The sequence below is a fragment of the Photobacterium atrarenae genome (assembly GCF_024380015.1).
Taxonomy (GTDB): Bacteria; Pseudomonadota; Gammaproteobacteria; order Enterobacterales; family Vibrionaceae; genus Photobacterium; species Photobacterium atrarenae.
In genome coordinates, this window is record NZ_CP101508.1 from 2609358 (window position 1) to 2667028 (window position 57671).

At 55.7% G+C, this 57671-nt stretch carries 50 protein-coding genes (1 of these 50 only partly in view); 17 read left to right on the forward strand and 33 right to left on the reverse strand.

Annotation, left to right across the window (positions count from 1 at the left end):
• Positions 1-132: 132 nt before the first annotated feature.
• The 9 genes from NNL38_RS12275 to yajL all read left to right on the forward strand — a co-directional run bounded on the left by NNL38_RS12275 (position 133) and on the right by yajL (position 8308).
• Positions 133-1257, forward strand: a complete 1125-nt coding sequence (locus tag NNL38_RS12275; RefSeq protein WP_255388321.1) for a methyltransferase — start codon at positions 133-135, stop codon at positions 1255-1257.
• A 68-nt stretch (positions 1258-1325) separates the two neighbouring features.
• The gene (locus tag NNL38_RS12280; protein WP_255388322.1) at positions 1326-1895 is read left to right on the forward strand and encodes a YajG family lipoprotein; all 570 of its coding nucleotides are present in this window, start codon (positions 1326-1328) and stop codon (positions 1893-1895) included.
• Positions 1895-2449: a peptidylprolyl isomerase gene (locus NNL38_RS12285; protein ID WP_255388323.1), complete on the forward strand. Its 555-nt coding sequence runs from the start codon at positions 1895-1897 to the stop codon at positions 2447-2449. The genes NNL38_RS12280 and NNL38_RS12285 overlap by 1 nt, the downstream gene beginning before the upstream one ends.
• 48 nt (positions 2450-2497) lie before the next feature.
• Entirely contained in the window at positions 2498-2860 is a 363-nt protein-coding gene (locus NNL38_RS12290) for a hypothetical protein (protein ID WP_255388324.1), read from the forward strand.
• 129 nt (positions 2861-2989) lie between these two features.
• Positions 2990-4372 (forward strand): AmpG family muropeptide MFS transporter, encoded by a 1383-nt coding sequence (locus NNL38_RS12295; protein WP_255388325.1) that lies wholly within the window; start codon positions 2990-2992, stop codon positions 4370-4372.
• Positions 4373-4720: 348 nt separating this feature from the next.
• Positions 4721-5512, forward strand: coding sequence for a nucleoside-specific channel-forming Tsx family protein (locus tag NNL38_RS12300; protein WP_255388326.1), 792 nt, complete (start codon positions 4721-4723; stop codon positions 5510-5512).
• 329 nt (positions 5513-5841) lie between these two features.
• On the forward strand, positions 5842-6681 hold the full coding sequence (locus NNL38_RS12305) for a nucleoside-specific channel-forming Tsx family protein (protein WP_255388327.1): 840 nt from the start codon (positions 5842-5844) through the stop codon (positions 6679-6681).
• 111 nt (positions 6682-6792) lie between these two features.
• Positions 6793-7698, forward strand: a complete 906-nt coding sequence (panE, locus tag NNL38_RS12310; RefSeq protein ID WP_255388328.1) for a 2-dehydropantoate 2-reductase — start codon at positions 6793-6795, stop codon at positions 7696-7698.
• Positions 7688-8308, forward strand: a complete 621-nt coding sequence (yajL, locus tag NNL38_RS12315; protein WP_255388329.1) for a protein deglycase YajL — start codon at positions 7688-7690, stop codon at positions 8306-8308. Before panE ends, yajL begins: the two co-directional genes overlap by 11 nt.
• Positions 8309-8388: 80 nt before the next feature.
• Here the strand turns inward: yajL and thiI are convergent, their stop codons facing one another.
• The 3 genes from thiI to pomA all read right to left on the reverse strand — a co-directional run bounded on the left by thiI (position 8389) and on the right by pomA (position 11703).
• The gene (thiI, locus tag NNL38_RS12320) at positions 8389-9837 is read right to left on the reverse strand and encodes a tRNA uracil 4-sulfurtransferase ThiI (RefSeq protein ID WP_255388330.1); all 1449 of its coding nucleotides are present in this window, start codon (positions 9835-9837) and stop codon (positions 8389-8391) included.
• Positions 9838-10014: 177 nt separating this feature from the next.
• Positions 10015-10932 (reverse strand): flagellar motor protein MotB, encoded by a 918-nt coding sequence (locus NNL38_RS12325; RefSeq protein ID WP_255390636.1) that lies wholly within the window; start codon positions 10930-10932, stop codon positions 10015-10017.
• 9 nt (positions 10933-10941) lie between these two features.
• Positions 10942-11703 carry a flagellar motor protein PomA gene (gene pomA, locus NNL38_RS12330; RefSeq protein ID WP_255388331.1) on the reverse strand — a complete coding sequence of 254 codons (762 nt, stop codon included), beginning with the start codon at positions 11701-11703 and terminating at the stop codon, positions 10942-10944.
• A gap of 203 nt (positions 11704-11906) precedes the next feature.
• Here pomA and xseB point away from each other — a divergent pair, with 203 nt between their 5' ends.
• Genes xseB through dxs form a run of 3 tightly spaced genes read left to right on the forward strand, consistent with a single transcriptional unit; the run spans position 11907 to position 14925 of the window.
• Positions 11907-12149: an exodeoxyribonuclease VII small subunit gene (gene xseB, locus NNL38_RS12335; RefSeq protein ID WP_255388332.1), complete on the forward strand. Its 243-nt coding sequence runs from the start codon at positions 11907-11909 to the stop codon at positions 12147-12149.
• The gene (gene ispA / locus NNL38_RS12340; protein ID WP_439651355.1) at positions 12142-13044 is read left to right on the forward strand and encodes a (2E,6E)-farnesyl diphosphate synthase; all 903 of its coding nucleotides are present in this window, start codon (positions 12142-12144) and stop codon (positions 13042-13044) included. The genes xseB and ispA overlap by 8 nt, the downstream gene beginning before the upstream one ends.
• Before the next feature lie 21 nt (positions 13045-13065).
• A complete protein-coding gene (gene dxs / locus NNL38_RS12345; protein ID WP_255388333.1) occupies positions 13066-14925 on the forward strand; it encodes a 1-deoxy-D-xylulose-5-phosphate synthase in 1860 nt (619 codons plus the stop codon).
• Between the two features lie 53 nt (positions 14926-14978).
• On the opposite strand, the gene NNL38_RS12350 is transcribed toward dxs, so the two are convergent.
• The 10 genes from NNL38_RS12350 to glyA all read right to left on the reverse strand — a co-directional run bounded on the left by NNL38_RS12350 (position 14979) and on the right by glyA (position 24726).
• Positions 14979-17060, reverse strand: a complete 2082-nt coding sequence (locus NNL38_RS12350; RefSeq protein ID WP_255390638.1) for a hypothetical protein — start codon at positions 17058-17060, stop codon at positions 14979-14981.
• Positions 17061-17195: 135 nt separating this feature from the next.
• Positions 17196-17681 carry a phosphatidylglycerophosphatase A gene (gene pgpA, locus NNL38_RS12355; RefSeq protein ID WP_255388334.1) on the reverse strand — a complete coding sequence of 162 codons (486 nt, stop codon included), beginning with the start codon at positions 17679-17681 and terminating at the stop codon, positions 17196-17198.
• 3 nt (positions 17682-17684) lie between these two features.
• Positions 17685-18659 (reverse strand): thiamine-phosphate kinase, encoded by a 975-nt coding sequence (thiL, locus tag NNL38_RS12360; protein ID WP_255388335.1) that lies wholly within the window; start codon positions 18657-18659, stop codon positions 17685-17687.
• 64 nt (positions 18660-18723) lie between these two features.
• Complete coding sequence (gene nusB, locus NNL38_RS12365) at positions 18724-19194, reverse strand: transcription antitermination factor NusB (RefSeq protein ID WP_255388336.1); 471 nt, start codon at positions 19192-19194, stop codon at positions 18724-18726.
• Entirely contained in the window at positions 19194-19664 is a 471-nt protein-coding gene (ribH, locus tag NNL38_RS12370) for a 6,7-dimethyl-8-ribityllumazine synthase (RefSeq protein ID WP_039460564.1), read from the reverse strand. The genes nusB and ribH overlap by 1 nt, the downstream gene beginning before the upstream one ends.
• A 207-nt stretch (positions 19665-19871) precedes the next feature.
• Positions 19872-20975, reverse strand: a complete 1104-nt coding sequence (gene ribBA, locus NNL38_RS12375) for a bifunctional 3,4-dihydroxy-2-butanone-4-phosphate synthase/GTP cyclohydrolase II (RefSeq protein WP_255388337.1) — start codon at positions 20973-20975, stop codon at positions 19872-19874.
• A 26-nt stretch (positions 20976-21001) separates the two neighbouring features.
• Positions 21002-21661, reverse strand: a complete 660-nt coding sequence (locus NNL38_RS12380; protein WP_255388338.1) for a riboflavin synthase — start codon at positions 21659-21661, stop codon at positions 21002-21004.
• A 12-nt stretch (positions 21662-21673) separates the two neighbouring features.
• Positions 21674-22798, reverse strand: coding sequence for a bifunctional diaminohydroxyphosphoribosylaminopyrimidine deaminase/5-amino-6-(5-phosphoribosylamino)uracil reductase RibD (gene ribD, locus NNL38_RS12385; RefSeq protein WP_255388339.1), 1125 nt, complete (start codon positions 22796-22798; stop codon positions 21674-21676).
• A gap of 48 nt (positions 22799-22846) precedes the next feature.
• Positions 22847-23296, reverse strand: coding sequence for a transcriptional regulator NrdR (gene nrdR / locus NNL38_RS12390; protein ID WP_255388340.1), 450 nt, complete (start codon positions 23294-23296; stop codon positions 22847-22849).
• Positions 23297-23475: 179 nt separating this feature from the next.
• A complete protein-coding gene (glyA, locus tag NNL38_RS12395; RefSeq protein ID WP_255388341.1) occupies positions 23476-24726 on the reverse strand; it encodes a serine hydroxymethyltransferase in 1251 nt (416 codons plus the stop codon).
• 506 nt (positions 24727-25232) lie between these two features.
• Between glyA and NNL38_RS12400 the strand changes: the two genes are divergently transcribed.
• A complete protein-coding gene (locus tag NNL38_RS12400; RefSeq protein ID WP_255388342.1) occupies positions 25233-25844 on the forward strand; it encodes a YitT family protein in 612 nt (203 codons plus the stop codon).
• A gap of 74 nt (positions 25845-25918) precedes the next feature.
• On the opposite strand, the gene glnB is transcribed toward NNL38_RS12400, so the two are convergent.
• From glnB to purL, 3 genes are all read right to left on the reverse strand, one after another.
• A complete protein-coding gene (glnB, locus tag NNL38_RS12405; protein WP_255388343.1) occupies positions 25919-26257 on the reverse strand; it encodes a nitrogen regulatory protein P-II in 339 nt (112 codons plus the stop codon).
• A gap of 124 nt (positions 26258-26381) precedes the next feature.
• A complete protein-coding gene (locus tag NNL38_RS12410; RefSeq protein WP_255388344.1) occupies positions 26382-26777 on the reverse strand; it encodes a hypothetical protein in 396 nt (131 codons plus the stop codon).
• 259 nt (positions 26778-27036) lie between these two features.
• Positions 27037-30942 (reverse strand): phosphoribosylformylglycinamidine synthase, encoded by a 3906-nt coding sequence (gene purL / locus NNL38_RS12415; RefSeq protein WP_255388345.1) that lies wholly within the window; start codon positions 30940-30942, stop codon positions 27037-27039.
• A gap of 423 nt (positions 30943-31365) precedes the next feature.
• On the opposite strand from purL, the gene mltF reads away from it, so the two are divergent.
• Positions 31366-32883, forward strand: a complete 1518-nt coding sequence (mltF, locus tag NNL38_RS12420; RefSeq protein ID WP_255388346.1) for a membrane-bound lytic murein transglycosylase MltF — start codon at positions 31366-31368, stop codon at positions 32881-32883.
• Between the two features lie 139 nt (positions 32884-33022).
• Here mltF and tadA read toward each other — a convergent pair whose 3' ends face one another.
• On the reverse strand, positions 33023-33538 hold the full coding sequence (tadA, locus tag NNL38_RS12425) for a tRNA adenosine(34) deaminase TadA (protein WP_255388347.1): 516 nt from the start codon (positions 33536-33538) through the stop codon (positions 33023-33025).
• Between the two features lie 277 nt (positions 33539-33815).
• Here tadA and NNL38_RS12430 point away from each other — a divergent pair, with 277 nt between their 5' ends.
• Entirely contained in the window at positions 33816-34946 is a 1131-nt protein-coding gene (locus tag NNL38_RS12430) for an S-(hydroxymethyl)glutathione dehydrogenase/class III alcohol dehydrogenase (protein ID WP_255388348.1), read from the forward strand.
• A gap of 61 nt (positions 34947-35007) precedes the next feature.
• Positions 35008-35856, forward strand: coding sequence for an S-formylglutathione hydrolase (gene fghA / locus NNL38_RS12435; protein ID WP_304414183.1), 849 nt, complete (start codon positions 35008-35010; stop codon positions 35854-35856).
• Between the two features lie 85 nt (positions 35857-35941).
• Here the strand turns inward: fghA and NNL38_RS12440 are convergent, their stop codons facing one another.
• The 4 genes from NNL38_RS12440 to guaB form a co-directional block, all read right to left on the reverse strand.
• Positions 35942-37498, reverse strand: a complete 1557-nt coding sequence (locus NNL38_RS12440; protein ID WP_255388349.1) for an AbgT family transporter — start codon at positions 37496-37498, stop codon at positions 35942-35944.
• 328 nt (positions 37499-37826) lie between these two features.
• The gene (locus NNL38_RS12445; RefSeq protein ID WP_255388350.1) at positions 37827-39386 is read right to left on the reverse strand and encodes an AbgT family transporter; all 1560 of its coding nucleotides are present in this window, start codon (positions 39384-39386) and stop codon (positions 37827-37829) included.
• 596 nt (positions 39387-39982) lie between these two features.
• Positions 39983-41566, reverse strand: coding sequence for a glutamine-hydrolyzing GMP synthase (gene guaA / locus NNL38_RS12450; protein ID WP_255388351.1), 1584 nt, complete (start codon positions 41564-41566; stop codon positions 39983-39985).
• Between the two features lie 151 nt (positions 41567-41717).
• On the reverse strand, positions 41718-43181 hold the full coding sequence (guaB, locus tag NNL38_RS12455) for an IMP dehydrogenase (protein ID WP_255388352.1): 1464 nt from the start codon (positions 43179-43181) through the stop codon (positions 41718-41720).
• Positions 43182-43443: 262 nt separating this feature from the next.
• Here guaB and xseA point away from each other — a divergent pair, with 262 nt between their 5' ends.
• The gene (gene xseA / locus NNL38_RS12460; RefSeq protein WP_255390640.1) at positions 43444-44790 is read left to right on the forward strand and encodes an exodeoxyribonuclease VII large subunit; all 1347 of its coding nucleotides are present in this window, start codon (positions 43444-43446) and stop codon (positions 44788-44790) included.
• An 81-nt stretch (positions 44791-44871) separates the two neighbouring features.
• Here the strand turns inward: xseA and NNL38_RS12465 are convergent, their stop codons facing one another.
• The 12 genes from NNL38_RS12465 to ndk all read right to left on the reverse strand — a co-directional run.
• The gene (locus tag NNL38_RS12465; protein ID WP_255388353.1) at positions 44872-46485 is read right to left on the reverse strand and encodes an ABC transporter ATP-binding protein; all 1614 of its coding nucleotides are present in this window, start codon (positions 46483-46485) and stop codon (positions 44872-44874) included.
• Positions 46486-46584: 99 nt separating this feature from the next.
• Positions 46585-46809 carry a zinc ribbon domain-containing protein gene (locus tag NNL38_RS12470; RefSeq protein WP_255388354.1) on the reverse strand — a complete coding sequence of 75 codons (225 nt, stop codon included), beginning with the start codon at positions 46807-46809 and terminating at the stop codon, positions 46585-46587.
• A gap of 508 nt (positions 46810-47317) precedes the next feature.
• Positions 47318-48220, reverse strand: coding sequence for an alanyl-tRNA editing protein (locus NNL38_RS12475; protein WP_255388355.1), 903 nt, complete (start codon positions 48218-48220; stop codon positions 47318-47320).
• Between the two features lie 74 nt (positions 48221-48294).
• On the reverse strand, positions 48295-49788 hold the full coding sequence (gene der, locus NNL38_RS12480) for a ribosome biogenesis GTPase Der (RefSeq protein ID WP_255388356.1): 1494 nt from the start codon (positions 49786-49788) through the stop codon (positions 48295-48297).
• Between the two features lie 180 nt (positions 49789-49968).
• Positions 49969-51126: an outer membrane protein assembly factor BamB gene (gene bamB / locus NNL38_RS12485; protein WP_255388357.1), complete on the reverse strand. Its 1158-nt coding sequence runs from the start codon at positions 51124-51126 to the stop codon at positions 49969-49971.
• 12 nt (positions 51127-51138) lie between these two features.
• On the reverse strand, positions 51139-51750 hold the full coding sequence (locus tag NNL38_RS12490) for a YfgM family protein (RefSeq protein WP_255388358.1): 612 nt from the start codon (positions 51748-51750) through the stop codon (positions 51139-51141).
• A 13-nt stretch (positions 51751-51763) separates the two neighbouring features.
• Entirely contained in the window at positions 51764-53032 is a 1269-nt protein-coding gene (gene hisS, locus NNL38_RS12495) for a histidine--tRNA ligase (protein WP_255388359.1), read from the reverse strand.
• A 102-nt stretch (positions 53033-53134) separates the two neighbouring features.
• Positions 53135-54250 (reverse strand): flavodoxin-dependent (E)-4-hydroxy-3-methylbut-2-enyl-diphosphate synthase, encoded by a 1116-nt coding sequence (gene ispG, locus NNL38_RS12500; RefSeq protein WP_255388360.1) that lies wholly within the window; start codon positions 54248-54250, stop codon positions 53135-53137.
• 14 nt (positions 54251-54264) lie between these two features.
• A complete protein-coding gene (gene rodZ / locus NNL38_RS12505; protein WP_255388361.1) occupies positions 54265-55236 on the reverse strand; it encodes a cytoskeleton protein RodZ in 972 nt (323 codons plus the stop codon).
• Positions 55226-55981, reverse strand: coding sequence for a type IV pilus biogenesis/stability protein PilW (gene pilW, locus NNL38_RS12510; RefSeq protein ID WP_255388362.1), 756 nt, complete (start codon positions 55979-55981; stop codon positions 55226-55228). Before pilW ends, rodZ begins: the two co-directional genes overlap by 11 nt.
• A gap of 77 nt (positions 55982-56058) precedes the next feature.
• Positions 56059-57180 carry a dual-specificity RNA methyltransferase RlmN gene (gene rlmN, locus NNL38_RS12515; RefSeq protein ID WP_255388363.1) on the reverse strand — a complete coding sequence of 374 codons (1122 nt, stop codon included), beginning with the start codon at positions 57178-57180 and terminating at the stop codon, positions 56059-56061.
• A gap of 232 nt (positions 57181-57412) precedes the next feature.
• Positions 57413-57671, reverse strand: the 3' portion of a protein-coding gene (gene ndk / locus NNL38_RS12520) for a nucleoside-diphosphate kinase (RefSeq protein WP_255388364.1). 170 nt of this gene lie beyond the right edge of the window; the window shows 259 of its 429 coding nt (coding positions 171-429); its start codon lies beyond the right edge, outside the window; it ends in the stop codon at positions 57413-57415.

Genomic DNA, 57671 nt, shown 5'->3' on the forward strand with positions numbered 1-57671 from the left:
AACCATATCACTGCACGACAGCAGTAAACGTTGGCTAAATTGAACCGCTCGACAAGGGTTTTAGTTTGCAGCGCAGGTATGTTCTGCGAAAATAGGTAACCAAACTGCAAACATACCTGAAAGTAACCGGTAATGAAACCAGAGCTCAACCTGCACGGGCGAACGCTGACCCTCCAGCGCTACCCGGCCAGAACAAAAGAAACGCTCCAGGCATGGGACGCCGCTGACGAGTACCTCATCAACCACGTCCAGGACATGACCCTGGATCCAGGCCGCCCGATCCTAATCATGAACGATAGCTTCGGCGCGCTCAGCTGCTGGTTTGCCAACCAGGGCAAAGTCACCTGTGTCACGGACTCCTTTATTGCCCGCCAGGGATGCATCGCCAACCTCAAAGCCAACCAACTGCCGGATGTTCAAATCATCGACTGCCAGGCCGAGCTGCCGGACAACCCGCAGCTGGTCTTGCTCAAGCTGCCGAAGATAACGCGCCTGCTGACCTGGCAATTGCAGCAGTTGTGTCAGAAGCTGCCGGCGGGGTGTACGGTCATTGCCGCGGCCAAAGCCAAGGATATCCACACCTCAACCCTGAAACTGTTCGAGAAAAACCTGGGCAGCACCAAAACCTCACTGGCGGTGAAAAAAGCCCGGCTCATTTTCTGCGAGGTGAATCCGGCGTTGGCCCAGCCATTACCCGCCCCCCTGAGCTGGGAAGTCCCGGAGCACGGCCTGACCCTGACCAACCATGCCAATGTTTTCTCCGGCGACAGTCTGGATATCGGTGCCCGGCTGTTGCTCGAGCACATTCCCCAGCACCGCAAATACCAGCACATTATTGATCTGGGCTGTGGCAACGGGGTGATCGGCATCAAAGCAGCGCAGCAGAACCCGCAAGCCCGGGTCATCTGTGTCGATGAAAGCTACATGGCGGTCGCATCCTGCCTGGCCAATGCGGCGCTGAACCTGCCCGAGCCGGCACAACTTGAAGCGATCGTGAACAACTGCCTGACCGGTTTCAAACCCGGCAGCGCGGATTTGGTCCTGTGTAACCCGCCTTTCCACCAGCAAAACGCGATCACCGATCATATTGCCTGGCAAATGTTTTGTGATGCAAAGCAAGTTCTGACATCCCATGGCGAGCTGATCGTGATTGGCAACCGTCACCTGGGCTACGATGGAAAACTAAAGCGTTTATTTGGTAACGTATCGGTCATGGCCCAGAACAACAAATTCGTGATTTACCAAGCCAGAAAGTAAATTCGCCATTGATACATGTATTGTTGCGGCTGAACCTTCCTGCCGCAGTTAGTAAGGATAGAAAATCGATGAAAAAGCTTCTTATTGCCGCCACGGTCATGGCACTGACCGCCTGCTCTGCACCGTCGGAGCCACAACTAACCCTGAATCCGACCCCGGTGATTGCCCAACAGCCGGCAGCCTCAGGAAAAACACTAAACCTGGAAAGTCGCGATCTGCGCACCGCCCAATTCGTTGCCGTGGTCGACAGTGGCCGTCAAAATGTGCAGCCGCTGCACGCGACGCAGAACCTGCGGATCACCCTGGAGGATGCCCTGTCCCGTCAGCTGAGTTCACAAGGCTACAGCATAAGCCAAGACGGCAAAGGCACCATGCGGCTGGATATTCTGGAAGCCATGGTCAATGTCAAGCACAGCGTAATGAGCCACGAGCTGAGCAGCAAGCTGCAGCTACAATTGGTGGTCGAAACCCCGACCGGCAAGTTCGTCAAGCGTTATGCCGGTAAATCGGAACGCAACGGGGCCATGAGCGCATCGGTTGAAGATATGGAACTGGCCCTGAATAACCTGATGACTGCCGTTCTGAAGGATATCTACGCCGATCCTGAGCTCAACAGCTACCTGCAGGAGAAACTATAATGCGCCAAGCCTTGCTGGCTCTGCTTCTGAGCCTTGCGCTGCCGGTCAGTGCCGCCACACAAGTCCTGGTCTCCACCAGCTTGGGGGAGTTTACCGTCCAGCTGGACGAGAAGAACGCGCCTATCTCAAGCGAGAACTTTCTGCGTTATGTGGAAGACGGCAGCTACGTCGGCACCATTTTTCACCGCGTGATCCCGGGTTTTATGGCCCAGGGGGGCGGCTTTGACCAGGATTTCAATCGCCGGGATACCTATTCGCCGATTAAAAACGAATCCGCCAACGGCCTGAAGAATGAACGCGCCAGCATTGCCATGGCCCGCACCAATGCGCCGGACTCTGCCACGCGTCAGTTCTACATCAATTACAACAATAACGCCTTCCTGGATGCCCGCGGCAACCAACCGGGTTATGCCGTGTTCGGAAAAGTTGTGAAGGGGTTCTCAGTTATTGAAAAAATGGCTGAAATTCCTACCACAACCGTTCGTTCGATGGGTATGAAAGATGTCCCGCTGCAACCTATAGTTATTAAAGCAATAACGATTATCAAAAAGTAAGCGGACGTCACCTGGTCGTTCGCCTACCGCAACGACCAGGTGGCCCTTATGCTCAAACTGATTTCCTCCCAACCAGAACCTTCTTCGCAACAGGTCGATCAGCACATTGCAGATTACGCGCCGGCCCTGGCTCTTTGCGCACTCGGTGTCCTCTGTGGCGAAGCAGATTACGATACCCTGAAAAAAACCTGCACCGAGCACCTCCATGACTGGTGGAAAATGTCGGTTCCTGCCGGTACCCCGGCCAACCGCTATGAATCAGCTTACTGGTATTTGCTGCATTTACTCGAATCCCTGGAAGAGCACCAGCTGCTCGGTAACCATTTCATTCAGTTCAAAGTCACCACCACGGCGCAGTTTTTGCTGGGCGTGGGTGAGCATCAGAAAAAAATGCAGGGGATCCGCCCTTAGCGAGCACCTGTCTCCCGGTCCCCGGATCTAACCCGGCCTTCTTTTTTACCCGCATTTTACTGAAGTGCGATGCAACTTCATCTTATAATCGGCACACGCAAACACAACCATATCAATACTGAGGGAACCATGTCGCAATCACTTGAGGATAAGCGCCTGGGCTGGCGGGTCTATCTGGAGAAAAAAGTCCTGATCATGCTGGCGCTGGGCTTCTCATCAGGCCTGCCGATCCTACTGGTCTTCGGCACCCTGTCTTTCTGGCTCCGGGAAGCCGAAGTCAGCCGAACCGACATCGGCTTTTTCAGTTGGGTCGCACTGGCCTATGGATTCAAATGGATCTGGTCCCCGCTGATCGACCGCTTTCCAGTGCCGCTCCTGTCGCGGTTGCTCGGCCGGCGCCGCGGCTGGATGGTCTTCTCCCAGCTACTGATCATCGCCTCTCTGTATGGCATGGCGATCAGCAACCCGCAGGTTGATCTGATTCAGTTAGCGATTTTTGCCGTGATTGTCGCCTTCTCGTCCGCCTCACAGGATATCGTGATCGACGCCTACCGGATTGAAATGGCTTCAGAGCGCCTGCAGGCTGCACTGGCCGCAGCTTACATGACCGGCTACCGGCTGGCGATGATTATGGCCGGCGCCGGGGCCATGGCCCTGGCCGCCTGGTTCGGCTCCGACACCGAATACAATGCCCATGGCTGGCAAGTTGCTTACTTCAGCATGGCCGGGCTGATGCTCGTGGGTCTGATCACCGCTTTATGTATTCACGAGCCAAGCATCGACAGCTCGGCCGTCGACAACATCGAGCGCCAGATGCGCCAGCAATTGCTCGACAAAGGAATACCCGCTCTCCCGGCCCGCCTGACGGCCTGGTTTTATACCGCTGCTGTGCTGCCGTTTCAGGATTTCTTTACCCGCTACGGCCGCGAAGCATTGCTGATCCTGGTGCTCATCGGAACCTACCGGATTTCAGATGTGGTGATGGGCGTGATGGCCAACGCCTTTTACGTCGATATGGGCTTTAGCAAGACCGAAGTGGCCTCCGTTTCAAAAGTATACGGGGTGATCATGACCTTGCTGGGGGCCGGACTGGGCGGGATTCTCGTCAGTAAGTTCAAGACTTTGCGGATCCTGGCGCTGGGCGCAATTCTGGCAGCATCGACCAATATCCTGTTTATGATTTTCACCTATATGGGCAACAGCCTGACCATGCTGACCCTGGTGATCTCGGTGGATAACCTCAGTGCCGGCATCGCCACCGCAGCCTTCATTACTTACATGTCAAGCCTGACCAACGTCGCTTTTTCTGCCACGCAATATGCCCTGTTCAGTTCCATTATGCTGCTATTTCCGAAATTTATTGCCGGATTTTCGGGCGTCTTTGTCGACAACTTTGGCTACAACGTGTTTTTCTTCTCCACCGCACTCATCGGCCTGCCGGTTCTGATGCTGATTTATGCGGTCAGCAGGCACCAGAAAGTCAGTGTGCAAACACGCTCTGAAGTGACCTAATCGCAGCCCACCTGCATATGCCTGAACATTGGGAGGTGTTTTGTTGAAGACAAGCCCCTCCCATTTCTGTTTTTGGATACCAGTGATGTAAAACTGGGCTCCAAATCGGCCATTAGATGACGTATTTATCACTTAGTTCAGAAAATTCTCATTGAAAACCGTAAAAATAACGATCTTGATCACCAAACACCGAAAATGTAATCGATATCAAAAGATCATGATCACATTTGGCAAATGATTGCGCAATCGTTACATTCACAACAGTGACATAAAACCATAGAATCTCTCCACAACGAAACGGGCCGCAAAAGAGCCTGATACCAATACACAATGAGCGAGAGTTTACCCATGCGCAAATCCCTAGTAGCACTGAGCGTGCTGGCAGCAACTGCCCTGCCGGCCACCGTTAACGCCGCCGATTATTCTGACGACATTCACAAAAACGACTATAGCTGGTCACAATTCAACCTGATGTACGCTATCAACGAGCTGCCAGGCGAATCAGATCACGATTACATGGAAATGGAATTCGGTGGTCGCTCGGGAATCTTTGACCTGTACGGTTACGTTGATGTGTTCAACCTGAGCAGCGACAAAGACAGCGACAAAGCTGATGCTGAAAAAATGTTCATGAAGTTTGCACCACGCATGTCTCTGGACGCAGTGACCGGCAAAGACCTGTCTTTCGGTCCGGTTCAGGAGCTATACATTGCCACGCTGATGGAATGGGGTGGTAACTCTGGTGTGAACAACCAGAAAATTGGCCTGGGTTCAGACGTAAACGTGCCATGGTTAGGTAAAATTGGCCTGAACCTGTACGCCTCATATCGTGGCAACGACCACGAGTGGAACGGCTACCACCTTGCGACAAACTGGTTCAAGCCATTCCACTTCTTTGACAACGGCAGCTTCCTGTCTTACCAGGGTTACATCGATTACGAATTTGGCCTGGACGATGGCCCGAACACTGGCGGCGCAAGCAGCGGTGGTGCCATGTTCAACGGCCTGTACTGGCACTCAGATCGCTACGCTGTCGGTTACGGCTTGAAAGCCTATAAAGATATCTATGGTATCAAAGACTCTGATGGCTTCAAGTCTACAGGTGTTGGCCACTATGTCTCTGTCACTTACAAGTTCTAAATGACAAGCTCCTGTATCTTCAAAAGCACCCGCAAGGGTGCTTTTTTGATCCGGCTCTCAATGTTAAGAGCATAATTATTTTCAAGACAACCCCGCTTTCTCCTTCATTTCCCAGAATTTTTTAATCCAAGACCCTGACTGGTTTTTAAGAATCACGCCTTGCCCCTAAGACAGCCCGCCTGTCTGAGCCCGATGCACTAGCCTTTGCAGTAGGCGCGTATCACTCCATTTTTATAACAACGCGCTTCGCAGGGGGACAGCCGTGCACCCGACCCAGGTGCTTTGGCAGAGCCCCCGAAGCAATGGCACTTGGCTAGCGAGATCTCATCATGAACAGAACTTTGGCAGCTTTCAGTATCAGCGCCGCTCTTACCCTGCCGGGCACCAGCGTCGCGGTCGATTACTCCGATGACATCCACAAGAATGATTACAAATGGTTCACACTCAATTTGATGCAAAGCATCAACAACCGGATTCCCTTCGGCTTCCAGGATGATACTTACTTTGAAATGGAATTCGGCGGCCGTTCCGGTTGGCTGGATCTTTACGGCTATCTGGATGTCTTCGATATCCTCAACTCCAGTCAGTCTGATCGAAACAAACCGGAAGGCACCGATGACTTTGCCGACAACTTTTTCCTGAAGTTTGCCCCCCGCTTCTCTCTGGACGGCATCAGCGGCAAAGATCTCTCCTTCGGCCCGGTGATGGAGCTATATATATCAACGCTCACCAATGTTGGTGATAACGCGCTCTTTGAGCACTATATTGGCCTCGGCTCTGATGTGCAGGTGCCCTGGTTCGGAAAAATGGGCCTCAATACTTACGCCCGTTATGTGCGGGAGAACTTTGGCGCCGACAATGAAGGCGAGTGGGACGGCTACATGATCTCCACCAACTGGTTCAAGCCCTGGCTCACCCTCAGCAGCGGTGATTTTGTGACTTATCAGGGTTATCTGGACTACAAGTTCGGTGCCTCGAAAATTTCCGATGATATCAACCGGACCACCACTGCCGTAGAGTGGTTCAACGGCATCTATTACCACACCCCGCAATGGGCCTTCGGCTATGGCCTGAAGTACTACCACAATATGGCCCTGTTTAAAGATGGCGGTTTTGCTGGCGACACCACCGGCTTTGGCCACTACCTCTCAGCCAACTACAAATTCTGATCCGGTTTGCAGCGTAAACGGCACAACGTGGATGTGCCCCTTTCCCCATTCAGTCGCTGTCAGAGAACGTGATATGCTGAGCGCAGAACTGATCAAGTAAGGATACCCGAGTTGAACCTGACCATTGTCGGCGCCGGCGCCATTGGCCGCTTATGGGGATGTCACCTGAGCCTGCACCACTCAGTCCATTTCTGGACCCGGGATAATGCCCGCACACTTTCCCTGACCTTTAATCCGCTGGAGAACGCCTCCCGGCCGCAACCTTATCACTTTGCAGCCAACCAGCCCGAGCAATTACAGCAAGCCGACTGTGTGTTGCTGACCGTCAAAGCGTTTCAGGTGGAGCAAGCGCTCACATCGATTTTGCCGTATCTGCCCCCTACAACCCCGGTGGTAGTCATGCACAACGGGATGGGAACCCATCGGATGGCTTCAGCGCTGCTCCCAGACAACCCGCTGCTGTATGCCACAACCGCCCAGGCAGCCTATCGCCCAAGTTCGGCGCAGCTCAATCACACCGGGCTCGGGCCCACCTGGCTCGGCGCCATGAATCCGGCAGGTCATCAACAAAAGCACCTGGCCGAAGCGCTGCAACAGGCGCTGCCACCCTGCCAATGGCATGCGCAGATCCTTACCCCGCTGTGGCAAAAGCTGGCGATCAATTGTGCGATCAATCCGCTCACCGCCATCGCGCAATGCCGCAACGGGGATCTCGCCCAGGCGAAATATCACTCACGGCTGGATGCTATCTGCAACGAAGTTGCTGCTGTGATGCGCGCTGAAGGGATTGCAGCCGACAGCACAGCCCTGCGCCGCCAGGTCGATCAGGTGATAAAAAATACAGCCGCAAACTATTCGTCGATGAATCAGGATATTTCCCAGCACCGGACAACGGAAATCGACTATATTACGGGATATCTGATTGACCGGGCACAGGAACACGGCATCGCGGTTCCGGAAAATACCCGGCTGTGGCAGCAAATCAAACAACTGGAGCAACAAGATCATGACGCATGAAGCTCAACAGCGCCCAATCAAAGTCGCCGTTTGTATCGCCCCCGGCAGCGAGGAAATGGAAGCGGTGACGACCATCGACATTCTGATCCGGGCCGGGTTTCAGGTCACCATCGCCAGCGTCGCCTCGGACGGCGCGCTGATCATGCCGGGCTCTCGCGGGATCAAGCTGGTCGCCGATGTGGCACTCGTGGCGATTGCTGACGAGCCGTTTGACTGCGTTGTGCTGCCGGGCGGTGCCGCTGGCGCCGAGTGCTTTCGCGACAGCCCGTTGCTGATCGAATTTGTCGATCAGCACAAACATGACGGCAAGTTGATTGCTGCCATCTGCGCAGCACCGGCCGTGGTGCTGGAACACCACCAACTGTTCCCGAAAGCCCTGATGACCGCCCATCCGGCCTTTATTGAACAAATCCCGCAAGATCGCCGCCGGAGCAAACGGGTGGTCTATGATATCAACCATCGCCTGCTGACCAGCCAGGGGCCGGGGACGGCACAAGAGTTTGCCTTTGAGATCATCAACCACCTGGCCGGAAAAGAGCGGGCTGCCGAAGTGGCCGAACCAATGGTGGTCTGGCCGAACATGCACTACACCGTGCTGCCGCGGAAATAGCGACAGCAAGGAGAATATTCCGAAGCCTGAAAACAAAAACGAGAGCCGAAGCTCTCGTTTTTTCATCGCTGTGAACCTGATTAAGGGCGGTACACCTTCACGTTCTCAAAGCCGTTTTCTTTCAGGTACAGGGCCTGCAAACGGCTCATGACGCCGCGGTCACAATACAGCAGGTAAGTTTTCTCCTGCGGCAGATCGCCAAACTGGGTCGCCAGCTTGTAGAACGGCAGGTGCTTGACCTCCACGTTCTCCAGCTCCAGCGGATTTTCATCTTCTTCATCCGGGCTGCGGATATCCAGTACAATCGCATCGGATTCAATCTGATCCACCAGTTCGATCTCCGGTGCCTGCTCCTGGCTCTCTTTTTCGATATCACGAATATCGAGTACCCGGGCTTCCGCGACGACGCGATCCAACACCGCAAAGTCAAACTTGGCTTCTTCGGTTTCAAGTTTCTCTTTCACCGCCTTCACGGTCGGGCTTTTCGAGATCACACCACAGAATTCCGGCATGGTCTTGGCAAAATCTTCGGTGCCGATCTCACGGGCGACCTTGATGATGTCTTCTTTATCCCAGTTGATCAGCGGGCGCAGGATCAAAGAGTCAGTCACATTATCAATATGACGCAGGTTGGTCAGGGTCTGGCTAGACACCTGGCCCAGTGCCTCACCGGTCACCAGCGCCTGGATCCCGAACCGCTCAGCTACCTGGCCGGCCGCGCGCATGAACATTCGCTTCAGCACCACACCCATCTGGCCGTCGTCGATATTTTCCAGGATTTCAGCAACCACAGGTTCAAAATCAATCGCAATGAACTTCACTTTGGCCGAAGACCCGTATTTCTTCCACAGAAAGTGAGAAACCTGCTTCACCCCGATCTCGTGCGCCGGGCCACCCAGGTTGAAGAAACAGTAGTGGACCTTGCTGCCACGCTTAATATGCAGATAGCTCGATACCCCGGAGTCAAAGCCACCGGAGATCAGGCTCAGGACATCCTCCTGAGTGCCCAGCGGAAAGCCGCCCAGCCCCTGATGACGCGCCAGGATCTGGTTCAGCTTGTCGTGCTCGACTTCGATCTTCACCGTCACGTCCGGATTTTTCAGTTTCACCGACGCCGATGCCACAGCCTGGTTCAGACCACCACCGACGTAGCGCTCCAGCTCAATTGACGTAAAGTCGTGCTTACCGCTCCGCTTAACCCGGACACAGAAAGTTTTGCCGACAATCTGCTCACCCACATGCGCCAACGTCTGCTCATAGATGTCATGCATGTCTTTAAATTCGGTCTGTTTGACTTCCAGCGTATGGTGGATCCCCGGCGTCTGGGTCAGAACTGCCAGCACCTGCTCGCGAATACTGTCATCCTTCGACGTTACTTCGATATAGCTACGTCGGTTATACACCGCCACGGAGTCGGACAGACGTTGAAGAATAATGCGGATGTTACACTCCAGGATTCGGGTAAAGCGCTTACGGACCGATTCGCTCTTCACAAAAATCTCTGGATGGGGTTTAACAATAAATTTCATAACACGCTTCGCTACACTGGGCCAAACATAACCAAAAGGATCAAAGGCGCGGATTATACAGCAAGCCGGCTGTTGCTGAAACAAGGATATATTCCCAAACAGGACGCGTTGCTTACCAAGATTGTCCGGGGAGGTAGAGAGCACTCCCCACGGCCCTGTTATCCTCTTAGTGTAGGCTTAATTCCCGCCGCTGCTCAGTTCCTCGGAGTAATGCGGTTCACCCTGCATGATGGAGATCTCAACCCGGCGGTTGGCCCGACGCTTCGCTTCGGTCTTGTTGTCATTGAGCGGCGCGGTATCCGCCAGACCGACCACCCGCAGGCGTTTGTGATCAAAACCGTCAACTTTTTCCATCTCCTGGGCGACCGACACCGCCCGCTGGGCGGAAAGATCCCAGTTTGAACGATACAGCTCAGAGTCCAGTTTCCGATTATCGGTATGGCCGGAAACACGGATCACCCCGGGCACATCTTTCACCAAATCGGCGATCTGACGCACCAGCGGGCGAAACTTCGGCTGCAGGAAAGCCGAACCGGCCGGAAACGAGCCTTTCTCCTTGATCCGGATCACGACCTGCTGACCGAAGTTTTCCACTTCGATCGCACCATCATCAATTTCACGATTCAGCGCCTGCTGCAGGACTTCGACCAGCTGTTGCTGCGCTTCCATCATCTCGGATTGATCATTCTGATTGAGCTCAGTGGACATCTGGGCACTCTGGCCACCGGTCAGCTTGCCGGCATCCCGTTGGGTTCCCCCGGCCCGATCCGACTCTCCTTCATGAAAATCGAGCGAGCGCTGGGTCATATCAATCGTCTGCTGCATGATCACTTCAATCGGCGTCGGCTCCGGTCGACCCGGACGAAACTCCTGGGCGATCACACTGGTCCCCTTGGGAATATCCTTGACTTCCAGCATGTTTTGCACCCCGAAAGCAAACTTCATCGAACCGGCGATCTGTTTGAACTTCAGCACGTCCATCTCAGAGAACGACAGCAGCAGTACGAAGAAACACATCAGCAGTGACATCAGGTCGGCAAAGGTCCCCATCCACTGCGGCAGCCCCGGTGGGGGACATTTGCATTCTTCTTCCATCATTTTCCCTTACTGATCGCCGTCGATGGCACGTTTCTTTTCGTTGAGATAATTCTTCAGGTAGCCGTCGATCACCCGCGGGTTCTGACCATCCTGAATCGCCAGAACCCCATCCAGGATCAGGCGGCGATTGAGCTTCTCTTCGTCTTTGCGCAGCTCCAGCTTGGCCGCAATCGGCAACATCACCATGTTGGCCATCATCGCCCCGTATAGAGTCGTCAGCAGGGCGACCGCCATCGCCGGGCCAATGGACTTAGGGTCATCCATATTCGACAACATGGCCACCAGGCCGATCAGGGTCCCGATCATGCCCATAGCTGGGGCAACATCTCCCAGCGCTTTGAAAATCCCAGCCCCCTGCTCGTGGCGTTCATTGGTCAGGGCGATATCTTTTTGCAACGTCGCCCGCACCACATCCGCATCATGGCCATCCACCAGCAGATCGATCCCCTTTCGCAAAAAGGAGTTTTCCACTTCCATCTCTTCCAGCGCCAGGAAACCGCCTTTGCGCGCGGCATCAGCCATTTCCACAACCTTGGCAATCAGATCTTCCGGGTTATCGGTCTTGAACATAAATGCCTTGACCGCAATTTTGGCTGCACCGAAAAACTGCCCGACGCTGTACTGCATCAGCGCTACAAACGTCGAACCACATAACACAATCAGGATCGACTGCGTATCAATGAACATATTGATACTGCCGCCCAACACCATTGCCATGATGACAAAGGCAAAAGAGCCGATTAAGCCGATAAGGGTAGCCAAATCCACCGATAGTTCTCCAACTTAGCCAAGTACTTTGCTTGGGGTATTCTAACCAACTCAAACTGTATCGGCACCCTTGAATTAAGATTTAGCCCGGTTGTCGGCAAAATGCGAAAATAACTGTTGGCCCCACAGAATCCTGTGAGATAATTTGACCCTAATACGTCTCTACGTTATTTTTCCTGCACTTAAATCACAGTGAACCGCGTATGGCAGCTAAAAAACCTGAAAATATGGCGTTTGAAGCCGCACTGGACGAACTCGATAGCATTGTTAACGAACTGGAATCCGGCGACATTGCCCTTGAGGACGCATTAAAAAAATTTGAGCGTGGTATCGCGCTTGCACGCAGCAGCCAGCAAAAGCTGACCCAGGCTGAGCAGCGTGTCGAAATTCTGCTCCAGGCAGACGACCAAGCCCCCCTGACTGAATTTGATGCAAACAATGAATAACACTTCATCCCTGTCATCCTCCCTGCAGTACTACCTCCAGCGGAATAACCAACAGCTGGCCCAGTGGCTGGCAACGCAGCCGTATGCCGACCATGCCCTGCTCCAGGCCATGAAACATGGGACGCTGCTGGGCGGCAAACGTGCCCGCCCTTACCTGACTTATGTCACCGGCCAGATGCTGGGAGCTGACTGTGATGATTTGGACACCCCGGCCGCTGCGGTCGAGTGTATCCACGCCTATTCATTGATCCATGACGATCTGCCGGCGATGGATGATGATGAGCTGCGCCGCGGCCAGCCGACCTGCCATATTGCCTTTGACGAAGCCAGCGCTATTCTGGCCGGGGATGCCCTGCAGACCCTGGCGTTTGAAATCCTGGCAACCGGGCAGCTGAGCGAACAGGGCGACGCGTACCGGATCCGGATGGTCCGGGAGCTGGCCCAAGCATCCGGGGCTGCCGGCATGTGTCTCGGCCAGGCACTGGATCTGGCCGCCGAAGGCGGGCAAATCTCCCTGGCGCAGCTGGAAACGATCCACAAACATAAAACCGGCGCCCTGATCCGCTGTGCCATTCGCCTCGGCGCCCTGGCTGCCGGTGACAAAGGCGTCGCCGTCCTGCCGCAACTGGACCGCTACGCAGAAGCCGTGGGCCTGGCGTTCCAGGTTCAGGACGATATCCTTGATATCACCAGTGATACCGATACCCTGGGCAAACCCCAGGGATCGGACGTCGCGCTGAATAAAAGTACCTATCCGGCTCTGCTCGGTCTGGAAGGTGCGCAGCAAAAAGCACAGCAACTTTACCAAGAAGCGCTACAAGCCTTGGCTGCAATACCCTACAATACAGACCAACTCGAAGTTTTCGCCCGATACGTCATCGAGCGCAATAACTAAAATCAGTAAAAGCGCCAAATTATGACACTGGATATTTCAAAATACCCGCATCTGGCTCTGGCCAACACTCCAGATGAACTCCGTCTGCTACCGGCCGACAGCCTGCCCGCTGTCTGTGACGAGCTGCGGACCTACTTACTGAACACCGTCAGTCGTAGTAGTGGTCACTTTGCTTCCGGCCTCGGCGCCGTTGAGCTGACCGTGGCCCTGCACTATGTCTACAATACCCCGTTCGATCACCTGATCTGGGATGTCGGCCATCAGGCCTACCCGCATAAAATCCTGACCGGACGCCGTGAAGCCATGCCGACCATTCGCCAGAAAGACGGCATTCACCCGTTCCCGTGGCGGGAAGAAAGTGAATACGACGTCCTGTCCGTCGGCCACTCGTCGACCTCGATCAGTGCCGGCCTCGGGATGGCGATTGCCGCCGAAAAAGAAGGCCTGGGGCGCAAAGTGGTCAGCGTGATCGGTGACGGTGCCATCACTGCCGGGATGGCGTTTGAAGCCATGAACCATGCCGGGGATGTCCACTCCGACATGCTGGTGATCCTCAACGATAACGAAATGTCGATTTCGGAAAACGTCGGCGCGCTGAACAATCAGCTGGCGCGGGTGTTGTCCGGCAACCTCTATACCACCTTCCGCGAAGGCGGCAAGAAAGTCCTCTCCGGCGCGCCGCCGATCAAAGAGCTGGTCAAACGCGCGGAAGAGCACCTCAAAGGCATGGTCGTTCCCGGCACCATGTTCGAAGAGCTGGGCTTTAACTATATTGGCCCGATCGACGGCCATGATGTGGAGGAGCTGGTCAAAACGCTGAAGAACATGCGTAACCTCAAAGGGCCGCAGTTCCTGCATATCATGACCAAAAAAGGTAAAGGCTATGCCCCGGCAGAAGCCGATCCGATCAACTACCATGCCGTGCCGAAGTTCGATCTGACCCAGAACCCGATCCCGAAAGCCAAAAGCCAGCCGACCTTCTCCAATATCTTCGGCGACTGGCTGTGTGATATGGCGGCTGAAGACAGCAAGCTGATGGCGATCACCCCAGCGATGCGGGAAGGCTCCGGCATGGTGCGCTTCTCAAAAGCGTATCCGGAGCAATATTTTGATGTCGCGATTGCTGAGCAGCATGCCGTGACGCTGGCAACGGGCATGGCCATCGGCGGCTACCACCCGGTTGTGGCAATTTACTCGACCTTCCTGCAGCGCGGTTATGATCAGCTGATCCACGATGTCGCCATCATGGATCTGCCGGTAATGTTTGCCATTGACCGCGGCGGCCTGGTTGGTGCCGACGGACAAACCCACCAGGGCGCGTTTGATCTCAGCTATATGCGTTGTATCCCGAACCTGGTGATCATGGCGCCGAGCGATGAGAACGAGTGCCGCCAGATGCTCTACACCGGCCACATCCACCAGGGCCCGAGCGCCGTGCGCTACCCGCGCGGCAGCGGCACCGGGATCACCCCGACCCGCGAGATGACCGCGCTGGAAATCGGTAAAGGTGTCGTGCGCCGCGAGGGAGAAAAGATCGCGATCCTCAGCTTCGGTACCATGCTGAGCTATGCGCTGGAAGCGGCAGAAAACCTCAATGCAACCGTAGCGGACATGCGTTTTGTCAAACCGCTGGATGAAGCCTTAGTCCGGGAGCTGGCTGCCAGCCATGATGTGCTGGTCACGGTCGAAGAGAATGCCATCGCCGGTGGCGCCGGCAGCGGCATCAACGAGTTCCTGATGAAGCAGAAAATCCTCAAGCCGGTGCTCAACCTAGGCCTGCCGGATCGCTTCATAGAGCAAGGCACCCAGGCCGAACTCCATGCCCTGCTGGACATTGACGGCCCGGGCATCGAGAAACAAATCCGCGCTTATCTGGACTAAATCGGCCTCATGGTCTTCAAACGGCTCCCCTGCGGAGCCGTTTTCATTTCAGCTCACGGAGACGACACGCGTTTAAGCACCGCCCCTTCATATCCCCCCAGTTCGAGATAGCGGATCGGCTCACTCAAACTACCATCATAGAACACCCGCTGGTATTCTCCCGGCAGCGATACCCGCAGCGGCTCGGCCAGCAAAAAACGCTGCTCATCATGCGCTTTCACCGCCCGGTACACCACCAGCCCGTCACTGTAACGGCGCGCCATCACCCCTTCATCCGGTACCGCGCCAAGCCACCCCTTACGATAGAGCCAGAACCAGTTGGCCGGCATCAGCGACACTTCACCAAACTGTGTCGCCGTGGATTTCACTTGCTTATCGCCATTGACCCATTGCACCAGTTTGTAGCCACCGGGCGGAGAGATCGGCCGGCCGATATCAACCTTAAGCATCCCAGTCGGCTGATAAGCCCAGTTCTTCGGCACTCCCTCACGATGCCAGTTGCGCAGCGTGGTATTGCCGCTGCCATACAAGTAGGTCTGGTTCCAGCTGTGGTAGTAAGTCAGCCCCGGCAGATTAAAGAAGTAATACTGGGCCAGGCCGGTTTCAATATCCTGCTGCCACGCCCGGACCGAAGCCGGGGCCAAATGGCTTCTCCCCCCCTTGACCGAGGCCATGATCAGGCTTTTATCCCCGGCTTTGCCCAGGGCGAATATATCCCACCCCTGCTGCATCCGGGCCAGCCCCATCGCCGGGTGGAGATAGTGTTCGCGCAGCCAGAGATCAACCACAGCCCGCAGCTTGGCCGGCCAGACGGAATCATGCCACAGGTTCAAGCGAGAGATATTCGCTGCCAGCCAGCCGGTACCGGTACGCTGTTTCACCAGTTGCAGGAAATCAGCCTGCTGCGCAGCATAGGTTGCAGCGGCTTCTGCGGTCCCTGCCCGCTGCGCAAGCTCAGCAATCAGGCCACCCTCGGTAACCTGAAACTGATTCTTACCCAGCAGTTTAGCCATATCGTCATTATAGCCGCCACTCAACCCCTGGCGCTTCCAGTCAGCCTGATACCAGCCGGCTCTAAGCCGGTTCCAAACCGGGTCGGCAAAGTTGGTCCGGTACCAGCAGGCCCCTGGCCATAGATGCCCGGCCGGGATCAGGCGCGCCTGATGGCGAAACCGGGCGCTGGCATTCGGATTTACCCGGGCGGCGAACTCATCATCATCAATGTAGCCATCCCGGTTGCGATCGTTTTGCCCGTCCCAACCCGGGATCATCAGGGATTGTTGTGCCCCTTGCGGTGTTCGCTGCAACCAAGGCTGAAAACGGACGCTGTGGACCCGGGTTGCCGTCGGCCACTGCAGCCGGATCATCCAGGTTCGCAACCCCAGCTCCAGCCCGCGCTTACCACTGTTGAGTGCCCGGCCCTGCTCAACAGCCTGCACACTGCGCCAGTGCCCCGGCTGGTGCAGCCGCCCGCTCTGGATCAGCTGCTTTTGCGCCCCAATGTCGCTCTGCCAGGTGATTTCAACCGGTGCCCAGTCACCGACATGCCCGGCATCGTCCGTCACCGCCCGGGCAACCTCCGGCGGCGAAAGCGCGGTAACTTGTACCCGGTCAAACGGATAAGAAGCCATGGCGATCAGGGCATCACCGGGCTGAAGCGTCAGGGGCAGGCGGGCGGTTGAGAATTGCTGATCGCGAACCCGTAGTAGATGATAGGGCTGCCCTTCGAGCAGATAGTCCAGGCCACGGCTGAACTGCTTGACCGCCAGTACGGTATCTTCGGCAAAATGAAGGTAACCGTCTTCAATATCCAGATCCTGCCGGGCTGCTTCGGCGCTCAGCCAGGCCGACTGGTTACCGGGGCGGCAATTGAGCTTCTGGCTGTAGATGTACCCCATGGTGATGAGTTTCTGATTCATCTCAGGGTCGTGCAGGCTGCCAAGCACCAAATCGGCATGGCGCCCTTCCCACTGCTTCACGGCATCAGCGGTATCAAAATAAGACGTCGCCTGGGGCTCATCCCACCCGCCGGGCAATACCCAGGCGGTCCCCGTGGAAGGATAAACCTGTGCATAGACCTGACATGCAAACCAGGCCAACATACTCAGGGCACACCGCCACCACAGATTCTGCATCACTCACCACTGTCTTCATCGGAAAACATACTTACAGCCTAGTCGATATGCAGCTAGTGAACTGATTTTTATTATTTTTCTTAAAAATAAAACACCGCGCAACAGCGCGGTGTTTTAAGCATGACAATCCGGTAACTACCAGCCCAGCCAGTAGCCAAGCCCCCACAGGCTGATCATCGCCATGACGCCAGCCAGAATGTCATCGGCCATGATCCCGAACCCGCCGTGGACATGTTTATCCAGCCAGCTGATCGGCCAGGGCTTGACCATGTCAAAAAAGCGGAACAGGACAAAGCCGGCCAACAGCCACTGCCAACTCACCACGGGTGCCACGGCCATAGTGATCCAAAAACCGACAAATTCATCCCACACGATGCTGCCGTGATCGTGCACGCCCATATCATCGGACGTTTTCTGGCAAATGGTGATCCCCAGTAAAGCAGCACTCAGCACCAGCACTAAATAAACGGAAAACGGCAACTCGGCCAGCAGCAGGTAAAACGGCACCGCTGCCAGGGTGCCCATGGTACCGGGAATCACCGGGGACAGGCCACTGCCAAAGCCGGTAGCCAGCAAGTGCCAGGGGTTTTTCAGGTTTATTTTTTCTTTTGGGTTTGCCACGTGTTACTCCGAAAAATGGTCATAGCCATGAAGCCGCCAGTCCAGCGCCGTGTCGCCACGCATCAGGGTGATCCCCTGACCGGCTCTCAACTGACCAATGCAGGTTGCCTTGACCCCGCTATAAGCCAGGGCCGTGTCGATCGCCCCGCGGTTTTGCTCCGGCACGGTAAAGCACAGTTCGTACTCTTCCCCGCTGCTCAACGCCAGCTGCAACGCGCGATCCGTGTCCGGCTCAAACTGCTGTAATTCAGCTGACAGCGGCAGCGTGTCAACATCAATCACCGCCGCCAGAGCGGAGCGCTCCAGAATGTGGCCGAGATCAGCCACCAGGCCGTCGGAGATATCCAGTGCGGCCGTCGCTATCCCGCGCAGCGCCTGTCCGGCCAGGATCCGCGGTTGCGGCAGGTAGTGGCGCTCCAGCAGACACTCGCGAAGTTCGGGATCGTCAACCTGCTTGTCGCCCAGTACCAACGCCAGACCGGCGGCACTATCGCCCAGGTTCCCGGTGACATAGACCCAGTCGCCCGAGTTGGCACCGCTGCGGGTCAGCGCTTCGCCCTGCGGCACAAAGCCGTGGACCGTCATGGTGATACTGAGCGGGCCTTTGGTGGTGTCTCCCCCCACCAACTGAACATTGTAATATTCCGCCAGGGCAAAAAAACCCTGGCAGAAGCCTGACAGCCAGGCTTCATCCGGCTTGGGCATCGTCAGTGCCAGCGACACCCAAGCCGGGGTCGCCCCCATCGCCGCCAGATCGCTCAGATTAGAGGCCAGGGCCTTATGGGCTACCTTGACCGGATCGGCCTCGGCCAGAAAATGAGTCCCCGCCACCAGGGTATCAGTACTCACGGCCAGTTGACTGCCTTCCGGCATTGCCAGCAGGGCGCAATCATCGCCAATCGGCAACACCACGTCGCGACGGCTGACCGCCTGATGCTCGAAATAGCGAGCAATGAGGTCAAATTCGTTTTTAGCCATACTCTCTTCAGATCGAGGACAGAAAAAAGGCCAGCTTAGCTGGCCCTCTGTCGTTGTGATTCGCTTACTTTTTATTGCGAAGTGTCGGTGCTGCTTTATCCAGCACGCCGTTCACAAACTTGTGGCTGTCTTCCGCGCCGAAGGCTTTTGCCAACTCGATCGCTTCGTTAATCACCACTTTATAAGGAACGTCGTCACGCTTAACCATTTCGTACATCGCCAGGCGAAGCAGTGCCAGTTCCATCTGATCCAGGTCTTGCAGCGGGCGCGACAGGTACGGGCGCATTTTGCTGTCCAGCTCCTGATGATTCAGGACAACGCCGGTGAACAGATCACGGAAGTAGGCAACGTCTGTATGCGGAGCCGCCAACACCGGAGCATCGGCCTGGAACTCTTCTTCTTCAAACTTATCCCCGGACAGGAAATGTTGCTCGATATCGGCAACATTGCCTTTGGTAATTTGCCAAGAATAAATGGCTTGAACAGCAAACTGACGTGCGTTTCGACGTGCGGCTGGTTTCACAGTAACCCCCATTAGGATTCGATTTGGGACAGGACATTGACCATTTCAAGCGCGCTTAGTGCAGCCTCTGCCCCTTTATTACCAGCCTTGGTACCGGCACGCTCAATGGCTTGTTCAATTGAATCTACAGTCAGAACACCGAATGCAACCGGAGTGTTGTACTCCAGAGCAACCTGCGCCAGACCTTTGTTACACTCACCGGCAACATAATCAAAGTGCGGTGTACCGCCACGGATCACAGAACCCAGTGCAACAATCGCATCGTAACGATCGCTCTTGGCAACCTGCTGTGCCACCAGTGGCAGCTCATAAGCACCCGGGCAACGAACAACGGTGATGTTGTCATCGCTGACCTGACCCTGACGTTTCAGCGCATCAAGTGCGCCTTCCAACAGACTTTCGTTGATGAAGCTGTTGAAACGTGAAATTACGATAGCAACTTTTGCATTTGGTGCCGCAATGGCGCCTTCAATTACCTTCATGGGCCTTCCTGTGACTATGTCTTTTCCGGTTTGAGAAACCGCGGGAGTCTACCACACTTTATGGGTTATACCAATTTAGTTGTGAGCCGCTCCCCACCCGGGGATCCGGCCTGCCTTGGCTTCTCAAACCAATGTTCATGATAAGTCGCTCACCACCGGCAAGGTTGCCCGAAGAGCGACACAATAATGCTGTCAACGGCAGCTGACTTATTCGCAAATATACTCAACCACTTCCAGGCCAAAGCCGGACAGGGAGTGGTAGCGCTGATGGGTTGAAGACAGCAGGCGCATCTTCGCCACCCCGAGATCGGCAAGAATTTGCGAGCCGACCCCGACCTGGCGCGACTGATCTTTCGGATTCAGTTTCACCATCGGCTTGCCGGCTTCCTGCGCGGCCAGTTGCTGGATCTTGGTCAATGTGGCCTCTTGTGATTCGTGGCGATTGAGGATCACCATGACCCCACCTTCCTCGGCAATTCGCTGCATCGCTGCCGACAGCGTCCATTGCGACGCCCCGGAATGCAGAATGTCCTTGAAGGTATCCTGCACATGCACCCGCACCAGCGTCGGCTCAACCGGGCTAACTTGCCCGTGGCGCAACGCATAATGGACTTCGTTATCGATGGTGTCACGGTAGGTGATCAGGTCAAACTCACCGAACGCCGTCGGCAGGCGGCATTCAGCCACGCGCTCGATGGTGGTTTCGTTGGTATTGCGATATTCGATCAGGTCGGCAATGGTGCCCAGCTTCAGGCCATGTTTCTCGGCAAACACTTCCAGATCCGGGCGGCGGGCCATGGTGCCGTCTTCATTGAGGATTTCAACGATCACGCTCGACGGCTCCAGACCGGCCAGGCGAGCGATATCACAACCAGCTTCGGTGTGACCGGCACGGGCCAGTACCCCACCCTGCTGCGCCATCAGCGGAAATACATGGCCCGGCATCACGATATCCGAGGGTGTCGCATTCGCCGCTACGGCTGCTTGTACCGTGCGGGCGCGATCTGCGGCGGAGATCCCGGTGGTCACGCCTTCGGCCGCTTCAATCGAAATGGTGAAGTTAGTGCTGAACTGCTCAGTATTGTCCTGCACCATCAGCGGCAGATTCAGCTGCTGGCAACGGTCTTGTGTCAGGGTCAGGCAAATCAGTCCCCGTCCGTGGGTCGCCATAAAGTTAATGGCATCAGGGGTGATCTTTTCCGCGGCCATGATCAGATCGCCTTCGTTTTCGCGATCCTCATCATCCATCAGGATCACCATTTTTCCCTGGCGAATATCTTCAATGATCTCTGCTGCACTGCTTAATGCCATTGTGTTCCCCTTCTCCTGCTTGGTCTTTATGATTTCAAGAATCCGGATTTTGCCAACAGATCCATGGTCACTGTCGGCGCTTTTTCTGCCGCCTTGTCACCCAGTATCAATCGCTCCAGATAGCGGGCGATCACATCCACCTCCAGGTTGACCTTCCGACCGGGCTGGAATGATTCCATCGTGGTCTCGGCAGCGGTGTGCGGCACGATCGTCAGTTTAAACTCATCGCCCCGGACGGCATTGACGGTCAGGCTGATCCCATCGACCGTGACCGAGCCTTTTTCGGCAATATACTTGGCCAGATGCGCCGGCACCCGAACCCAGAATTCAATGGCCCGGCCGGTGTGGCTCCGTTCGATTATTTCCGCCACCTCATCCACGTGGCCGGACACCATATGACCGCCGAACCGAGTAGTCGGCAGCATGGCTTTTTCCAGGTTGACCGCCTGTCCGGCACGGTACGTCGCAAACGCGGTCCGCTGGAGGGTCTCTAACGACAAATCAGCCACATAGCCGTTGCCAGTCAGCGCAACCACCGTGAGGCAAACGCCGTTGGTTGCAATACTGTCCCCCAATTTTACATCGGATAGATCAAGCTTGCCGGAATCCACCGTCACAGAAATGTCTTTGCCTTTCGGTGTCAGCGCCGTAATGGTCCCAACCGCTTCAATAATGCCTGTAAACATGAAGGATTTTCCTTAAATTGCTTGTTTGATTTGCGCGGAGATCCGAATATCCGGCCCCACCATGCGAACATCCCGGATGGTCAGCTCCGGCACCTGGGTCATCGCCGTGAACCCTTGCAGGTCAATCAGTCCCCGGCTGTCGCTGCCCATCAGTTTCGGCGCCTGATAGACAATCAGCTCATCCACCAGCCCGGCAGAGAGCAAGGCCCCCGCCAGGGCGGCACCCGCCTCCACCCACAAGTGGTTAATATCCTGCTGTGCCAGTACGGTCATCAGGGCATCGAGATCCAGCCGGCCATGCTCAGCAGCCGGTACCACCAGCTGTTGTACTGAGGCCGGCCAGGATTCTTTTCCCAGCTCACGCCGCGCGAGCAGAGTCTGTCCCGGCAGGCCAATCAGGCGATGAGTCGGTGTGACCCGGTTCTGGCTGTCAATCACCACCCGGATCGGCTGGCGCAACGATGCCTGCGGATAGTGCTGCTGCACCGTCTCATCCAGCTCCTCCCAGCGAATATTGAGCGACGGATCATCAGCCAGTACCGTGGCACTGGTTGATAAGATCGCCCCGGCCTGGGCCCGGAAGCGCTGTACATCCGCCCGCGCCGCCGGTGAGGTGATCCATTTGCTCTCCCCGTTCGCCAGCGCGGTGCGACCATCGAGGCTGGCCGCCAGCTTGAGCTGCACATACGGCTTGCCGGTTTTCATCCGCTTGATAAACCCCGGATTCAGCGCCTCGGCATCGGCTTCGAGCAAGCCCGACTGCACCGCGATCCCGGCGGCCCGCAGCATCTTCAGGCCCCGCCCGGCCACTTGCGGATTCGGATCAACCATGGCACAGACCACCCGGGCAACACCGGCGTCAATCAATGCCGCAGCGCACGGCGGCGTCCGGCCAAAATGAGAGCAAGGCTCGAGGGTGACATAGGCAGTGGCACCCTTGGCTTTCTCACCGGCTGCCCGCAGGGCAAACACTTCCGCGTGAGGCTGGCCAGCCCGGTAATGATACCCCTCGCCGACAATGTCACTGCCGTGGGCAATCACACAGCCGACATTGGGGTTGGGCGCAGTGGTGAATCGGCCGCGTTTCGCCAGTTCGAGGGCGCGCAGCATCATGGCATGGTCAATCGATGAAAACATCTGGTTTGCTTTTCATGGTTCAGGCCGGCGGCAGGGTGCCGCCCGCACTTATTTTTCCAATCTGGCGATCTCTTCGCCAAATTCTCGAATATCTTCAAAACTACGGTAAACGGATGCAAAGCGGATATAAGCCACTTTATCCAGCTCTTTCAGCGCTTCCATCACCAGGTTGCCGATCATTTCAGACGGCACTTCCCGCTCACCGGTCGCCCGCAGGCGTGACTTGATGGTATTGATTGCCCGCTCAATGTCATCAGCACTAACTGGGCGCTTTTCCAGGGCACGCTGAATGCCGCCCCGCAGCTTATCTTCGTTGAACGGGTCGCGGTTGCCATTGGTTTTAATCACCCGCGGCATAACTAACTCTGCTGTTTCGAACGTCGTATAACGCTCATTACAGGCCAGACACTGACGACGCCGACGGACTTGATGGCCGTCTGCAACCAGACGGGAATCGATTACTTTGGTGTCATTTGCACCGCAAAAAGGACAATGCATCTTGCCTCCTCATACTCGTCGCCTCAGTGTAACCCATTTCGCTCCGCTGTTGAGCGTTCTGGCGGGTTTTTCTGTTGATTCTGGCTGATAAAACAAAACGGCACCTGAATCAGGTGCCGTTTTATGCATCTTGCGCTTTGCCGGGCCAGCGTCGCCGCCGGCCGGCTCACACAGAAGGATTAAGCGTAAACAGGCAGGCGCTGACAGATCTCGAGCACCTTGGCTTTAGTCGCTTCGATCACTTCCGGGTTGTTTACATCGTCCAGGATGTCACAAATCCAGCCAGCCAGTTGCTTGGCATCTTCAGCAGTGAAGCCGCGACGGGTGATCGCCGGGGTGCCCAGGCGGATCCCTGAAGTCACAAACGGGCTGCGCGGATCGTTCGGTACGCTGTTCTTGTTCACTGTGATGTTGGCTGAGCCCAGCGCAGCATCGGCTTCTTTCCCGGTAATGCCTTTGTCGATCAGATCGACCAGGAACAGGTGGTTTTCAGTGCTGCCGGAGACAATCTTGTAACCACGCTCGAGGAACTCACCGACCATCGCCTTGGCATTTTCAACCACACGCGCCTGGTACGCTTTAAATTCCGGCTCCATCGCTTCTTTGAACGCCACGGCTTTGGCTGCAATCACGTGCATCAGCGGACCGCCCTGGGCGCCCGGGAATACGGCAGAGTTCAGTTTCTTATACAGGTCTTCACCGCCGTTCGACAGGATCAGACCGCCGCGAGGACCGGCCAGGGTTTTGTGCGTGGTAGTGGTCACCACATGCGCGTGCGGCACAGGATTCGGGTAGACACCCGCAGCAATCAGACCGGCGACGTGCGCCATATCGACAAACAGGTAAGCACCCACTTTGTCCGCGATTTCACGCATGCGTTTCCAGTCAACAACCTGCGAGTAAGCAGAGAAGCCACCGATGATCATTTTCGGCTTGTGCTCAACCGCCAGCGCTTCCATTTCTTCGTAGTCGATTTTGCCGGCTTCATCGATGCCGTAAGGCACGATGTTGTACAGGCGGCCGGAGAAGTTTACCGGAGAGCCGTGGGTCAGGTGGCCACCGTGGGCCAGGCTCATGCCCAGGACAGTATCCCCGGCATTAAGCAACGCCATGTAGACTGCGTTGTTGGCCTGTGAGCCAGAGTGTGGCTGCACGTTGGCGTACTCGGCACCGAACAACTGGCAAGCACGGTCGATCGCCAGTTGCTCTGCTTTATCCACATACTCACAGCCGCCGTAGTAACGCTTACCCGGGTAACCTTCGGCATATTTGTTGGTCAGCTGAGAACCTTGTGCTTCCATTACACGCGGGCTGGTGTAGTTTTCAGAGGCAATTAACTCGATGTGCTCTTCCTGACGCGCAGTCTCTTCCTGAATGGCTGCAAAAAGTTCTGCGTCATAATCGGCAATATTCATGTCGCGCTTTAGCATCTGTATCTCCTGACTCAGATCGTTCTCATATACACCCGCAGAAGCACTAAAAAACCGTTCCTGCTGCGAATGAATGGTAAACAGTAATTTTCGGTGAAATTCGAAAAAACATCAGCCCAGGCGCCGCCTGAACGCAAACGTTTTCGTCACCCTGGTACATAGCGCTGTATTTTACAGAATTTGGTCCGGGTCAGATAGTCCTGATTGTGCTTTTTCTTGTGATTTCTGCATGTTTATTTTCCATGTCAGCATGAATTCCTTTCATCTTGATGCAAGCATCACCAACAACGCTTTAGTTCATCACATACAGTTTGCAAGAAAATTTACAAATTAATAGTTTACGTAGTTGTATCGAAATCATTACACCTGTAGTTTAACCATTTCTGTGACAGGCTTCTCAGTACCCAGCCCCACCCGTATCATAGCGCCAACATCGATCACCGGATCCCTGCTCCGCGCTCAAGGCGCCGTCTACAGGATTCGCTACAAACAAGGAGTTTGATTTTTTGAGCGGTTACCATCATTCGCATAAAGAGAACGTCATTGCAATCCTGACGGGCACCTTTGTTGTCGCCCAGGGCGTTTTCTTCCTGCAGCAAGCCCACTTGCTGACCGGCGGCACCACAGGTCTTGCCCTTTTACTTAGCCAGTTTGTCGACCTGTCTTTCGGCCAGCTTTACTTTCTGCTCAACACCCCGTTTTACCTGATGGCCTGGTTCCGGATGAGCCGCGCCTTTGCCATCACCAGCATCATCTCCGGCGGCCTGGTCTCGGTGATCACCGATCATATGCACTATGTGCTGGAGATCAGCCGGCTGGAACCGCTGTATTGCGCAATGATTGGCGGCCTGCTGATGGGCCTGGGAATGCTGATCCTGTTCCGCCACCAGACCAGCCTGGGCGGATTTAATGTGCTGGTGCTCTACCTGCAGGAAAAGTTCGGCTGGTCAGCCGGCAAGCTGCAGATGGGGATCGATCTCTGCATTCTGATCGCCTCCTATTTCCTGGTCAGCCCGATGACCCTGGCCCTGTCCGTGCTGGGCGCCGTGATGCTGAACCTGGTACTGGCGATGAACCACAAGCCCGGACGCTACAGCGGCTCGGCGATTGCCGGTTAGCGCGACGCCGGTACAGATCAAGAAAGGCTTGCCACCCGGCAAGCCTTTTCCATCACAACCGTGCGCTGCTTGTTTTAGATGGCGTCTTCGTCTTCCTCGCCGGTCCGGATCCGGACCACACGCTCAACATCAAACATAAAGATCTTACCGTCACCGATCTTCCCGGTTTGCGCTGTTTCGATGATGGTCTCTACACACTGCTCAGCGACATCATCGGCGACCACGATTTCCAGCTTCACCTTCGGCAGGAAATCAACCATGTATTCGGCCCCACGATACAGCTCTGTGTGCCCCTTCTGGCGCCCAAAGCCTTTCACTTCCGACACCGTCATCCCGGTGATGCCGACTTCTGCAAGCGCTTCTCGAACATCATCAAGCTTGAACGGCTTAATAACGGCTTCAATTTTCTTCATCTTTCCTCGTCCTTTGCTGAGCAGAGGTCATTAACGCACTTCCTGCGCCAATTGCCTGATTAATCATGACTGTATTATCACAGATCCGACCGATGAATACCAAATCCGACCGGGCAACAACCGGTTAATAATGCAGATCATGGCGCTCCATCATCCGGAGCAGCAGCCACACCGCATAAATCAGAATGCCGCAATTAATGGCCACCACTGCCATACCACGATAGGCCGGTTCAATCAGCAAAGGGAGATAGGGGATCAGGCTCATGCCGAAAAACAACGTGGCTCCGGGGATAAAAAAGTACAGCGGAATAAAGCCCCATTTGTTGCCGCGAAACAAGCCAAAGATCGCCGTGATCCCCGAGAGCACCACCAGGAGGGCGATGATCCAGGGAATAATCCCGACGTGCTTGGCACTGAAAATCAAAGCGAAGCTGTCCAGATATCGAATTAGGCTAATCATGACCAGAAGCGCCAACGCTTTCGCGGCGCTGAATCTGCGGTTAAATCCGGGTTGCTCCATTCCCTGCTCTCTTCCATAAACCGGGGGATGCCATCATCGTATGGCGATACGCTATTCAGGCGGCATTTTATGAGTAAATATTAAACAACTCAATTCATTCCCACATCCGATGCGTGTTTTTAAGACATACAACAGATGAATTGGTTCCTATCCACCAGAAGCGCCTGAGCAACCACCGGAGCAACATCACTTTGGTATCCGCCAAAAAGCAAACAGCCGCTCAAGAGAGCGGCTGTGTCCTATCACGTCAGCGCGGCAATTAACCCAAATTGACCCGGGCATTGCGGAACATCCGCATCCACGGACTGTTCTCATTCCAGTCATCCGGGTGCCAGGAGTTCGCCACGGTGCGGAACACCCGCTCCGGGTGCGGCATCATGATGGTCACGCGGCCGTCCTGAGTGGTCAGGCCGGTGATCCCGTTTGGCGAGCCATTCGGGTTCGCCGGGTAGTTCTGAGTGACGTTGCCGTAGTTATCCAGATAACGCAGGGCCACCGTGCCGGACTGTTCAATCGCGTTCAGGTGCGCGCCATCGCGAACCTCAACCCGGCCTTCACCGTGCGAGACGGCAATCGGCATCCGCGAACCCGCCATACCGTTAAAGAACAGCGAGTCGCTCTGCTGGACTTCCACCAGGCTAAAACGCGCTTCAAAACGCTCTGATTCGTTACGCACGAAGCGCGGCCACAAATCAGCGCCCGGGATCAGCTCGCGCAGGTTCGACATCATCTGGCAGCCGTTACACACGCCAAGAGCAAAGGTATCGTTGCGATGGAAGAAACCCTCAAACTGCTCACGCGCCATGCTGTTAAACAGAATCGACTTGGCCCAGCCTTCACCGGCCCCCAGCACATCCCCGTAAGAGAAGCCGCCACAGGCAACCAGACCGTTAAAGCCATCCAGCGCCACACGACCGGACAGAATGTCACTCATGTGGACATCGCGGGCATCAAAGCCGGCGCGGTCAAATGCCGCGGCCATTTCCACATGCGAATTCACGCCCTGCTCACGCAGGATCGCCATCTGCGGACGCGCGCCAGTGGCAATAAACGGCGCCGCCACATCTTCGTCCAGGTTGAAGCTCAGCTTGGTATTGAGACCCGGGTCAGCGGCATCTTTCTTGGCTTCGAACTCCTGCAGCGCCCCGGCCGGGTTATCACGCATCGCCTGCATCTGGTAGGTGGTTTCCGCCCAGATAGTGCGCAGCTCAGTGCGGCTTTGCTCCAGCACGCGATCATTGCCGTTCCAGATCCGCAGCACATCTTCGTCCACCACGGTCCCGATCACATGGCTGCACGCGTCCAGGCCGTGGTTTGCCAGCACCGACTGCACCGCGTCCAGATCTTCGGTGCGGACCTGAAGCACCGCGCCCAGCTCTTCATTGAACAGGCTCGCCAGCACATCGTCGCACGCGTCGCCGTCTGTGGTGTTGATATCCACTTCCACCCCGGTATGACCGGCAAAAGCCATCTCCGCAAGCGTGACATACAGGCCGCCGTCGCCACGGTCATGGTAGGCCAGAACCTTCTCATCTCGGATCAGCGCCTGAACCGCATGGAAGAAGCCTTTCAGCAACGCTGGACTATCGACATCTGCCGGTTTATCCCCCAGTTGCCTGTAGACCTGTGCCAGTGCCGTCGCACCCAGACGGTTCTGGCCACATCCTAAATCGATCAACAGCAGGGTTGAGTCGCCTTTGTCGGTGCGCAGTTGCGGCGTGACCGTCTTGCGAACATCTTCGACGCGACCAAATGCAGTGATGATCAGCGACAGCGGCGAGGTGACTTCTTTGGCTTCGCCGTTCTCTTCCCATTGGGTCTTCATCGACATCGAGTCCTTACCGACCGGAATGGTCAGGCCCAGTGCCGGACACAGCTCTTCACCCACCGCTTTGACCGCCTCGTACAGCCCGGCATCCTCGCCCGGGTGACCGGCCGGTGACATCCAGTTGGCCGACAGCTTGATGCGTTTCAGATCGCCGATATCGGCGCTGGCAATGTTGGTGATCGCTTCACCGACCGCCAGGCGGGCCGACGCGGCAAAGTCCAGCAGCGCAACCGGCGTGCGCTCACCCATCGACATGGCTTCACCGTGATAGGTATCGTAGCTCGCTGCCGTGACCGCACAGTTGGCAACCGGCACCTGCCACGGACCGACCATCTGATCGCGGGCAACCAGACCGGTCACGGTGCGATCGCCAATGGTGATCAGAAAGGTCTTCTCCGCCACCGCCGGCAAACGCAGCACCCGGTGAGTGGCTTCTTCCAGCGCAATTCCGCTGCGGTCAATTGCCTGACCTTCAGCTTTCTGCGTCGTCACATCCCGGTGCATCTTCGGCGGCTTACCGAGCAAGATATCCATCGGCATATCGATTGGGGTGTTGTCGAAATGGCTGTCTTCCAGCGTCAGGTGGCGCTCTTCGGTGGCTTCACCCACCACGGCATACGGTGCGCGCTCGCGCTGACAAATCGCGTCAAAGGTCGCCATATGCTCCGGCGCAACCGCCAGCACATAACGCTCCTGCGATTCGTTACACCAGATCTCCAGCGGACTCATGCCCGGCTCATCATTCGGGACATCACGCAACTGGAACTTGCCGCCGCGCTCACCATCATCCACCAGCTCCGGCAAGGCATTGGAAATCCCGCCCGCACCGACATCGTGAATAAAGGCGATCGGGTTGGCTTCGCCCATCTGCCAGCAGCGATCAATGACTTCCTGACAGCGACGCTCCATTTCCGGGTTCTCCCGCTGGACCGAAGCGAAGTCGAGGTCTTCTGCCGACTGGCCGGATGCCATGGAAGATGCCGCCCCACCACCGAGGCCGATGTTCATTGCCGGGCCGCCCAGCACAATCAGCTTGGCACCGACCGGAATTTCTTTCTTCTGGACATGCTCGTCACGAATGTTCCCCATCCCGCCGGCAATCATGATCGGCTTGTGGTAGCCGCGGATCTCTTCACCGTTATGAGACGTGACTTTCTCTTCGTAAGTCCGGAAGTATCCCAGCAGGTTCGGACGACCGAATTCGTTGTTGAACGCCGCGCCGCCCAACGGGCCTTCGAGCATAATATCCAGCGCGTTGACGATCCGCCCCGGCTTGCCGAAATCCGTTTCCCAAGGCTGTTCGAAGCTCGGAATGCGCAGGTTCGACACCGTAAAGCCAACCAGGCCGGCTTTCGGCTTACCGCCGATCCCGGTGGCGCCTTCGTCTCGGATCTCACCGCCGGAGCCCGTCGACGCGCCCGGCCAAGGAGAAATTGCGGTCGGGTGGTTGTGGGTTTCCACCTTCATCAGGATATGGGCATCTTCCTGGTGGTAGTTGTACTGGCGTGACGCCGGATCCGGGAAAAAGCGACCGACTTTGGAGCCGGTCATCACCGCGGCGTTGTCTTTATACGCAGACAACACGTAGTCGCTATGCTGCTCATAGGTGTTCTTGATCATCTTAAACAGCGACTTGTCCTGCGCCACCCCGTCAATCGTCCAGTCGGCATTGAAGATCTTGTGGCGGCAGTGCTCAGAGTTGGCCTGGGCAAACATCATCAGCTCGATGTCGTTCGGGTTGCGGCCCAGCTTGGTGAAGCTTTCCACCAGGTAGTCAATTTCATCTTCCGCCAGCGCCAGGCCCAGCGCCACGTTCGCCTCAGCCAATGCCTGACGGCCACCCGCCAGAATATCCACACTGTTCACCGGCGCCGGCTCAGCCTGGGTAAACAGGGCCGCAGCAGCGTCGAGCTCGGTGAATACCACTTCCATCATGCGATCGTGGATCAGCGCTTTAAGCTCAGCAAGCTGCGCATCGGTGAGAGAAGTCGTGGTCTCGATGTAGTACGCCGTCCCGCGCTCAAGGCGTTTGACCTGAGCCAGGGCACAGTTATGGGCGATATCAGTCGATTTGGAAGACCAGGGAGAGATCGTTCCCGGACGCGGGGTAACCAGTAGCAACAAGCCGGATGGCTCATGCTCTGCAATCGTCGGACCGTAAGTTAACAGGCTAGCCAGCTTGTCTTGCTCGTCCTTGCTCAGCGGTGCTGACAGATCAGCAAAGTGCATGAACTCAGCATAAATGCCTGACACAGGCAGCTCCAATTCGCGGCAACGCTCTAGTAGCTTTTGAACGCGAAACTCAGACAGTGCGGGTGAACCACGCAAAATTTCCATGTGCGTACGTCTCTCGATTAGCAGTTGAATGAAGGTGATATTGGCCTAATCCCCCGGCATCAGCCGGGACAATTACGTCAATGCCACCTCGTTTTCCAGCACATTCCGAGGCATCCAGGTTACGAAGGAGCACACGATGGGGCGTAGTATAAGGGAATTTTTTTAGTGACGTAACACCTGACGCAACCGTTTGCGTGTTTTTTTTTCGATCCGCGGCTATTCTTGGCCCTCCGGACCAAAATTCGCTCGGCAGCCGTGTTTTTGCCCGCACTTTTCTGACCCGGCGGTTCAAAATGGCGCCCGCCCATATGCTCTAGAGCACATATCAAAATAACAAGCTGTTACGGGATAAGGGCCGTCGTCGCTTTGCGGACCTCAAGAGCTTTGGTATAAAGAACGTCAAATAAAAATGATGAGCATGTATTGTTGAACAACATTTTACTTCCCCAACGCCTGCGACGACTGCTGGCTACGGTGCTCAGCCTGGTGCTGCTCAGCGGCTGCAACTGGCTCGAAGCGCCGGAGAAAAGCGATTTGGAGCGGATCCGCGACAGCGGTGTCCTGCGCGTGGGCACCCTGAATAACCAGCTGTCTTACTTTATCGGCAACGAAGGGCCGACCGGGCTCGACTACGAGCTGGCGCAGCGCTTTGCCGACAAGCTGGGGGTCAAACTGGAAATGCAGCCCATGTTTACCCTCTCGGGGATGTTTCCGACCCTCAAGCGGGGCGATGTCGACCTCGTCGCTGCCGGCCTGACTATGACCCAAGAGCGGCTGGCCGAATTCCGTGCCGCACCTGCTTACTACTATGCCAGTCAGATCGTGGTCTATAAAAAGGGCCAGTGGCGCCCGCGCAGCCTGGAAGATCTGGCTAAGAATAAAGGCTCGCTGAGGGTGGTGAAAGGCTCGAGCCATGAAAAAAGCCTGGAGACACTCAAAGTCCTCCACCCAAGCCTGGAATGGGAGGCGCAAGCCGAGACCGACAGCGACGAGCTGCTGCGCCTGGTGGCGACCGGCGAGCTGGACTACACCATTGCCGATTCGGTTGATGTGGCCCTCAGCCAGCGGATCCACCCGGATATTGCCACGGCGCTGGAACTAACGGAAGATGAGCCCATCGCCTGGTTCCTCAACCGAACCACCGACGACAGCCTGTACGCCCTGGTGATCGAATTTTTCGGCGAGCTCAAGCAGAGCGGCGAGCTGGCCAAACTGGAGGAGAAATACTTCGGCCATGTCGCGACCTTTGACTATGTCGATACCCGCGCCTTCCTGCGCGCGATCGAGAAAAAACTGCCGCGCTGGGAAGCCCTGTTCAAGAAGTATTCTGATGAGCTGGACTGGCGCCTGATCGCCGCCCTCTCGTACCAGGAATCACACTGGAACCCGAGAGCCGTGTCACCAACCGGGGTCCGCGGGATGATGATGCTGACCCTGCCGACGGCCAAATCGGTCGGCGTGACCAACCGGCTGGATCCGGAGCAGAGTATTCGCGGCGGGGTCACATACCTGCGCAAGATGATCAACCGGATCCCGGACAGCGTGGAGACTCACGAGAAAGTCTGGTTTGCCCTCGCCTCCTACAATGTCGGTTTCGGTCATCTGATGGATGCCCGTCGCCTGACCAAGAAACAGGGCGGTAATCCCGATGCCTGGAGTGATGTAAAGCAACGCCTGCCGCTGCTGCGCCAGCGCAAGTACTACAAGCAGACCCGCTATGGTTACGCCCGTGGCGATGAGGCGCTCAATTACGTCGAGAATATTCGCCGCTACTATCAGAGCATCATGGGTTATGAGCAGGCGCACCGCCAGCAGCCACAAGAAGAACAGATCGCCGAAGTCGACGGCCTGCATACCATCACCCCGCCGGACGTGGTCAAGCCCGAAGCCATCGAGGAAGCGGCCAAGGCCGCCAAACCGACCCGAACGGCCAGTAATTAAAATTGAACCTGCCGAACACAAATCAGCCCTGCCATGCAGGGCTGATTTGTATCAAGCTTATTGAAATGCCGTTTACCGCCATGGCGCAGAAATCAGAGCGCGGCGCGGCCATCAACACCATCACACAATGATGCTTCAGCTAGCGATTTGCCTGTTGCAGCGTGGCCTGTCTGGCTTTCTTCTCTGCTTTCTTCTCTGCCCTGCGACGTTTGAAAAAGGCCTGCAACTGAGCCCGGCATTCCCCTTCCAGTAATCCCGCCTCGTAGGCAACATGGTGGTTGACCGCATCATAGCTCAGCAGATTCATGATACTGCCGGCGGCACCGGTTTTCGGATCGCTGGCACCGTAAATGACTTTCCCCACCCGGCTGTGCACCATGGCTCCGGCACACATGGGGCAAGGTTCCAGGGTGACATAGAGCGTCGCCTCGAGCAGGCGATAATTTTGCAATACTTTGCCGGCCTGACGCAGCGCCATAATTTCGGCATGGGCGGTCGCATCATGCTGGCCAATCGAGCGGTTCCAGCCTTCACCGATCACCCGGCCGTTGTGGACCACCACTGCCCCGACCGGCACTTCGCCTTCGGCTTCGGCTTTGGCTGCCAACTCAATGGCCCGGCGCATAAACAGTTCATCTTGGCTTTGCTCAGTCACGGCGCTTGTCTTCCTGTGTTCACAGTGTTCTCTCGGCCGCGCATTATAGAGCCAATCGTTCCTGACCACCAACCACTCGCTTGATTATTACTCTTGAGAAAAAGTTATTTTCAAAATAGGGCAATTATCAACCTTATGGGAATAAATATACTAAGCCCATCACAATCAGCCAGGGAAAAGGCCGGCATGCTTTTTCCCTTTCGATAAAGTCTCCTACTGTTATAGCAGCATCAGGAGCCAATCCGGGGTCCGCCCCGCCAAGTCCAAGAGGGAAACCATGTCTGAATCCTTTATCAAATCCAAAGCAGCCATTGCCTGGGGGCCGAACCAGCCACTCTCGATTGAAGAAGTGGATGTGATGCCACCGAAAGCCGGTGAAGTTCTGGTTCGCATCATTGCCACCGGGGTCTGCCACACCGATGCCTTTACCCTGTCCGGCGACGATCCGGAAGGTATTTTCCCGGCGATCCTCGGCCACGAAGGCGGCGGGATTGTCGAGCAGGTCGGCGAAGGCGTCACCAGTGTCCAGGTCGGCGATCATGTGATCCCGCTTTATACCCCGGAATGCGGTGAGTGTAAGTTCTGCCAATCCGGTAAAACCAACCTGTGCCAGAAGATCCGAGAAACCCAGGGCAAAGGTCTGATGCCGGACGGTACCACCCGCTTCTACAAAGACGGCCAGCCGATTTACCACTACATGGGCTGCTCGACGTTCTCGGAATACACAGTACTGCCGGAGATCTCGCTGGCCAAAGTCAACAAGGATGCACCGCTGGAAGAAGTCTGCCTGCTCGGCTGTGGGGTGACGACCGGCATGGGCGCGGTGCTGAAAACCGCCAAGGTGCAGTCCGGCGATACCGTGGCGATTTTTGGCCTCGGCGGGATCGGCCTGTCTGCGATTATCGGTGCCACTATGGCCGGTGCCAGCCGGATCATCGGGGTCGATATCAATGAAGATAAATACACCCTGGCGAAAAAACTGGGCGCAACCGACTGCATCAACCCGAACGACTATGACAAACCGATCCAGGACGTGATTGTTGAAATGACTGATGGCGGGGTGGATTTCTCATTCGAGTGTATCGGTAACGTCAACGTGATGCGCTCGGCGCTTGAGTGTTGTCACAAGGGCTGGGGCGAGTCGGTGATCATCGGCGTGGCCGGTGCCGGTCAGGAGATCTCAACCCGTCCGTTCCAGCTGGTCACTGGCCGGGTTTGGCGCGGCTCTGCGTTTGGCGGCGTGAAAGGCCGCTCTGAACTGCCGGAGATTGTCGAAGAATACATGGCCGGGAAGTTCAAGCTCAATGACTTCATTACCCACACGATGGCGCTGGAAGATATCAATGACGCCTTTGACCTGATGCACGAAGGCAAAAGTATCCGCAGCGTGATCCACTACGCCAAGTAATCCTCACCGCCACAGCGTTGCCCCGGTAATGCTGTGGCGCTCACGCGAGAGCCAATCATCTATGACGATAGAAAACATCAGTGCCAATAAAAGCTTCGGCGGCTGGCACAAACAATATACCCACCGCGCTGACACCCTCAGCTGTGAGATGCGTTTTGCCATCTACCTGCCGCCACAGGTTGCGACCGGCACCAAGGTCCCGGTGGTGTACTGGCTGTCGGGGCTGACCTGCACGGACGAGAATTTTATGCAGAAAGCCGGTGCCCAGCGCGTTGCGGCTGAGCTGGGCGTGGCCATTGTGGCCCCGGATACCAGCCCGCGCGGCGATGAAGTACCGGACGATCCTGACGCCAGCTATGACTTCGGCCTCGGTGCCGGCTTCTATGTCAATGCGACCCAACCGCCGTGGAACCGACACTACCGCATGTACGACTACGTGGTCCATGAGCTCCCCACGCTGATTGAAGCCAACTTCCCGGTCAGCCCGCAGCGGGCGATCTGCGGCCACTCTATGGGCGGCCATGGCGCGTTGATGATCGCCCTGCGTAACCCAACCCGCTACAGCTCGGTGTCGGCATTCAGCCCGATCAGCCACCCGATGAACTGCCCGTGGGGACAAAAAGCCTTCACCGGCTACCTGGGGGATGACCAATCCCAGTGGGCCCAGTACGATAGCTGCGAGCTGATGAAACAGACGAGCGAGCCGGTACCGGCGCTGGTTGATCAGGGCGATCAGGACCCGTTCCTCAACGAGCAACTAAACCCCGAAGCCCTCCAACATGCAGCCAAACAAAGTCAGTATCCGCTCGAGTTGCGCATGCAAACCGGCTACGACCATAGCTATTACTTCATCGCCAGCTTTATCGAGGATCACCTGCGCTTTCATGCCGGGCACTTCCAGGCGAATTGATCGCTGCGCGCCGATCCCAAAAATACGGTGCCTGAAAACAAACAGCCCGGCACGAGGCCGGGCTGCTGACGTATGATCAACCGGTTCAGAAACCGAGCGGAATGCCGAAGCTGAAGAAGCCCACCAGCACGGCCGACCAGACGACCAGGAAGGCCGCCGAATACGGCACCATCATGGCAATCACATCACCAAACGACAGTTCAGGCTTATACTTGCGCATGAAGGCCAGCACCACCCCGGCGTAGGTCATCATCGGGGTAATGATGTTGGTTGAAGAATCTGCCACCCGATACGCCGCAGTTACCATTTCCGGCGTCATGTCCGGGTTGACCTGATACAGCATCGGGACAAAAATCGGCCCCAGCAGCATCCATTTCGACGTCAGACCGCCGACAAACAGGTTAATCACCGCCGTGGTCAGAATAAAGCCGAGGATCAGCAGGATTGGAAAGTCCTGCAAGCCCAGCGATGCCAGGAACGTCGCCCCCAGGTAGGTCACGTAAGTCCCCAGATCAGAGAAGCTCAGCAGGGCCAGGAAGTTATAGGAGAAGAACGTCAGCACCAGAATGTAACCCATGGTGTTCATCTGTTTCACCATCGCCGTCACCACATCCTGCATCGACTTGAATTTACCCGTCGCCACGCCGAAAAAAATACCAATCGTGGCAAACACCATGGCAATCAGCAAAATGACGTTATCCAGGTAAGGGGTCACTTCCCGGCCGGCGTCGTTGGTATAGGTTGCCAAAGGCCCCATTGCCAGCGCCGCTACAGCAGCCAGTGCCAGGATCAGGCCAAGACCAGCGGCACGCAACCCTTTGTTCTCAGCCTCAGTGACCTGAAAATCATCCAGATTGAGGTCATCCGGGATCTGATACGACATCTTCTCCAGGCGCGGTGTGACAAAGCGCACCGTCACCCAGGCACCCAGCCCGGCCAGCAGGAAGGTGGACGTGGCGATGAAGAAATAATGCATGGTCGCCGGATTGATCGGATCGCCACTGGCCGTGACAAACGGGATCCCCTGAGACTCGGCAAAAATACGGGCATTGACCCCGAGAATCACATCCGAAGGCGTCGCCGGGATCAGGTTCGCCGAGAAGCCAGCCGAAACCCCGGCAAAGGCTGCCGCCATGCCGATCAGCGGGTTCTTGCCCAGTCCGGCATACAGCAGTCCCGACAGCGGGATCAGGATCAGGTAACCGGCATCACTCGCGATCGAGCTCATAATCCCGAGGAACACCACCAGCAAAGGTAACCAGCGATCGTTGATCCGCAGACCCACTTTCTTGATCACCGTCGACAACAGGCCGGAGTGCTCCGCAATCCCGACCCCAACCATGACAATCAGGATCACACCCAGTACGCCGCGTCCGAACGACAGCCAGTTGGTCAGCAAGGCATTGTCGAACATCCAGCGGACATTCTCTGCAGCCAGCATATTTTTAATGGTATGAATCACCGCCTGGCCATCAGCCCCGGTGGTGTCAAATTGAAGGCCACCAATCAACCCGGTCAGGGCCAGACAGAACACGAACAGGGACATAAAGATAATCACCGGATCCGGGATTTTCTTTCCGACGCGTTCAATGAATGCAATGACGCCCGACTGGGGCGGTGGTGAATGCAGGGCATCACTCATATTCGTACATCCTTACTACTTTTAATTGAGTTTATGCTGCATTTAACAGTCAATAACAGTGTATAACTTCAACACAGATCAATCTGCCAAACACACTAAGTCAGACTTTAAATCCAAGCCTATATGACAAAGCGGTCATAATAATCAATATTCATACTTCAAACCATAAAATATCACTAAATTTTACAAATATATTAATATTTAAAACTTTAGCCGTTTATCCTGATAATGGAGTAAATATCGGCATTCCTTTTAGGTCTCTCCCGAGATAACGCTGCACGATCAAAAAAGGCCCTGCGGGGCAGGACCTTTCTTGCATCTCTCGAATTTACAGTTGGTAAGTATAAGGAGCCTGAATTCCCAACGGGATCCCCAGCGCCCAATAGGCCAACAGGAACAGCGTCCAGCCAATCAACATCGCAATCGAGTATGGCATCATCAGCGAAGCCAGGGTGCCAATGCCGGCACTTTTCACATAGCGCTGCATATACACCACCACCAGCGGGAAGAACACCATCAACGGTGAGATAATATTCGACACCGAATCCCCGACCCGGTATGCCGCTTGCGTCAGCTCAGGCGAAATTCCGACCGCCATCAACATCGGCACCAGGATCGGACCAATCAGGGCCCACTTCGCCGACGCTGAGCCCACCAGCAGATTGACAAACGCAGTCAGCAGGATCATCCCGACAATAGTTACCTGGCCCGGCAGGTTCATCGCCTTGAGCAAATCCGCGCCCGACAGCGCCAGCAGGGTGCCCAGGTTCGACTGGCTGAAGGCCGCCAGGAACTGAGCACAGAAGAAAGCCATCACGATATAGCCCCCCATGGTGCCCATGGTGGTCGACATTGCTTTGATAATGTCATCGCTGGATTTAAACGTACCGGCGACCCGGCCGTACACCACGCCCGGGATCACAAACAGGATGAAGATCAGCGGTACAATCGACTGCATCAGCGGCGCAGAGAACGCGGTGATCTCCCCTTCCGCTGAACGCAGCGGCGAGGATTCCGGGAACACCGCAGCGACCAGCGCAATCACACCCAGCACCATCGCCCAACCCGCACGGTTAAAGGCTTTGGATTCAATCGCAGTGAACGAACCCAGATCCGGCGCTTCTTCGGCATCGTCATCAATGGCGGTTTTGCTCAAGCGCGGCTCAATGACTTTCTCAGTGACATACCAACCGATACTAACCACCACAATGGAAGAAAGCCCGGTGAACATCAGGTTCGCCAGCGGGTTGACGATATAAGCGGGGTCCAGGATTTGAGCCGCCGACTGGGTGAACCCGGCCAGCAACGGATCAATCCCGGATGGAATGAAGTTCGCCGAAAAGCCACCGGACACCCCGGCAAACGCTGCCGCAATCCCGGCCAGAGGATGACGCCCGGCGGCATGGAAGATAATGCCGCCCAGCGGGATCACCAGTACATAACCGGCATCAGCTGCTGTATGCGACACAATCGCCACCAGGATCAGCATCGGAGTCAACAGTTTGGCCGGGGTGAAATTCAGCATCTTTTTCAGGCCGGTATTGATAAAGCCGGAGGCTTCAGCAACCCCAACGCCCAACATTGCCACCAGCACAATCCCCAGCGGTGCGAATCCGGTGAAGGTTTTCACCATCCCGGCGAGGAACTCTGCCAGCGACTGGCCGGTGAGCAGGTTATTAATTTCAATGGCTTGCCCGGTAACAGGGTGGATCAGCCCGAACTCGAACTGGGAAAGGAGGGCGGACAAGCCCCAGACAGTCAGTAACGCCCAGAAAAACAGCAAAGCCGGATCCGGGATTTTATTACCTGCGCGCTCAATCAAGTTTAAAAACTTATTCATCGCACCAGAAGGCGCCTCTGGGGCGTGTTGTACTGTGTGATTACTCATGGGGGCTCCATGGTGAGTGTGATGTTGTTTGTCGCGGCGCTCTGTTTATCGTTTTATAGCCGCTCGAAGCAGGCCGGGAAACGACCTGACAGTGAAATTGTATCGAAAATCAAGCCAAAAACGCAGATTAAACTCAATTTTTATCGTTATTTAAGGTTAAATTTTTATACTTTATGATTTAGCGACACATAAAACCAACAACAGCAACCCAATCCCTTTACAATGCAAAAACAAAAAGACACCTCCGGCTGTCTTTTCGTTCACACCAAATACCCGCCTGGGGACGAGGACGCTTACGCGCTCCCGACATGAACCACGGATCAGGGCGCACCACCATGACACCTGGTTTCGAAACGGTCAACGCATCAGGCACAGGAGATGATTTGAATGAACATCTTTCACAGCTAACGACACTGAACTGAGCCAGGGTACCGGACGAAGGTCATGCCACCGCCATCGCGGCAACCGACGGATTTCCCCTCTGACCCGCACTGGATGGTGTCCGTACCACAACGCCAATAAACAAAAAGCCCATGAGAACATGGGCTTTATGATGATTTATTGCGGATCAGTTCCCGCGGTGACCGAGTGAGGGATTATTCCCACTCGATGGTTGCCGGCGGCTTCCCGGAAACATCGTAAACCACACGGGAAATGCCATCGACCTCGTTAATGATGCGGTTTGAAACCTTACCCAGGAAGTCGTACGGCAGGTGTGCCCAGTGCGCGGTCATGAAGTCAATCGTCTCCACTGCACGCAGGGAAACAACCCAGTCATATTTGCGGCCATCGCCCATCACGCCAACCGAGCGAACCGGCAGGAATACAGTGAAAGCTTGCGAAACTTTGTTGTACAGATCGGCTTTATGCAGCTCTTCGATAAAGATCGCATCAGCGCGGCGCAGCAGATCACAGTACTCTTTCTTCACTTCGCCCAGTACGCGAACCCCCAGACCTGGTCCCGGGAACGGGTGGCGGTACAGCATGTTGTACGGCAAGCCCAGCTCGAGGCCGATCTTACGCACTTCGTCTTTGAACAGTTCTTTCAGCGGCTCGACCAGACCCATCTCCATCTCTTCCGGCAGGCCGCCCACGTTGTGGTGTGATTTAATCACGTGCGCTTTACCGGTTTTCGAGGCTGCAGATTCAATCACATCCGGATAAATGGTGCCTTGCGCCAGCCACTTGGCATTTTGCAGTTTGCCGGCTTCTTCGTCGAACACTTCAACAAATACACGGCCGATGATCTTACGCTTGGCTTCCGGCTCATCCTCGCCTTCCAGCGCTGACAGGAAGCGATCTTCCGCATTGACGTGTACGATATTCAGACCGAAGTGATCACCGAACATTTCCATCACCTGCTCACCTTCATTCAGGCGCAGCAGACCATTATCAACAAACACACAGGTCAGCTTGTCGCCAATCGCGCGGTGAACCAGCATCGCTACCACGGACGAATCAACACCGCCGGACAGGCCGAGGATCACTTCATCATCACCAACCTGCTCCTTGATGCGGGCCACAGCGTCTTCAATGATGTTTTCAGAGGTCCACAGTTTTTCACAGCCACAGATCCCCAACACGAAACTTTCGATGATCCGCATGCCCTGACGGGTATGGGTTACTTCCGGGTGGAACTGCACGCCGTAAAAGTGCTTCTCAACATTCGCCATCGCGGCATACGGACAGGTTTCAGTTTCTGCTACCTTGACGAAGCCTTGCGGGATCTCGACCACTTTGTCACCGTGGCTCATCCAGACATCCAGCAGACCTTTGCCGTCTTCAGAAATCGCATCTTCGATATTGTGGAAGAAGTCTGTCGGCTCAACCACTTTCACCTGTGCGTAGCCAAACTCACGCTCCGTTGAGCCGGCCACTTGACCGCCCAGTTGCTCGGCCATAGTCTGCATGCCGTAACAGACACCCAGCACTGGCACACCGGCTTCAAAAACATATTGCGGCGCACGCGGAGAGCCCGCTTCGGTGACGCTCTCCGGACCACCAGAAAGAATAATACCGTTCGGGTTAAAATCGCGGATATCCGACTCAGCAACATCCCAGCTCCACAGCTCACAGTAAACACCGATTTCACGAATACGGCGAGCAATAAGTTGCGTGTACTGAGAACCGAAATCCAGGATCAGGATACGTTGGTCATGAATATTTGTGGTCGTGGTCATTATCGAGCTGTCTCAAATCAGTTTGAAAGGTGGGGGCGAAATAACGCCCCCGATCTTATACAAGTTTTGTCTTTAGGCAAACGTTTTCGCCAGGCCGTACGCCGGGTGGCGAAAATTGCCTCAAACGCCGTTTGCTACCGACAATAGGGAATTAGCCCAGACGGTAGTTTGGCGCTTCTTTGGTGATGGTCACATCGTGAACGTGAGACTCTTTCATCCCGGCACCGGAGATACGGACAAATTCCGCTTTGGTGCGCATATCATCGATAGTCGCAGAACCGGTCAGACCCATGCTGGAGCGCAGGCCGCCCAGTTGCTGGTGGACAATCTCTTTCAGGTGACCTTTGTAAGCGACGCGGCCTTCAATGCCTTCCGGCACCAGCTTGTCGGCCGCGTTATCGGTCTGGAAATAACGGTCTGATGAGCCTTTGGACATCGCACCCAGCGAGCCCATACCACGGTATGACTTGTACGCACGGCCCTGGTACAGCTCAACTTCACCCGGAGACTCTTCCGTCCCGGCGAACATGGAGCCAACCATCACGCAAGAGGCACCGGCGGCAATCGCTTTACACATGTCACCGGAGAAGCGGATCCCGCCGTCGGCAATGACCGGGATCCCGAATTCATTGGCAACCGCAGCCGCATCGGCAATCGCAGTAATTTGTGGTACACCAACACCGGTCACGATACGGGTGGTACAGATGGAGCCCGGGCCAATCCCGACTTTCACCGCGCTGACACCGGCTTCAATCAGGGCACGCGCCCCTTCTGCCGTTGCCACGTTACCGCCGACGATTGGCAGCTCAGGATAAGCTTCACGGGTTTCACGAATACGCTGCAGCACCCCTTCAGAGTGGCCGTGTGAAGAATCGATCAGCAGCACGTCGACACCCGCTTCAACCAGGGCCTTCACCCGCTCTTCGTTACCGGCACCAGCACCAACAGCGGCCCCGACACGCAGACGACCACGGTCATCTTTACAGGCATTCGGTTTGCGCTCAGCTTTCTGGAAATCTTTGGCGGTGATCATGCCACGCAGCTGGAAGTTGTCGTTCACCAGCAGTACTTTTTCAACCCGGTGCTGCTGCATGATTTGTTCAACTTCTTCGCGAGACGCACCTTCTTTGGCAGCAGCCAGCTTGCCTTTCGGCGTCATCACGTCTTCTACTTTCAGGGAAAGGTCGGTCACAAAGCGGACGTCACGGCCGGTAATAATCCCCACCAGCTCGTGGTTGTCGGTCACCACCGGGTAACCGGCAAAGCCGTTCTCTTCAGTCAGTCGCTTCACATCTTCAATGGTGTTGTCCGGCTTGACCGTGACCGGCTCGGAAACCACACCGGCTTCGAACTTTTTCACCATGCTGACTTCGCGAGCCTGTTGCTCAATCGACATGTTTTTGTGAATAAAACCGATACCGCCTTCCTGAGCCAGGGCAATCGCCAGACGACCTTCTGTGACCGTGTCCATGGACGCCGACACCATCGGGATGTTCAGCGTAATGTCTTTGGTCAGACGGGTGCGCAGATCGGCAGTGTTAGGCAGGACGGTAGAATGAGCTGGAACCAGCAGGACATCATCGAAAGTCAAAGCTTCTTGTTTGATTCGTAACATTGCAATATCTCACACCAAGTAGAAATGGAAAGAAGGATAAAATATTGCGAACGAATTATACGTAGGGTGCAATCGTTTGGCTAGAAATTTTTAATATTTTTTTCTTGCTTATTTTTCCTTGATCTGTAATATATTTCGGTTAAGTTTCCGGTGCTACGGTCTCTCAATAACGGCCAAGATCTGTCCAGTATTCTGCCTGTTGATTTTTCGACCTTTTTCCCGCACCGTCATCCTCCGATTACAGGTGTCTTGCTTCGTGACGATGTTCGCCCCACAGACCCAATCCAATGATCGCATTTATACCGTCTCCAGCCTCAATGCCCAGGTTCGTCTGATCCTGGAAAATGAAATGGGCGTCGTCTGGCTGATCGGTGAGTTGTCCAATCTCTCGATGCCGGTGTCCGGCCATTGGTACTTTACCCTGAAAGATTCCCGCGCCCAGGTGAAATGCGCCATGTTTCGCGGCAACAACCGCCGGGTGACTTTTAAACCGGCGAACGGGACCCAGGTGCTGGTCAAAGCCCGCTTGTCGCTATATGAGCCGCGCGGGGATTATCAGCTGATCATCGAGAGTATGCAGCCCGAAGGGGACGGCCGACTACAGCAACAGTTTGAGCAACTGAAGCTGTCGCTGGCCGCCGAGGGACTATTTGCCCAGTCGCTGAAAAAGCCTCTGCCCGAGCAACCACGCCGGGTCGGGATCGTGACCTCGAAAACCGGGGCAGCCCTGCATGATATTCTCAACGTGCTGAAACGACGCGATCCCAGCCTGCCGGTGGTGATCTACCCGACGCTGGTCCAGGGCGACGGGGCGGCCATTTCGATTGCCCAGGCGATTGGCCGGGCCAATGCCCGGCAAGAATGTGATGTGCTGATTGTCGGGCGCGGCGGCGGATCGCTGGAGGATTTGTGGGCTTTTAACGAAGAAATCGTCGCCCGCACCATTGTCGCCAGCCAGATCCCGATTGTCAGTGCCGTCGGCCACGAAGTGGATGTCACCATTGCCGACTTTGTCGCCGACGTCCGGGCCCCGACCCCATCTGCCGCTGCCGAGCTGATCAGCCGCGATATGACCCATCAGACCCAGCAGATCAGCCAGCGGAAACAACAGCTCCATCACGCTCTGCGCCATTACCTGACGGCTCGGCAGGCCAAGCTGATCAACCTGCAGCACCGGCTCGACCGCCGACATCCGCAGGTCCAGCTCAACCAGCAGCAACAGCTTCTCGATGAATTGAGCAGCCGGATGGCGCGGGCAATGCGCCAGATGATTAGCAATCACCAACAGCACCTTCATCGCAACGAATACAAGCTGGCGCTGCATTCTCCGGTACAGACGCTTGCCCAGCAGGCCAGCCGCCTGGAACAGGCCCAACGCCGGTTACATGATGCGATGGACCGCCGCCTGCTCAATGCCGGCCACCGCCTGAGCATGATGGCTGAAAAACTAGAGACCGTCAGCCCGCTGGCGACCCTCGGACGCGGTTACTCGATCACCCGCAACGCCCAGGGCCAGGTGATCCGCTCAGCCACCCAGGTTCAGGCCGGCGACCGCCTTCACACCCGGGTCGCCGACGGCGAGATCCACTCGGTGGTCAGTGAGTCTTAACCGCAGCGTAAGTTCCCGTTCAAAAACGCCGCAAATGCGGCGTTTTTGTTATCTTTTCCTGAATTTCCAGACACATGCGGCTCAGGCTGCCTCATCAATCAGCATACAGGCGTCAATCAGGCGCTGGGTATACGGCTGTTGCGGCGCATCAAACACTTGCTGCGCCGTGCCCCGCTCAACCACTTCACCACGCTGCATCACAATCACCTCATCGGAAATCGCCCGGATCACCGACAAATCATGGCTGATAAACAAATACCCGATGTTATGGCGCTGCTGGATATCTTTCAGCAGCTCAAGTACCGTGAGCTGCACCGAACGATCCAGCGCAGAAGTCGGCTCGTCGAGCAGAATAAACTTCGGCTCCATAATCAGCGCCCGGGCAATGGCAATCCGCTGGCGCTGGCCGCCGGAGAATTCATGCGGATAACGGTTGATGCAGTGGGGATCCAGCCGCACTTCTTCCAGCGCCTGACGAGCACGCTGCATCCGCTCCGGCTTGGTCAGGGTGGTAAAGACGGTCAGCGGCTCGGTGATGATATCCCCGATGGTCATCCGCGGCGACAGCGAGCCATACGGGTCCTGGAAGACCATCTGCATGTTCTGCTTCAGGGCATAGCGCTCCTGCTTGCTCATCGCCTGAATACTTTTGCCTGCAAACGCAATCTGACCGCTCGAGGGCAGCAGCTGCATCAGTGCCCTGCCCAACGTCGACTTGCCAGAGCCGGATTCACCGACGATACCGACCGTCTGACCGGGGCGCACCGTTAGGCTGATCCCTTTCACCGCATCGAGATGTTCTGTTTCCTGCCCGAGCCAGTTGGTTTTCAGAACATAACGCACTCGGACATCCTCGGCCGTCAGCACGACTTCTGCCGGGGCTGCACTAGCCGGACCGTGGGCTTTCGGCTCAGCATCGAGCAGCATTTTGGTGTAGCTGTGACGGGGCTGCTCAAAAATCTGCTGCACAGTCCCGGTTTCCACGACTTCACCCTTGCACATCACCACCACGTCGTCGGCAAAGTGCTTCACCACGCCCAGATCATGGGTGATGAACAAAATCGCCATCCCCATTTCCGCCTGAATGTCTTTCAAAAGCTTGAGCACTTCAGCCTGCACCGTCACATCAAGCGCCGTGGTTGGCTCATCGGCAATCAAAATATCCGGCTTGTTGGCCAGGGCCATGGCAATCATGATCCGCTGCAGCTGGCCACCGGAGAACTCATGAGGATAATGGCCGAGCCGCTTGGCCGGATCCGGCAACTGCACTTTTTCAAACAGCGCCAGGGTTTCAGCCACTGCCTGCTTCCGATTGACTTTTCGGTGGCACATGATGGCTTCAGCCACCTGTTCGCCGACCGGCATATACGGGTTAAGCGAAGTCATCGGCTCCTGAAAAATCATCGCGATCCGATCGCCACGAACCCGACGCAGCTGTTTTTCACTCAGGGTGAGCAGCTCCTGTTGCTGGAAACGCACTGAGCTTTCGGGCGCAATCGCTGCATTAGCTGGCAACAAGCCCATGATGCTGCTTGAAGATACGGACTTCCCGGAGCCGGATTCTCCAACCAGGGCCAGAGTCTGTCCCTTCTCCAGTTGAAATGAAATATCTTTCACCGCAGCCACTGTTTCATCTTCCATGGCAAATGACACAGACAGATGGCTGACCTGCAATAACGGCGCAGCTGAAACCATATCGATAATCCTTCCCTTGTTTTTAATGATAATCATTATCAACAAAAATCAGGAACATTCAACCCGTCTGAAGCGGAGCAGCATTCAGATCACCTCAAATCAGCCTGCCTCGAAACAGATCCGGGCCCGGGATTTAGACTTGAGTTCATTACAGTGTGGACAAAAATAGCTGGCCGCACCACAAGCGTTCAACTTCTCCAACGCCTGCTCGCAGTCCGGACAAAATGCCCGTTTACGCACCGGATGCTGACAGTGCTCGCAATAATAACCCCCATCTTTCCAGCAGAGGGGACGTTGACAGGTTGGGCAGGTATTTTCACCCATATGTTTCTCTCCTTATACCAATCAAAGTAAATCAGTGATCAGAAATAGCGCCGGAAAAATGTTTGAGAACAAGGCAGAATTTTTAGATAAGCAGTTATTCTACAATCAAAAATTCTAACGCAGTTATCGAGCATTTTAACCAGCTAGAATGACCCCTTATTTACTGCGATTGGTATTACTCATGCGAACCGTCCCAGACCAGACAATGCACTATGGCAGCAACTGGTCCGGGGCAAGCCGATCAGCCCGGCGGCTTTATTCTCGGGTGAACTGATCCTCCGCGAATCCGTGGATCAACTTCAAAAGCCATCGTGATCAGCGATCAGCTCTCAAAAGAACATTTATCAATACACATCCCGAAAGCATAAGTTACATATTCTGTTTTTGGATTTCAGGCAGGATATTAATCTCAACTCTACGAAAAAAACCTGACGATCAAGCAGGACGTAAAACGGATCATCTGCAAAATATACACCGGTTCAGACGATGACACCGGACCACACCCGGCTTATCTCCCGCTGGAAAGTGCTGAATCCGCCGCTATGGTCCGCGTAACCATCACCAGCTCCTGCTCACTGTTGAGTTCAAAGCTGACCCTCAGGCTGGCGTATTCCGCCAACGAGCGAATATGCGTCCCGCCGCACGGAATGACAATCAGGCTGCCCGGTCGCAGTTCACAATGCCAATAGCGCGAGTCGGTGAGCGCCGGGCCTTCGCAGTGCATTGTTACAGCCGCACCGCCTTGCCGCCAGGTTTCCAGCAGCGCATTCACCCGTTCGGCTACACCGTCCAGTTGCTGGATCAGATCGGCGCTGTTGAGGCCGCGCTTGCGCAGCGTCTTGCCCAGCCGATAAGTATCGGTACTGCAATCTTCGGTGACCCGGCTTTGGGTCTGGGCATACCCGTGAAAATCATAATGGCCGAGTTCGTCCTTGCGCGAAGCATCTTTGCGCCAAAAATCGTGATGCAACACCTGATTCAGGGCCAGCGACGACAAGTGACCACCGCTGTGGCCCCGACTCAGGGCCTGCTGGTAGGCGCGATCCACCGTCAGGCGCACCGCCTCGCCCGGCTGGCATGTCACAGTCCCAGCAATCTGATGCACCACCACAAACACCCAGCCCGGTTCGTTGCGTTTGACCGGGATCGCCTGGTCGACAAACAGCTGACCGGTTGCGAGCTCTACCACGCCGGTGTAACAGCCAATCACCGGATAAGACACCCCGGCGATTTCAAGCGTGCCCCGATCGGCCGGGTGATCCGGCCAGAGGTGGCTCACCGGATGAAACGGACTTCGGTCGGTCACCAGCCAGGTGCCGGCAGGACTGGCCGGAACACAGAGCTCAAGGCTCGCCTGGGCCTGAGTTTGATGATCGGCAAACAGCACACGGGTTGCGGTCACTGGATACATGAATTCTCCTTCGGGTTGTCCGGATTTCGGGCATAAAAAACCCAGCAAAAGCTGGGTTTGTCAGTGGGTAAATTTTATTTTTCCCGGTTTTTCAGGGCGGTAGTCAGGCGCTTACGCTGACGCTCCTGGGAGATCGTCAGTTTCTGCTTTTTCCCTTCAAACGGGTTCTCGCTGCTCTGGAACTGAATCCGGATCGGGGTCCCCATCATTTCCAGCGACTTGCGGTAATAGTTCATCAGGTAACGCTTGTAGGAGCCCGGCAGCTCGTGAACCAAGTTACCGTGAATCACGATAATCGGCGGGTTATACCCCCCGGCGTGCGCATACTTGAGCTTCACCCGGCGACCGCGGACCATTGGCGGCTGGTGGTCGTCCTGCGCCATCTGCATAATCCGGGTCAGCATCGAGGTGCTGATCCGCTTGGTCGCAGACTGGTAGGCTTCCTGCACAGACTCATACAGGTGGCCGACACCGGTGCCGTGCAGCGCAGAAATAAAGTGGATCCGGGCAAAGTCGACAAAGCCCAGGCGACGGTCCAGCTCTGATTTCACCCGCTCTTTCACTTCGTTATCCAGACCATCCCATTTGTTGACCGCAATCACCAGCGAACGGCCGGCATTGAGGGCAAAGCCCAACAGGCTCAAGTCCTGATCTGAAATGTTCTCGCGGGCATCAATCACCATCAGCACCACGTTGGCATCTTCAATTGCCTTCAAGGTCTGGATCACCGAGAATTTTTCCACCGCCTGATGCATATTCTTACGACGACGGATCCCTGCGGTATCAATCAGGACATACTCCTGATCATCACGCTCCATCGGGATGTAAATCGAGTCACGGGTGGTGCCCGGCATATCGTACACAACCACCCGCTCTTCACCCAGGATCCGGTTGGTCAGGGTTGATTTACCAACGTTCGGACGACCGATAATCGCCAGCTTGATCGGTTGCTCCTGCAGGCGCTTGTAGGCTGCTTCAGCATCTTCTTCCGACAGGTTGGCTTTCTCGATGTCTTCCACCGAGGTCAGATCTTCAATCGCGATTTCGCCGTCTTCGGTTTCCTGCGCCTTCAGCGTCTCGGCAAACGGCGCCAGGGCACGCTCCATCAGCGCGGTCACGCCGCGGTTCTGGGCTGCGGCGATCTGGTACATGGCGTCCATTCCCAGTTGCCAGAATTCAGCACTGGCACTGTCAGCGTCAATCCCGTCGATCTTGTTCACCACCAGGAAGGTCGGCTTATCGCGGCTGCGCAGATGTTTGGCGATCGCCTCATCCGCCGCCGTCAGGCCGGCACGGCCGTCGACCAGGAATAGCACCACATCGGCTTCTTCAATTGCCGCCAGCGACTGCTCGGCCATCTTGGTTTCCACACCATCTTCGGTGCCGTCGATACCGCCGGTATCGATCACAATAAATTCGTGCTCTTCGAGCTCAGCTTTACCGTACTTACGATCCCTGGTTAGGCCAGGAAAGTCTGCAACCAGCGCATCCCTAGTCCGGGTAAGACGGTTAAATAGCGTCGATTTACCCACATTCGGGCGCCCGACAAGGGCAACAACAGGAATCATAACTACCTCTTACTTTTCATAGTCTTAATGACATATTCTTCCATTCATTCTTGCCTCCAGCGGCACCTTTGGCCACCTTCATCCGACAATAATATCGCGAATGGATATAACGATAACGGCTCCTGACTGTAGACCACAGCAGGAGCCGGCATTTATTCTGGCGCGTATTATAACGGCTCTTTACGGCATTTGCATTTTGTTCATGCGGCCGTCCCGGGTGATCACCAGATAGCCATCTTCCAGCGGCACCGGCGATACGGCAATGCCGCTGTCATCCAATTGCTGCTGGGCAACGAACTCACCAGTATACGGATCCAGCCAGTGCAGATAGCCTTCGCTGTCTCCCAGCACCACATAGCCGTTCACCACGCTCGGCGCGCTGAGCAGGCGATATTCCAGGTCCGGATTCTGCCACAATTCCGTGCCGCTGCGGATATCCACCGCGACTACGTGATCTTTATCAGTCACTAGGTACAGCTGACTACCGTCGATCACAAAGTCTTTGGCCGAAGAATAATTGCGTTTCCAGGCAGCCTGACCAGTGCGTAGTTCAATCGACACCAGGTTGCCATTGTAGCCAACCGCATAGAGGCGATCGCCGGCAATGACCGGCGCGGCATCAACGTCCACCAGGCGGTCAATCTCAGTCCCGCCTTTGGGCGAGCCAATCGGCTGTTGCCACAGCATCTGGCCGTTATTCATCAAGGCACCAGCCAGACGACCGTTGGCCTGGCCCCAGAAGATCCCGCCTGAGATCGATACCGGCGCACTGTCGCCGCGCAGGGTCAGGTTCGGCACCTCACTGCTCAGCTGCCAGGCCGGCTCACCGCTGTCGGCATCCAGCGCCTGCAGCACACCGCGACCGGTATTGACCACCACCAGGCCCTCGTCTACAAGAGGTTTGGCCAGCACTTCGCCTTCAACCGGCGCCCGCCAGACGACCTCACCGGTCTCTTCATCCAGGGCGATCACTTCGCCGTTTTCAGAGCCGATAAACAGCTTGCCGTACGACAGCGAAATCCCGCCGGCTAGCTTGGCAGCCACGTCCGCTTCCAGATCCTGCTCCCACAGCACGCTGCCATCACTCGGATCCAGGGCCATGATCACCCCGTCCCGATCAGCGGCAAAAATTTTACCGTAGCCGACCGCCGGTTTGAGCTCCGAGAAAAAATGTCCGACCCCGGCACCGATCGATTGCGTCCAGACCGACTGAGGCGTGAAAGCACTTTCCACTTTCGGCAGCTGGGCCATCTGGATGGTATCTTCCTCACCGGCACAGCCGGCCAGCAATGCGGTCGCCAGAGCAACTGAGACGGCTTGCTTCCATACCTTCTGCATACGTCTCAACCTTTACTGTGCCAGATCGTCAAGTTTGATCTGCAGTGCCGGTGATGCACCCAGCTGTTGTGACTGCACATAGGCTTCACGCGCGGCCAGAGTCTCCCCTTTCTCCAGCAGGATATCACCCCGCAGCTCCGCCACTTTGGCCTGCCAACTTTCCGCCGTCACTTTATCCAGCTCAGCCAGCGCCGTATCGTACTGCGTCATTTGCGCATGGACACGGGCCAGACGCGTCTGGGCAATCGGCAGAATCGCCTCATCCTGAGTATGGGTGATCACCCAGTTCAGCTGTTCGGCAGCCGCATCCAGCTTCTCTTGCTCAACCAGGGACTTAGCCAATTGCAGGGCCGCCAGCACTGAATATTGGCTGTCTTCATGTTCAGTAATAAACCCCTGGACCAGCGCTACACTGGTCTCAGGATTCGTTTCCAGGCTGGTGATCACCTGCGTGTAGGCTTCCGAGGCTTGCTCTTTCGCTGCCTGGATTTCACCCTGGTAGTAGCGCCAGCCCCACAGGCCACCCAGACCAATAACGGCACCGAGAACCACGGCTTTACCGTTCTCTTTCCACCATGCTTTGATCTGTTCGACCTGCTGTTCTTCTGTGATGTTGACGTCCACTTCCTGTCCTCTCTTAAATCAGTTCTGCCAGCTTCGCTGCTACTTCGTCCTGTGACATGGTGATTTGTTCGCCACCGCGCAGATCTTTCACCACCACGTTGTTCTCGGCAATCTCGTTTTCACCCAGCACCAGGGCAACCACGGCACCGGCGTTATCCGCACGCTTAAACTGCTTCTTGAAGCTGCCGCCGCCGAAGTGACTCATCACCCGCAGGCCCGGTACTTCTTCACGCAGCTGCTCCGCCAGCTTCATGCCGGCCATCATGGTACCTTCACCGGCAGTGACCATGTAAACATCCACCGGACGGCGGACATCGGTCAGCGCCAGGGTTTCCATCATCAGCACCAGGCGTTCAAGCCCCATGGCAAACCCAACCGCCGGCGTTGCTTTGCCGCCCAGTTGCTCCACCAGACCGTCATAGCGACCACCACCACAAACAGTGCCCTGAGCACCCAGGCTTTCGGTGATCCACTCAAAAACGGTGCGGTTATAGTAATCCAAACCACGCACAAGACGTTCATTTACCTGGTATTCGATGCCGGCAGCGTCTAATAGTTCACACAAACCGGCAAAATGTTGCTTGGATTCTTCGTCCAGATAATCCGACAGCTTCGGTGCACCACGCAGAATTTCCTGGATCGCCATGTTCTTGGTATCAAGCACACGCAGCGGGTTGGTGTGCATGCGACGCTTGCAGTCGTCGTCCAGCACCTCAACATATTGCTCCAGGAAAGCCACCAGCGCCTGACGGTAGTTGGCGCGGGCTTCCAGCGAGCCAATCGAGTTCAGCTCCAGGCGAACATGCTTGTCGATCCCCAGCTCACGCCACAGGCGCGCCGTCATCATGATCAGCTCCGCATCGACATCAGGACCATTGAGACCGAACACTTCCACCCCAAACTGGTGGAACTGGCGGTAACGTCCTTTTTGCGGACGCTCATGGCGGAACATCGGACCGGCATACCACAAGCGCTGCTCCTGGTTGTACAGCAAACCGTTCTGGATCCCGGCGCGGACACAGCCAGCCGTGCCTTCCGGGCGCAGGGTCAGGCTGTCGCCATTGCGGTCATCAAAGGTGTACATTTCCTTTTCAACGACATCTGTCACTTCACCAATGGCCCGACTGAACAAATGGGTCGATTCGACAATCGGCATCCGGACTTCGCTGTAGCCGTAAGCACTCACAACTTGTTTAATGGTACCTTCCACTTTTTGCCAAAGCGGAGATTGCGATGGGAGGCAGTCGTTCATGCCTCGAATAGCTTGAATTTGTTTCGCCACGTTTGTTCTCGTTAACCGATGGGGAATGGAGTTGAATATATAGCTTCTTGCCAAAATAAGAAACCACGCCCTGATTTCAGGGCGTGATTTTCGGGGATTTTACTATTTTTCCGCAACATCAATGCGATTGCTGAGATCGAGCATCGATGCCTTGGCGCGGATTTTTGTTTCGAGCTGGTCAATCACGTTATCGTTGTCAAAGCGCTCTTTCTGCCGCACACCATCTTCATAGAAGGCACTCTTACGGTTACCGCCGGCGATCCCCATGTGCGACACTTCTGCTTCACCCGGACCATTGACCACACAACCAATCACCGACACATCCATCGGGATGGTAATATCTTCCAAGCGCTGCTCCAGCTCATTGACCGTGCCGATCACATCAAACTCCTGACGGGAGCAGGTCGGACAGGCAATAAAGTTGATCCCGCGTGAGCGGATCCGCAGCGATTTAAGAATATCAAAGCCGACTTTGATCTCTTCCACCGGATCGGCAGCCAGCGACACCCGCAGGGTATCACCGATACCTTCTGCCAGCAGCATCCCCAAACCGACTGCGGATTTCACCGCACCGGCACGGGCACCACCGGCTTCGGTGATCCCCAGGTGCAGCGGTTGCTTAATCTGCTGCGCCAGCTTGCGGTAGGATTCCACCGCCAGGAACACATCCGAGGCTTTAACACTGACCTTGAACTGGTCAAAGTTGAGGCGATCTAAGATCTCGACATGACGCATGGCAGACTCCACCAGCGCCTCCGGCGTCGGCTCGCCGTATTTTAGCTGCAGATCTTTTTCCAGTGAGCCGCCGTTGACCCCGATCCGGATTGGGATATTGTTGTCCCGCGCGCAGTCCACCACAGCCCGGATACGATCTTCACGGCCGATGTTGCCCGGGTTAATCCGCAGACAATCGACCCCGTACTCCGCCACTTTCAGCGCAATCCGGTAGTCAAAGTGGATATCCGCCACCAGCGGGACATTGACCTGCTGCTTAATCAGTCTGAATGCTTCGGCAGCATCCATGGTCGGGACGGAGACACGGACAATATCGGCACCGACCGTTTCCAGCGCTTTGATCTGCGCCACCGTCGCGTCAACATCCGTTGTACGCGTGTTGGTCATCGACTGAACAGCAATAGGGGCACCATCGCCAACCGGGACATTCCCGACATAGATCCGGGTCGACTGACGACGTTTAATTGGAGACTCGTTATGCATTACATTCACTCTGTTTACTGCGGCAGCTTGAATCGCGCGACTTTTCCGGCCGGATACTGACTCAGGTCAACCGGCTCACCTTTATAATTAATTTTAACAACACTTGGGGCACCTAGCACCAGCTTATAGGGCTCAGCACCGTCTAAATTCAGAACATCGCCGGATTTTTTAATCCCGGTTTCCAGTCGTTTACCATTGGCGTCGCGGATATCAATCCAGCAATCACCACTGAAAGTAAGCTGCAGGCCTGAAGTGATCGCTTCCACCACAGGTGCCGGCTCGGCAGATTGTGCCGCCGTCTCTTCGCGAGCAGCCAGCCCGGTAGCATCCGCGTCACCGGCAGCGGGTTCGGTCGGCGCCTCAAAACTGGTGACCGGCGCCGGCTCTTCAACCTGGGTGACGGCCTCGGTTGCCAGCAAATCCGAAGTGCTGCCCGTCTCTGTCAGCACCGGCTCATCAAATTCCAGTCCGGCCATTTCAGCTTCAAGGCCCACCTCACCATTGGAGCCCGCCAGGCTCTCATCCAGCGGCTGGCTCTGCTGCTCGCTGTAGTCCAGCGCATCGGGCTCCATTTGCAGGCTCTGCCACCACCACACGCCCGTCATGCCGATAAAGATGATCGCCAGCGCCCAGGTCAGGCGCATAATTCGGTTATCATGCGCTTCGCGCTTGGTGCGACGGGAAAAGCTCTGCATTTCATGGTTTTCTGGCTGGGCATGCCCTTCCTTGTCCAGACGAGCCAGCACTTCCCGCTCATCCAGGCCGACAAATTTGGCGTAAGAACGCACATAGCCACGCGTAAACGTGGCCAGTTGCGATTGTTCGAAATGATTGTCTTCGATGTCATTGATCACCGAGAGGCGCAGCCTCAATCGGCTGGCAATATCCTTCTGTGAATAACCAAGCTGCTCGCGCGCCTGACGTAGCATATCCCCCGGACGAATGACTTCCTCTGTTGATATCTCTTCGTTCTGTTCAGTATTCATTGGCTAGATATTTTTGATATTGCTGTGAGTTTGGATACATCTGCTCAAGCAGATCAACATACTGCTCCGCCGCTTTTGGACGGCCCGCTTGCTGTTCAAGCCGGTACAGCAGCCATAAGCTGTCTGCGAGATAACCGTATCGCTGATTAAACTTTAACAATCTGGCACGTGCTTGCTCGAATAGCTGTTCCTCAAGCTCCAGCCGTGCCAGCTGTAATGTCGACTTCGGGCGGTATGGATCATACGCCAGTGCTTTGCCAAAGTATTCCATGGCCTGCTGCCTGGTGCCATTTCTCAGGCTGCAAAACGCCGCATTTTCATAACTGGCCGAAGTCTGGTGATAATCGGGTTGTTTCAGGGCTTTTTCAAATGCCGCAATCGCCTCATCATAACGCTGCTGGCTGCACAAGAACACACCGTAATTATTGCGCACGTCGCCATTGTGCGGCGACCGACGCAGTGCCCGCCGGTACATTGCTTCCGCAGCCTCCGGCTCATCGACCTGCTGATAATAGTAGGCCATCGCACTCAAAGCACGGTCATAGTTCGGCGCAAAATCGAGGGCTTTTTCAAGATTATCACGGGCACGCTGCCATTGCCCAGCTTTTAAATAACTCAGGCCAAGGGTGACCCTGGCCTCAGAAGCTTCAATATTATCAACACGTTGGGTGTTACCTGTTTCATCGACTGTGACACAGCCGGCAAGCACACCACACAATAACGGGTACACAATCCATCGTACCATAGCATCCCCATCTGACATCCATCGGCTTCACAACGGGGCAGAAGCAACCGGCCTCTTGCCCGCGAAGCGTCCGGCTATTAGACTGCTTTGACAGGGATTTGTTCACCCGGCGCCTGCTTGGCCAGGGTTCGTTTCGTGCGGTCAATCACATCTCCGACCAATTGTCCGCATGCCGCATCAATATCATCACCCCGGGTCTTGCGAACCGTCACGGTGAAGTCGTACTCCATCAGGGTTTTCATAAAGCGGTCAATGCGCGAATTGCTCGGCTTCTTGTACGGCGATCCCGGATACGGGTTGAACGGGATCAGGTTAATCTTGGCCGGGGTATCGCGCAGCGTATGGGCCAGCTGACGCGCGTGCTCCATATCGTCGTTGACGTGATCCAGCAGAATGTACTCAACCGTCACTCGGCCACGGTTAGCATTGGATGAATCGATATAGCGGCGTACCGACGCCAGGAAGTCATCAATATTCCAGCGATCATTGATCGGCATAATTTCAGAGCGCAGCGCGTCAGTCGGCGCGTGCAGGGAGATCGCCAGCGCCACGTCAATCTTGCCGGTCATCTGATCCAGCCCCGAGACCACCCCGGAAGTCGAAACAGTCACGCGGCGCTTCGACAGGCCAAAGCCCAAATCGTCAAGCATCAGCTCCAGCGCCGGGATCAGGTTCTTCATGTTGAGCAGCGGCTCGCCCATGCCCATCATCACCACATTGGTGATCGGACGACGACCGGTCTCTTTCTCAACCCCGATCTCTTTGGCTGCACGCCACACCTGACCGATGATTTCCGACACCCGCAGGTTACGGTTAAAGCCTTGCTGAGCCGTTGAACAGAACTTACAGTCCAGCGCACAACCGACCTGAGAAGAGATACACAGGGTAGCGCGATCATCTTCCGGGATATAAACGGTTTCGACATCCTGATCACCGACACGCATCGCCCACTTGATCGTGCCATCTTTTGAATGCTGCGCTTCAGAAACATATGGCGCACGAATTTCGGCCACCCGCTTGAGTTTCTCACGCAGCTTCTTGTTGATGTTGGTCATCTGGTCAAAGTCGTCACAACCGAAATGATAAATCCACTTCATTACCTGATCAGCACGGAACGCTTTTTCGCCCAGCTCGTCGGCGAAATACTGACGCAAACCCTTGCGATCGAAATCCAGCAGATTAGTTTTGACTGTTGTCATCGGTTGTTGCCTCACTAAAAAATGACTGTTGATGCGCCTTGGCAACCAAATGTAGGGAGGTTGCTTGGAACAGGACGATTCAAGGCGCGAAATTGTACAGCCTTTACTTCCGGGTTTCCACTTGTTAACCCTAAGGATATTGTAGTCAGGCGACGGTTTTCGGCAGGAAAATAAAACGGGAAGCCAAGGCTTCCCGTTAATCACTTGTTGCGACTAAATTTTAACCAACCGCTTAGCCGCGCGGACAGATTTCATCATCAGCAAAGAAATATGCAATTTCGCGTGCCGCAGATGCCGGGCTGTCAGAGCCGTGCACCGAGTTGAAACGCATGCTCTCGGCATAGTCAGCACGAATAGTACCGCACGCCGCTTCTTCAGGGTTAGTTTTGCCCATCAGCTCACGGTAACGGGCAATGGCATTGTCACCTTCCAGCACCTGAACCATGACCGGGCCGGACGTCATAAATTCAACCAGCCCGTCATAAAACGGC

Coding starts and splice junctions, on each gene's coding strand:
- NNL38_RS12275 (WP_255388321.1), top strand. CDS start 133: ATGAAACCAGAGCTCAACCTGCACGGGCGAACGCTGACCCTCCAGCGC.
- NNL38_RS12280 (WP_255388322.1), top strand. CDS start 1,326: ATGAAAAAGCTTCTTATTGCCGCCACGGTCATGGCACTGACCGCCTGC.
- NNL38_RS12285 (WP_255388323.1), top strand. CDS start 1,895: ATGCGCCAAGCCTTGCTGGCTCTGCTTCTGAGCCTTGCGCTGCCGGTC.
- NNL38_RS12290 (WP_255388324.1), top strand. CDS start 2,498: ATGCTCAAACTGATTTCCTCCCAACCAGAACCTTCTTCGCAACAGGTC.
- NNL38_RS12295 (WP_255388325.1), top strand. CDS start 2,990: ATGTCGCAATCACTTGAGGATAAGCGCCTGGGCTGGCGGGTCTATCTG.
- NNL38_RS12300 (WP_255388326.1), top strand. CDS start 4,721: ATGCGCAAATCCCTAGTAGCACTGAGCGTGCTGGCAGCAACTGCCCTG.
- NNL38_RS12305 (WP_255388327.1), top strand. CDS start 5,842: ATGAACAGAACTTTGGCAGCTTTCAGTATCAGCGCCGCTCTTACCCTG.
- yajL (WP_255388329.1), top strand. CDS start 7,688: ATGACGCATGAAGCTCAACAGCGCCCAATCAAAGTCGCCGTTTGTATC.
- thiI (WP_255388330.1), bottom strand. CDS start 9,837: ATGAAATTTATTGTTAAACCCCATCCAGAGATTTTTGTGAAGAGCGAA.
- NNL38_RS12325 (WP_255390636.1), bottom strand. CDS start 10,932: ATGGAAGAAGAATGCAAATGTCCCCCACCGGGGCTGCCGCAGTGGATG.
- xseB (WP_255388332.1), top strand. CDS start 11,907: ATGGCAGCTAAAAAACCTGAAAATATGGCGTTTGAAGCCGCACTGGAC.
- ispA (WP_439651355.1), top strand. CDS start 12,142: ATGAATAACACTTCATCCCTGTCATCCTCCCTGCAGTACTACCTCCAG.
- dxs (WP_255388333.1), top strand. CDS start 13,066: ATGACACTGGATATTTCAAAATACCCGCATCTGGCTCTGGCCAACACT.
- NNL38_RS12350 (WP_255390638.1), bottom strand. CDS start 17,060: ATGCAGAATCTGTGGTGGCGGTGTGCCCTGAGTATGTTGGCCTGGTTT.
- thiL (WP_255388335.1), bottom strand. CDS start 18,659: ATGGCTAAAAACGAATTTGACCTCATTGCTCGCTATTTCGAGCATCAG.
- nusB (WP_255388336.1), bottom strand. CDS start 19,194: ATGGGGGTTACTGTGAAACCAGCCGCACGTCGAAACGCACGTCAGTTT.
- ribH (WP_039460564.1), bottom strand. CDS start 19,664: ATGAAGGTAATTGAAGGCGCCATTGCGGCACCAAATGCAAAAGTTGCT.
- ribBA (WP_255388337.1), bottom strand. CDS start 20,975: ATGGCATTAAGCAGTGCAGCAGAGATCATTGAAGATATTCGCCAGGGA.
- NNL38_RS12380 (WP_255388338.1), bottom strand. CDS start 21,661: ATGTTTACAGGCATTATTGAAGCGGTTGGGACCATTACGGCGCTGACA.
- ribD (WP_255388339.1), bottom strand. CDS start 22,798: ATGTTTTCATCGATTGACCATGCCATGATGCTGCGCGCCCTCGAACTG.
- nrdR (WP_255388340.1), bottom strand. CDS start 23,296: ATGCATTGTCCTTTTTGCGGTGCAAATGACACCAAAGTAATCGATTCC.
- glyA (WP_255388341.1), bottom strand. CDS start 24,726: ATGCTAAAGCGCGACATGAATATTGCCGATTATGACGCAGAACTTTTT.
- glnB (WP_255388343.1), bottom strand. CDS start 26,257: ATGAAGAAAATTGAAGCCGTTATTAAGCCGTTCAAGCTTGATGATGTT.
- NNL38_RS12410 (WP_255388344.1), bottom strand. CDS start 26,777: ATGGAGCAACCCGGATTTAACCGCAGATTCAGCGCCGCGAAAGCGTTG.
- purL (WP_255388345.1), bottom strand. CDS start 30,942: ATGGAAATTTTGCGTGGTTCACCCGCACTGTCTGAGTTTCGCGTTCAA.
- NNL38_RS12430 (WP_255388348.1), top strand. CDS start 33,816: ATGTCTGAATCCTTTATCAAATCCAAAGCAGCCATTGCCTGGGGGCCG.
- fghA (WP_304414183.1), top strand. CDS start 35,008: ATGACGATAGAAAACATCAGTGCCAATAAAAGCTTCGGCGGCTGGCAC.
- NNL38_RS12440 (WP_255388349.1), bottom strand. CDS start 37,498: ATGAGTGATGCCCTGCATTCACCACCGCCCCAGTCGGGCGTCATTGCA.
- NNL38_RS12445 (WP_255388350.1), bottom strand. CDS start 39,386: ATGAGTAATCACACAGTACAACACGCCCCAGAGGCGCCTTCTGGTGCG.
- guaA (WP_255388351.1), bottom strand. CDS start 41,566: ATGACCACGACCACAAATATTCATGACCAACGTATCCTGATCCTGGAT.
- guaB (WP_255388352.1), bottom strand. CDS start 43,181: ATGTTACGAATCAAACAAGAAGCTTTGACTTTCGATGATGTCCTGCTG.
- xseA (WP_255390640.1), top strand. CDS start 43,444: ATGTTCGCCCCACAGACCCAATCCAATGATCGCATTTATACCGTCTCC.
- NNL38_RS12465 (WP_255388353.1), bottom strand. CDS start 46,485: ATGGTTTCAGCTGCGCCGTTATTGCAGGTCAGCCATCTGTCTGTGTCA.
- NNL38_RS12470 (WP_255388354.1), bottom strand. CDS start 46,809: ATGGGTGAAAATACCTGCCCAACCTGTCAACGTCCCCTCTGCTGGAAA.
- NNL38_RS12475 (WP_255388355.1), bottom strand. CDS start 48,220: ATGTATCCAGTGACCGCAACCCGTGTGCTGTTTGCCGATCATCAAACT.
- der (WP_255388356.1), bottom strand. CDS start 49,788: ATGATTCCTGTTGTTGCCCTTGTCGGGCGCCCGAATGTGGGTAAATCG.
- bamB (WP_255388357.1), bottom strand. CDS start 51,126: ATGCAGAAGGTATGGAAGCAAGCCGTCTCAGTTGCTCTGGCGACCGCA.
- ispG (WP_255388360.1), bottom strand. CDS start 54,250: ATGCATAACGAGTCTCCAATTAAACGTCGTCAGTCGACCCGGATCTAT.
- rodZ (WP_255388361.1), bottom strand. CDS start 55,236: ATGAATACTGAACAGAACGAAGAGATATCAACAGAGGAAGTCATTCGT.
- pilW (WP_255388362.1), bottom strand. CDS start 55,981: ATGGTACGATGGATTGTGTACCCGTTATTGTGTGGTGTGCTTGCCGGC.
- rlmN (WP_255388363.1), bottom strand. CDS start 57,180: ATGACAACAGTCAAAACTAATCTGCTGGATTTCGATCGCAAGGGTTTG.